Raw genomic sequence first — 57,671 nt, 5'->3', positions numbered from 1 at the left:
GAAATGGTCATGCCTGCTATGCAGCCCGCTGAACTTTGGAAAGAAACGGGCAGATGGAATAATTTCGGTCCCGAGTTAATGCGGTTGAACGATCGACATGACCGCGAATTCGCACTGGGTGCGACCCATGAGGAAGTTATAACAAGTATCATCAGGGACGCAGTAAAAAGTTATAAAAGACTACCGTTAACCGTTTACCAATTTCAGACGAAGTTCAGAGATGAAAAACGTCCTCGCTTTGGCTTGATGAGAGGTAGAGAGTTTGTCATGAAGGATGCCTATTCGTTTCACGATTCCTTCGACAGTCTTGATCAGGTATACCAGAAGATGTACCAAGCATATGAGAATATCTTCCGGCGTTGTGGGTTGAATTTCCGGGCGGTAATCGCTGATTCTGGAGCCATGGGCGGTAAAGATACACATGAATTCATGGTTTTGTCAGAAGTGGGCGAGGATACAATTGCATATTCAGACAGCTCTGAATATGCAGCCAATATAGAAATGGCTCCTGTAACGGCTACGTCTACATCGGAACAAGGAGAATTAAAAGAGTTGAAGGAAGTAGCTACTCCTGGCAAAAGAACGATGCAGGAGGTTGCCGATTTTTTAGAGCACCCACTTGATAAAGGGCTAAAGGCATTGATGTTCAAGGTGGATGGCAATTTGGTGTTGGTTGTTACCAGAGGCGATCATGAAGTAAATGACATAAAGTTAAAGAACCTTTATAAAGCTGAAACAGTCGAACTTGCGACAGAAGAAGAAACAAAAGCGGCACTGGGGGCTGGTTTTGGTTCATTGGGACCAGTAGGCCTGCCGGATGACATGAAGGTTGTCGCCGACCAGGCGGTAAAAAGTGCTGTCAACGTAACCTGCGGCGCAAATAAAGATGGCTATCACTATGTCAACGTTAACCCGGGTCGCGATTTCAAAGTAGATTCCTATGCTGACCTTCGTTTTATTCAACAAGGCGATCCTTCCCCCGATGGAAAAGGAACCATTCAATTTGCTCGGGGAATTGAAGTCGGACATGTGTTTAAACTAGGAAGCATCTATGCCGAGCGAATGGGTGCTACGGTTTTGGATGAACAGGGAAAAGCTAAAACGATGAACATGGGATGTTATGGCATAGGAGTGTCTAGAACTGTTGCTGCGATTGTTGAACAGTATCACGATGAAAGAGGCATCACCTGGCCTGCACATCTAGCTCCATTCCAAGTGCATCTGCTGGCTTTGAATATGAAAAAAACCGAGCAAAAGCAATTGGCTGAAAAAATTTACGATTCCTTAAAAACAGCCGGTGTTGAAATACTATTTGATGATCGTGCGGAAAGAGCTGGCGTCAAATTTGCCGACAGTGATTTAATAGGGATTCCACTCCGGATAACTGTAGGAAAACGAGCTGGAGAAGGTTATGTAGAACTTAAACAGCGAGCTACAGGAGAACAAACAGAAATTCATGAGTCGGAATTGTTAAGACAATTGAATAACTTGGTCTGATTGGTAATCAAAACCCTTGTCTGTTTTCTAATGACAAGGGTTTTCTAAAGTAGTAAAATTGTAAAATAAGAGCTTTTTCAAAGCCAGTATACAGGTCGGAGAAGCCGAGCCATGCTGCTAAATCTAGTATGATGGTCGTAAATGGGGAGGAAGAAAGATGGACATATCAGGTAAAGAAAAGCTTGGTTTACTGTTGAAGCAAATCGATATGCCCGACGAGTTAATCCAACAGCATTTTCAGGATAGTTATTTAGCTAAATTGGAAGTCCATACGCAACAAAAGCAATGGCATTTTCACATAAATGTACCACGAATTCTGCCACCTTCCGTCTATCAGTTGTTCACTGCAAAACTACAGGATGCTTTTTCTCAAATTGCAGCGATTAAGTGGACGATTTATGCGGAAAACAAAACATTGTCTGATGCCGATGTTTGTACTTATTGGAAGCATTTTGTTCATTCACTTACAGATTTATCACCGGCTTATCGGGATTTGGTTCATGAACAAATACCCAAGGTAAACGGTAATAAGATTATGTTAACTTCGCGGAATGAAGCAGAAGCCAACGCACTCCGAAAAAGACTGGAGCCTGGCTTTAAAGGCTACTGTCAAACAATCGGAGCGATGAATTATTTATTGACGGTTGAAGTAGGAGACGAACAAGAGAACATACAAAAATTCAGAGAACAAAAAGCAATGGAAGATCAGCAACTTGTTCAGAAGGCTGTTAAGGACAAACAGGAAAGAGAGAAACAAAAGGCCGAAGGTGCGTTCGAAGGACCGCTAACCATTGGATACAGAATCCAGGATGAAATCGTCCCGATGGAAAATATCGTGGAAGAAGAGCGGAAAATGGCAGTGCAGGGATATGTGTTTAGCTCGGAAGTCAGGGAGCTTCGTTCTGGCAGGCATTTGTTAATCGCAAAGGTAACGGATTACACGGACTCTTTCCAGTTGAAGATGTTTTCCAAAGGTGATCAGGATGCAGAAAAATTTTCCAAATTAAAGCAAGGCATGTGGATTAGAGCACGAGGAAGCATTCAAACAGATAATTTCACCAATGAACTGACGATGATGGTACAAGACATCAATGAAGTGAAAGCGGAAAAAAGAACCGACAAGGCCCCTGAAGGGGAAAAGCGAGTGGAACTACATGCGCATACTGCCATGAGCCAAATGGATGCCGTTGTTTCAGCTGGAAGGCTAGTACAGCAAGCTGCTGAGTGGAAGCATTCAGCGGTTGCCATTACTGATCATGCTGTCGTCCAGTCCTATCCAGAGGCCTATGCGGCGGGGCAAAAACATGGCGTAAAAGTTATCTATGGGTTGGAAGCTAATATTGTCGATGATGGAGTCCCTATTGCGTACAATGAAACGGATTTGGAGCTGGAGGACGCTGTTTATGTCGTATTTGACGTGGAGACAACTGGTTTATCTGCGGTTTATGACACGATTATCGAGTTGGCCGCCGTTAAGATGAAAGGCGGGGAAATCATCGATCGTTTCGAAGCCTTCGCCAACCCGCACCACCCTTTATCTCAGACGACAATTGACTTAACTGGAATTACTGATGATATGGTGAAAGACGCGCCGGAAGTCGGAGAGGTATTGAAGGATTTTCATGAATGGATGAGTGATGCGGTATTAGTTGCCCATAATGCGAGCTTCGACATGGGTTTCTTGAATGAAGGACTAAAAAAAATCAGTTTTGAAAAAGCTGAAAACCCGGTGATTGATACGTTAGAGCTTGCGCGTTTTCTGTATCCATCCTTGAAAAACCATCGCTTGAATACGTTATGTAAAATGCTTGATATTGAGCTGACACAGCACCACCGGGCGATTTATGATGCCGAAGCAACGGGGTATTTGCTGTGGAAGCTGATAAAGCAAGCGTTCCAAAAAAATATCGTCAACCACAATCAATTCAATCAGCATATGGGAGAGGGGAACGCTTATCAGCGATCAAGACCTTTTCACAGCACGTTGCTGGCAGTGAATTCAGAAGGCTTGAAAAATATTTATAAGCTGGTATCTATGTCTCATGTCGACTATTTTTACAGAGTACCAAGGATTCCCCGCTCTCAACTACAAAAGATGAGAGAAGGCATACTGGTTGGCTCCGGATGTGATAAAGGGGAAGTATTTGAAACGATGATGCAAAAATCCAAGGAAGAGGCAGAAAAAGCTGCTGAATTCTATGATTTCATTGAGATACAGCCCCCTTCAAATTATTACCATTTAATTGAAAAAGAGTTGGTAGGAAATGAAGCTCAGTTGTATGACATCTTGAAAAATTTAGTGGAATTGGCTGATGGTATGGGAAAGAAGGCCGTCGCTACGGGTAACACCCATTATATTGATCCACATGAAAAATTGTACAGGCAAATTTTGATTTCTTCACAGAACGGCAATCCGTTAAGTCGTCAAACACTGCCTGATGTTCATTTCCGGACAACAGACGAAATGATTGATTGTTTTTCCTTCCTTGGCGAAGAGAAGGCAAAGGAAGTCGTTGTCAAAAATAGTCAATATATCAGTGATTTAATAGAAGAAGTCTCTCCTGTGAAGGAAGATTTGTACACACCGAACATCGAAGGTGCAGAAGAAGAGATTAGGCAAATGAGCTATAGCATGGCGAAAAGCATTTATGGTGAGGAGCTTCCGGAGATAGTTACCAAACGGATTGAGAAAGAACTGGAAAGTATTATCGGGCATGGCTTTGCGGTTATTTATTTGATTTCACACAAACTGGTGAAAAAGTCACTGGACGATGGTTATCTCGTTGGCTCCAGGGGTTCAGTAGGATCATCTCTGATTGCAACCTTGACAGAAATCACAGAGGTCAATCCGCTGCCTCCGCATTATGTCTGCCCGTCATGTAAGCATAATGAATTTTTTAATGATGGAACGGTCGGTAGCGGCTTCGATTTGCCGGACAAGGATTGTCCTGAATGCGGACAACCGTTGAAGAAAGATGGACAAGATATTCCGTTTGAAACGTTTCTAGGCTTTAAGGGTGATAAAGTACCTGATATCGATTTGAATTTTTCTGGAGAATATCAGCCGAAGGCACATAACTATACAAAAGTTCTGTTCGGAGAGGATAACGTTTATCGTGCAGGAACGATCGGTACAGTCGCCGAAAAGACTGCTTATGGCTTTGTAAAAGGGTACGCAGGCGACAATCAGCTACAATTCAAAAACGCTGAAATTGACCGTCTGGTCCAAGGCTGCACCGGGGTTAAGCGTACCACCGGACAGCATCCTGGCGGAATTATTGTCGTACCGGATGATAAAGAAATTTATGATTTTACGCCTATTCAATATCCGGCTGACGATCGGAATTCAGAATGGAAGACCACACATTTTGATTTCCATTCCATCCACGATAACTTATTGAAATTGGATATTCTCGGACACGATGATCCGACTGTTATCCGGATGCTTCAAGATTTAAGTGGAATTGATCCGAAAACGATACCGACAGACGATCCGGAAGTAATGAAAATTTTCTCCGGTCCGGAATCATTGGGAGTAACAGCTGATGAAATAAATTGCAAGACAGGAACGCTCGGCGTGCCTGAATTTGGTACAAAATTTGTGCGTCAAATGCTGGAGGATACCAATCCAAAGACCTTTGCAGAATTAGTAATTATCTCTGGATTGTCCCACGGAACAGATGTATGGCTTGGCAATGCACAGCAATTGATCAATGACGGTATATGTGAATTGCCTGACGTAATCGGGTGTCGCGATGACATCATGGTATATTTGATGCATAAGGGATTGGACGCATCGCTTGCTTTTAAAATCATGGAGTTTGTCAGGAAAGGTAAGGGGCTTCAAGATGAGTGGATAGAAGAAATGAAAAAACACGATGTCCCTGATTGGTATATTGAATCATGTAAGAAAATTAAGTATATGTTCCCTAAGGCCCATGCTGCAGCATACGTACTTATGGCCGTGCGTATTGCTTATTTCAAGGTGCATTACCCTATTCTCTTTTATTCCGCTTACTTTACGGTCAGAGCCGGCGACTTCGAATTAGAAACGATGATCAAAGGAGCAGATGCCATCAGAAAAAGAATCCAGGAAATCACCGTGAAAGGAAACGATGCTTCGCCAAAAGAGAAGAGCTTGCTGACAGTTTTGGAAATTGCGTTGGAAATGAATGCGAGAGGCTTCTCTTTCCAAAAGGTCGACTTGTATAAGTCAAGTGCAACAGATTTTCTGGTAGACGGGAACTCGTTGATTCCACCATTCAATGCTGTGGACGGCTTAGGTACGAACGCCGCATTGAATATTGTGAAAGCCCGTGAAGAAGGAGAGTTTTTGTCGAAGGAAGATTTACGTGAGCGAAGCAGGATTTCTAAAACGGTTTTAGAGTATCTGGATAATCATGGTTGTCTGGAAGGGATGGCAGATGCCAACCAGCTATCTCTTTTCTAATCAACTAGGCTGTAAAGGCATTATCTTGCATTAAATTGTTAGATATGGTATATTTTCTATGGTAAGCATTGATACGTAAGCAGAAAGAGTGGGTGAACCCCACTCTTTCTTCATACCATTTTCTTTTTTGCAATGGAACTTTGTTGACTGAACAGGATGCGTGCACAGCATGGATTTATTTCTGTTTTGTGCCAAAGCTGCCGGTATTGTTTCTCACATTGCTTGAGGTCTCTGTTTCTCGCTTTTGTTAACACAGTAATAGGTTGGAAGCTGATGAGTTCCCTTGTCAATTATCTAAATGGCAAGGGTTTTGTAATGATGGAGCCGGAAGTGGGCAAGGTTTTCCGTTCAAAATGAAACAGCAGCTAATTGAGTATACTAACGTTACATGACGGGATAGTATAGGTGGTAAAAGGAGGGTGCCAATTGAGTGCAAAAGTAACCGAAACAACAGAAAAACTTGTTCAACCCATATTGCAAGAAATGAATTTGGAACTCGTGGACATTGAATTTGAAAAAGAAGGTAAAAATTGGTTCCTGCGCGTATTCGTGGATAAAGAAGGTGGCGTCGACATCGAAGAATGTGGCCAAGTCTCCGAGCAGCTCAGTGAAAAGCTTGATGCAGAAGATCCGGTGGCTACCCCGTACTTTTTAGAGGTGTCATCGCCTGGTGCCGAAAGGCCGCTGAAGAAACCACAGGATTTTCAGGCGAATTTGAACAACAATATTCACGTTAAACTGTATGAACCGATCAATGGCGAAAAAGAGTATGAAGGTGTACTGAAGGATTTTGATGATGATACCATCACATTAGAAGTGAAAGTTAAGACCCGTAAACAAGAGATACAGTTACCGTACGATAAAGTTGCAAAGGCACGCTTGGCGGTATCATTTAACTAAAGGGGGAAAAAACGGTGAGCAGCGAGCTTTTTGATGCAATTGATTATTTGGAGAAAGAAAAAGGAATTGATAAAGATATCCTTATGGAAGCCCTCGAGGCTGCTCTTATCTCCGCTTATAAGAAAAATTTCAAATCCGCCACAAATGTTCGGGTGGATTTGAATGAAGAAACGGGAAGCATGCATGTATATGCCCGTAAAGATATTGTCGAGGAAGTAGAAGATCCATTGCAGCAAGTCTCCATTGAAGAAGCAAATCAGAAAGACCCTAACTATGAAATCGGAGATGTAATCGAGGAGGAGGTAACGCCGAAGGACTTTGGAAGAATCGCAGCTCAAGCAGCGAAACAGGTAGTTACCCAACGCGTCCGGGAAGCAGAACGAGGAGTTATTTTTAGTGAGTATGCGGACCGGGAAGAAGATGTGATGACCGGCATTATCCAACGAAAAGATCCTCGTTTTATTTATGTCAATTTAGGCAAGATCGAAGCGAGACTTCCCGAGAGTGAGCAAATGCCTGCGGAACGGTATGAGGTTCACGACCGGCTTAAAGTGTTGGTAACAAAAGTTGAGAATACGAACAAAGGGCCGCAGATATACGTGTCTCGTACCCATCCAGGGTTGTTGAAGCGTTTGTTTGAAATGGAAGTGCCGGAAATTTATGATGGAACAGTGGAGATTCGTTCCGTAGCAAGAGAAGCCGGAGATCGCTCCAAAATTTCGGTCTATGCAGAAGATCCAGAGGTGGATCCGGTTGGATCGTGTGTAGGGCAGCGCGGACAGCGGGTGCAGACAATCGTTAATGAATTGAAGGGTGAAAAGATTGACATTGTCCAGTGGTCAGAGGACCCGGTCGTATATGTTTCGAATGCTCTCAGCCCGTCCAAGGTGATTGAAGTACTTGTCAATGAAGAAGAGAAAGCAACTACTGTCATTGTTCCCGATTATCAATTATCACTCGCTATTGGCAAGCGAGGACAAAATGCACGTCTTGCTGCAAAATTGACCGGATGGAAAATAGACATAAAGAGCGAGAGTGAAGCCCGGGAAGAAGGTTTGCTAGAAGATTCAAAGGAAGATTCTCTCGGCGAAGATGAAGCTTATTCAGATATTGACGATAATTTGTTTGAATAAGGAGGAGGAAAAAGGATGGCAGCAACCAAAAAAGTTCCTCTTAGAAAATGTGTCGTGACGCAGGAAATGAAACCAAAAAAAGAATTAATTCGCATTGTCCGTAATAAAGAAGGCGATGTGTTTGTGGACGAAACCGGGAAAAAGAACGGGCGGGGAGCCTACTTGACCAGAAGTGTCGATGTCGTAGAAAAGGCAAAAAAAAGCGGCGTATTGAACCGTCATTTGAATACGGATGTCGATCCATCGGTTTATGAACAACTAAAAACAGTTATTGAAGGTAAGAAAATTGAGTAAAGATTATCTGAATTTATTGGGCCTTGCTCTTAGAGCGGGAAAACTCACTTTGGGAGAAGAGGCCATTATACGTGATATTCAGAAGCGGAAGGCGAAACTTGTTCTTTTAGCAAGTGATACGGGGACGCAGACAAGAAAAAAGATTACCGATAAATGTACGTATTATCAAATCCCTTTCTTTGTAGTAGACGACCGCGAAACCATCTCACAAGCTATTGGGAAGTCAGGAAGAGTTGCTATTGCAATTCTCGACTCAGGATTCGCCGCTAAAATGACATCGTTGCTCGATGAATCTATTCGGGGGTGAACGTATGAGTAAAACAAGAGTTTACGAATATGCGAAAAAACACAATCTATCCAGTAAAGTGGTCATAGATAAATTAAAAGATTTGAATATAGAGGTTTCGAACCATATGTCGACCATTTCGGAAGACACCATCCAAACCTTGGATAAAGCAATTAACGGAAATAAACAAGTTGACAAGAAGCAAGAACAGACAAAACCGGTAAGTGGAGACAGTTCCTCCAATAAAACAAACGCCAATCAAGGCAATAAGAAAAAAAATAACCGGAATCAACAAAATGGTAAGAATCCTAACAACAAGAATAATAAGAATAACAAAAATAAAAAAAGAAATAACCAACATTCCGGACAGAGCAATCAACAATCGAAAGGAAAAAAACAGGAAACTCCTGAAAAAATCACTTATACCGGTACGTTAACCGTTAGTGGATTGGCCGATAAACTGAACAAAGATGCTTCGGAAATCATCAAAAAATTGATGTTTTTAGGCACAATGGCAACAAAAAATCAAGATTTGGATCAGGACTCTATTGACTTGATTTGTGAGGAATACGGAGTGACTGCCGAGCAAGTTGTCGAAGTTGACGAAATTGCATTGGAAAATTTCAAACCAGAGGAAAAAGCGGAAGACCTGGTAGAACGTCCTGCGGTTGTTACCATCATGGGCCACGTCGACCATGGAAAAACAACATTACTCGATTCCATTCGGGATACGAAAGTGACCGAAGGAGAAGCAGGTGGTATCACACAGCATATCGGCGCTTATCAAGTGGAGGAAAACGGCAAAAAAGTAACGTTCTTGGATACGCCTGGTCATGCTGCTTTTACCAGTATGCGTTCACGTGGTGCACAGGTAACAGATATTGCCATACTCGTAGTCGCTGCAGATGACGGTGTCATGCCGCAAACTGTGGAAGCAATCAACCATGCCAAAGCAGCAGAAGTTCCAATTATTGTCGCTGTCAATAAAATGGATAAAGAAGGAGCCAATCCTGACCGGGTCATGCAGGAACTGACAGAACATGAATTGATCCCGGAAGACTGGGGCGGCGATACAATTTTCGTTCAACTTTCTGCTATAAAAAGAGAAGGCATCGATGACTTGCTGGAGATGATTTTGCTTGTTTCCGAAGTGGAGGAATTAAAAGCAAACCCTAACAGCAATGCCAGTGGAACAGTCATCGAAGCACAGCTTGATAAAGGACGTGGATCTGTAGCGACGTTGCTGGTTCAAAATGGAACTTTGCATGTCGGAGACCCAATTGTTGTCGGCAACACGTTTGGAAGGGTTCGGGCAATGGTTAATGATCTTGGGCGCAGGGTGAAATCCGCTGAACCATCGACTCCAGTAGAAATCACCGGTTTGAATGATGTGCCGCAGGCAGGAGACCAGTTTGTTGTTTTTGCTGATGAAAAGAAAGCCCGCCAGGTAGGGGAAGCCCGCCAGCAAAAACAAATTGAAGAAAAACGCAGTGACAAGGCGAAAGTCAGTCTTGATGATTTGTTTGAACAAATCAAACAAGGGGAAGTTAAGGATATTAACCTTGTGCTAAAGGCTGATGTCCAAGGTTCCGTTGAAGCATTGGCATCCTCTTTGCGAAAAATAGATGTGGAAGGCGTAAAAGTTAATATTATCCACACAGGTGTAGGGGCGATTGCCGAGTCGGACATCATCCTGGCCTCTGCCTCAAACGCTATTGTGATCGGATTTAACGTTCGCCCGGATAACAATGCCAAGAAAGCGGCGGAAACCGAGAATGTAGATGTTCGATTGCATCGGATTATTTATAAGGTGATTGAAGAAATCGAGTCAGCAATGAAAGGAATGCTTGATCCGGAATTTGAAGAAAAGGTTATCGGGCAAGCTGAAGTTCGGGAAATCTTCAAGGTATCCAGAATCGGTACGATTGCTGGAAGCTATGTTACCGATGGTAAAATAACCAGGGATGCAGGGGTTCGTGTCATCAGAGACGGCATTGTCATTTATGAAGGCGAAATTGATACCCTCAAGCGATTCAAAGATGATGTGAAAGAAGTCGCACAAAACTATGAGTGTGGTATTACGGTGAAGAACTTCAATGACATAAAAGAAGGCGATGTATTTGAAGCGTATGTCATGGAGGAAATCGAACGTGTATGATTTTATACGTGGAAGTAGATTGTTTTATTTATGAACCGCAATCGCTAAAACAAAAGCGTTCTGTGGTCAAAAGCCTAATAACAAGGTTGAAAAATGATTATAATATTGCTGTAAGCGAGATTGATCACCAGGATTTATGGCAAAGAACTGGTCTTGGTCTGGTGACGGTCTCTTCTGATAAAATCCATGCGGAAAAAGTAATCAATCAGGCATTGAAGCTTATTGATTCTTTTCCCGAATTGGAGCGAACCACTACCAACTTTGAATGGTTTTAAAATGACTTTCCCTTCACATAATAGAGGTGATAGAAAATGAATGAATTACGCGCAAACCGTGTAGGGGAACAAATGAAGAAAGAACTTGGAGATATAATCGGCAGAAAAATCAAAGATCCTCGTGTCGGGTTTGTTACAGTGACAGATGTCGAAGTTTCCGGCGATTTGCAACAGGCAAAAGTGTTTATTTCCGTGCTTGGCGATGAAAAGCAACGGCATGATACGCTTGTCGGCCTGGCCAAAGCGAAAGGTTTCATCCGTTCGGAAATTGGTAAAAGAATTCGGTTACGAAAAACGCCCGAACTGTATTTTGAATTTGATGAAGCAATTGAAAAAGGAAATAGAATTGAGCATATCCTTCGCCAATTAAATGACTCAGACGAATAAATTTGCTTTTTCTAATGAATAAAACCCTTGTCATCCAACAAGGGTTTTATCTTTGTACATACTACTGACATAAGAATTCGTGTGAGGAGAAAGGCGTGGATACATATCACGAGTGCCCATTTTCTTGGTATTGTTAAGCAGTGGAGATGAATGGTTAATGTTTACCAAATGTTGGGTGTTCGATCAATAGTGAAATTTTTTAGAGGCGGAGGAAAGAGATATGGATGGAATTCTTCCTTTGTGGAAGCCAAAGGGATGGACATCGCATGATTGTGTAGCGAAAATCAGACGGCTGTATGGCACGAAGAAGGTTGGACATACCGGAACTCTTGATCCGGAAGTGGAAGGCGTTCTGCCTATTTGCATCGGCCAGGCAACTAAACTCGTCCCGTACTTGACTGATACCAAAAAAACCTATATAGCCGAAGTAACATTGGGCGTTTCAACTGAAACAGAAGACAGCACTGGGGTAACTGTTGAACAGGCTGTGGTCAGAGAAGATTTTTCTGTTGAACAAGTACAACGGGTTTTGGACAATTTTATCGGATACAGTGTACAAGTGCCACCGATGTATTCAGCGGTGAAAGTGAATGGGAAAAAGCTTTATGAGTATGCTCGCGAGGGGCTTACGGTGAATCGTCCGGAGCGTACCATTCATATTGAGCGGATACAACTTTTATCTGACATTCGGAGGGAAGGGAAGCGTGTTCGTTTTTGCTTTCTTGTAGAGTGCGGGAAGGGGACGTATGTGCGGACATTATGCGTCGATATAGGTGATAGGCTAGGATACCCCGCACATATGTCGGGATTGATTCGGACAAAAACAGGATCGTTTGATCGAAACAGTACCTATACAATAGAAGAAATACAGCAGGCAAAAGAAAGAAATGAGCATCTGGATTTACTTCTTCCTTTATCAGCAGGTATAGCTCATTTAGAAAAGATCGAAGCAGATGGAGAAATGGCGGATAGAGTATTTCACGGTCAGAAACTGAAAATGCCAGAGGGTTTAACTGGAACAAAGCAGTTCCGGATTCAGCAAGGCGGAAGACTCCTTGCTATCTATAAGCCGCATCCTTTAGAATCCGGTATTGCGAAGCCGGCCAAGGTTTTTCATTATGAGCAGGAATGAATGGAAATTGCCTGGTAGTCATTCCGTGTATAACACGATAATCTACAGGGGTTAAGGAATGCTTTGTGTAATACCACTGAGTGCATTTTTCACACATTTCTTAAAGAGATTGTGGCTGTGAATCATCGCAAGTGAAAAATGGCTGTGAATACTGGCAGGGGTGAACCTTTTCTTGGCTCCTTAGAGAAAGCTAATCAGCCATTATCGAAAGAGGCACGTCCGCAGTGAAGAATTAGCACGCTTTTATGCTGTGTGAGTCCATTCAAAAAGTAGTTAGCGTTTATAATATTGTGTCCAAAACAAACGAGTCTTAGAAAACAGAGAGAAACCCTTTTATTAAAAAAATGCGCATATATTGAAGAGATTTTGTATAATTACTTGCAATTTATCAGTAAAAGCGTTAATCTAAAATACGGAAACCATCCCTTGGCAACGCGAAACTCCGACGCTTGCTGGGAGATTGGGGTTTTACAATTTGTAGGAGGTGAAAAGGATGGCAATCACACAAGAACGTAAAAATGAAATCATCAATGATTTCAAGACACACGATAATGATACTGGTTCTCCAGAGGTTCAAATCGCTGTCCTAACGGAAGAAATTACAAATCTAAATGAGCATTTGCGTGTTCATAAAAAAGATCACCACTCACGTCGTGGTCTACTAAAAATGGTAGGTAAACGCCGTAACTTGTTGAACTACCTTCGCGCTAAAGACGTAACACGTTATCGCGAGTTAATAAAAAGACTTGGCCTTCGTCGCTAAGTTTTTTAGGGGAAAGCGGGAGAATTCCCGCTTTTTCTGTACTTATAAACGATTACATAAACCAGTTGCCAAGCAGTTTTGGGCGGAGTCGGCCGCGGCCGATTTGCTATGCAAGCTGTGAACCACGCTTTCGGCATTACTGCATGAAAATGCTTAACCCATCGACTGCGACTGGGTATGCAAACTGTTTAATCGGCAAAGACTGACAATATAGCAACAACATGAAGAAATGCAATTTGTCGAGGTTGAAGGCAAGATTTTTATTGAGAGGAGTATAGTAGATGGCAGATAAGCAAACATTTTCCACGGAAATCTCCGGACAGCCGTTTTCGGTCGAAGTCGGAGAGTTAGCGAAGCAAGCTAATGGTGCTTGCATGGTTCAGTATGGAGATACTTCTGTACTGACAGCGGCAACCGCATCAAACGAACCCAAAGACCTGCCGTTCTTTCCGTTGACGGTCAACTATGAAGAGCGGTTGTATGCAGTCGGTAAAATTCCAGGAGGATTTATCAAAAGAGAGGGACGTCCAAGTGAAAAAGCTGTATTGACTTCCCGTTTGATTGATCGTCCTATCCGTCCATTGTTTGCCGATGGTTTTCGAAATGAAGTTCAAGTAATCAGCACAGTAATGAGTGTAGATCAAAATTGTTCTTCCGTGATTGCGGCAATGATCGGTTCATCGCTGGCTCTAGGCGTATCGGATATCCCGTTCGGCGGTCCAATTGCTGGTGCGATTGTCGGCCGTGTAGATGGAGAATTCATCATTAATCCATCAGTCGAACAGTTGGAAAAAAGTGATATCAATTTGACAGTGGCCGGCACAAAAGATGCCGTCAACATGGTGGAAGCTGGTGCCAATGAAGTACCGGAAGAAGTCATGCTGGAAGCAATCATGTTCGGTCATGAAGAAATAAAACGGCTAGTTGCTTTCCAGGAGGAAGTTATTGCAGCTGTAGGCAAAGAAAAAATGGAAGTGACGTTGTTTGAACCGGATAAAAGTTTGTCAGCCGAGGTAGAAGCGAAAGCAAAAGATTCCCTTGTACAAGCCATTCAGGTTCAAGAAAAACATGCCCGCGAAGAAGCGATTGATGCAGCTAAAAAAGCGGTTGTGGAAAGCTACGAGGATGAAGAGGCTGATGAAGAAAAAATCAAGCAGGTTAAAGCGGTACTGGACAAACTGGTAAAAGAAGAAGTACGACGCTTGATAACCAAAGAGAAGGTACGGCCCGATGGTCGAAAAGTAGATGAAATTCGTCCTTTATCCTCCCGAATCGGCGTCCTGCCGCGTACCCATGGTTCCGGTCTGTTTACCCGTGGTCAGACACAGGCGTTAAGTGTTTGTACACTTGGAGCGTTAGGTGATGTGCAAATTCTTGACGGACTGGATTTGGAAGAGTCGAAACGATTCATGCACCATTATAATTTCCCACAATACAGCGTAGGGGAAACAGGTCCAATCAGAGGGCCGGGTCGTCGTGAGATTGGTCATGGAGCTCTTGGGGAACGGGCTTTGGAAGTAGTGGTTCCTTCTGAAAAGGAATTTCCTTATACCATAAGACTAGTGTCCGAGGTTTTGGAGTCGAATGGCTCGACTTCGCAGGCTAGTATCTGTGCCAGCACAATGGCAATGATGGATGCCGGTGTCCCAATCAAAGCTCCTGTCGCAGGGATAGCCATGGGCTTAGTAAAGCAGGATGAAGATTATACCATTCTAACCGACATACAAGGTATGGAAGACTTTCTTGGTGACATGGATTTCAAAGTAGCAGGTACTTCTAATGGTGTAACTGCTTTGCAAATGGATATCAAGATTGAAGGTCTTTCCAGAGAGATTCTCGATGAAGCTCTTAGCCAGGCCAAAAAAGGACGTATGCATATCCTTGATCATATGATGGAAACCATCGGTGAACCGAAGCAGGAACTTTCCGAATATGCACCGAAGATTCTGACCATGGAGATCAATCCTGATAAAATACGTGATGTAATTGGACCGAGCGGCAAACAAATTAACAAAATTATCGAAGATACTGGCGTCAAAATTGATATCGAACAGGATGGAAGAGTATTTATTTCTTCTACAGATTCGTCTATGAACCAAAAAGCCAAGAAGATCATCGAAGATCTTGTACGCGAAGTGGAAGTTGGCGAGATATATCTCGGCACAGTACGACGTATCGAGAAGTTCGGCGCATTTGTCGAACTGTTCAAAGGAAAAGACGGTCTTGTTCATATTTCCGAGCTGGCCGAAGAAAGGGTCGGAAAGGTTGAAGATGTTGTTTCGATTGGTGATCAGGTAATGGTCAAAGTAAAAGAAATCGATAATCAGGGACGCGTTAATTTATCACGAAAAGCAGTGTTGAAAGAACAAAAGCAGGAAGATGAAAAATAAACGCAAAAACAAGAAGCTGGACTCCCAGTTTCTTTTTTTCTTTTGTTTCATTTCTGTAAAATCCTCTTCCCATAATAGAGGTAGAGACAAAACAACGTGAAACAGAATTTGCTTGGTACTTTTAGTGCTGATAAACCGTTTCGGCAGCAAACTACTACGGCCTCCCTTGATGTGCCAATCTCTTCAAGAATTATCATGACCTAAACTAGTCTCTCATCATAATAAAGTGGTGGATGATGCTTATCGTACATATCTGAAAAAAACCATACGAGATAAAAGGGATGTATTGGAATCCTTCTTTATTTATTCTATGGGCAAACAGGGCTGTTGAAAGGAATGCCTGTATAAACAAGGGACAGTCATACCGTATTCCCTTTTGTTCTACCTTGTCCCCGCCCCTCATAGTTATAAAAGAGGAGGGGTCAAAGTGAAACGTTTGATTATCCAAATAGGTGTTTTTCTTTTATTGGCCGGCGCTTTTTTCCCGATTGAAGCCAATCCATTTAAATACAATAATCTGGAGATTCTCCCTGAAGCGCTGCCAGTTGTAAATCCAAACGAGGATACAATCCGCAGCGAAATAGAAACACAAGCAAAGCATTGGAATGAGAAACCTGACAATGCAAAAATAGACAAGGTTTGGAAGAAGATGCCCGGCAGGAACGGGTTAAAAGTAAACGTCGAAGAATCGGTGGCTAAGATGAAAAAGGCAGGAAAGTTTGATCAGTCACTACTTGTTGTGGAACAAGTTCAACCCCGGATTACCTTTGAGGATCTTCCTGCAGCCCCGGTTTATCGCGGACATCCGGAAAAGAAAATGGTCACATTACTGGTTAACGTGGCCTGGGGCAGTGAAAATATTCCAAGTATGCTCAAAACCTTACGGGAGAAGAATGTTAAAGCCAATTTTTTCATTGAGGGAAAATGGGCAAGTCAGAATGCTGAATTGGTTAAGATGATTAAGGAAGAAGGGCATACTATTGGTAATCATGCTTACAACCACCCAGACATGAAGCGTTTGACAGCTGATGAAAACAGGGAACAGATAGAACAGACAAATGAAATTATTAAAGCCATTACAGGAGATACCCCCAAATGGTTTGCTCCGCCAAGCGGGAGTTTCAATGAACAAGTCGTTCAAATAGCAGCTGAGCTTGATATGGAAACGGTCCTTTGGTCGGTTGATACAGTTGATTGGAAAAAACCAACCGTACCTGTCATGGTAAAGCGGGTGGAGGAAAAAGTGCACCCAGGTGCGATGGTTTTGATGCACCCGACTGATGTGGTGAACAGTGGATTGGATGAATTAATCGAGATGATCAAACGAAAAGGATACAAGATTGCAGCAATAGAACGTTTGTTGAGTGAACAGCGATAAATGATGTGCAGGAAGGTATAGGAGGATTCAATTTGCTTAAAAAACATACATGCAACAATGGATTAAGAGTAGTATTAGAAGATATACCGGCTGTGAGATCCGTTACTGTGGGGATTTGGATAAAGACTGGGTCTCGCAACGAGGAGTTGGAAAAAAATGGGATATCCCATTTTTTAGAGCACATGTTTTTCAAAGGAACAACTTCACGCTCGGCCCGCGACATTGCAGAAGCTTTCGATGCTATAGGCGGACAGGTAAATGCGTTTACTTCGAAAGAGTATACGTGCTTTTATGCGAAAGTACTCGATACTTATAAAGATTTTGCCCTGGAAATATTGGCGGATATGTTCTTCAACTCTACTTTTGAAGAAGACGAGCTGGAAAGAGAAAAGAAGGTCGTTTATGAGGAAATCAAGATGTCCGAGGATACCCCGGATGATATTATTCACGATATGTTATCGGAGGTTTCTTTCGGGAACCATCCGTTGGCTTATCCAATTCTTGGTTCCGAGCAAACCCTTTCCTCCTTTAATCGAGAAGATTTACAGCAATATAAGGATAGTCACTATACACCCGAAAATGTGGTGATTTCTGTAGCCGGCAATGTAGATGACAGTTATTTTAAACAAGTTGAAAAATTATTTGGCAATTATTATACAAAAAGTAACGGATTCGAATACCAACGGCCAATATTCATAGGAGAGCATATAGAACGTAAAAAAGATACCGAACAAGCTCATTTATGCCTGGGTTATCAAGGTCTTCCAGTCGATGATCCATCCATATACAGCTTAATCATCATGAATAATGTGCTTGGGGGCAGTATGAGTTCCAGGCTGTTTCAAGACGTAAGGGAGCAGAGAGGACTCGCTTATTCCGTTTTTTCCTACCATAGTTCTTTTGTCGATAATGGATTGCTCACCATTTATGCTGGTACCGGAAAAGAACAGTTACCTGTACTGCAGGAAACGATGGAGGCGACCATCGAAAGTTTCAAGACAAATGGACTTACTGACAAAGAGCTCCACAATAGTAAAGAGCAGTTGAAAGCTAATTTAATGCTGAGCTTAGAAAGTACAAATAGTCGAATGAGCAGAAATGGAAAAAATGAATTGATTTTAAACAGACATCGGACGCTTGATGAGATGATTAACGAAATTGATCAAGTAACACATGAGTCGACCAACCGTATCATTCGTTCTTTGTTTGAACAAGATCCTTCGAGTGCGCTGATTTCACCTTGATATTTTGTTTACCATGTAAATATTATCCTCATGAATTCCATTGTCCCTCATAAAATAGAGGAAAAGCATACTTAGAGTCTAAGGGACTTGGAAGGATAGGTGGATACATGAGATACAAGGATTTAAGTGGTAAAGAAATCGTTGATGTAAGCAGTGGTACTAGACTAGGCATTTTGGGTCATACTGATTTGGAATTTAATGAGGAAACAGGTCAGATAGAATCCTTCATTCTTCCGAATTATAAATGGTTTGGAATGAAAAAAGAAGGGGAAAATATCAGAATAAATTGGCGTGATATCAAGAAAATCGGTGAAGATATGATTATCATTGACTCCTGAATCTTATCGAGGAGGATAATAGGTTCCGTTTACAGCTTGCAGATTTCCCTGCAGGCTTTCTTTTTTTATCTTTTCATGGTTTTGGTTATTCGTAACCAAAACCATAACGACTCTCGCTTTTCATCCGGTCGATCTCGAAGTTCTTACCTGGTGAGTGAGATTATCCGCACCGAAAACCTCCTAACCCTAAATTGATTTTTTTGAACCCCTCCCTATACGAAAGACTGAATCCCTTCATCCCATTAGCATAGAACGTTCTGGTATTGTCGTCAGAATGTAATCCAAATGACTTTAAGTGAAGGTACAAGGTACATACTCATATTTTTTCGTCGTAAATTCTTTCGGGATGAGTGTACAGTCACTAACCATGATGGATTTCATAGTATAAACAGAGACGCATTATCCCTACGCGAGGTGAAGTAATGGATACCAAAATGAATATTGCCATTATCGGCGGTGACGCCAGATATTTGGAATTGATCAGACACTTAACGAAAAATCCCCAAATGGACTTGACTATAATTGGTTATGATCAGCTGGATAAAGGGTTCACTGGTGCAAAGCAAGCAGAATTAGAAGATATCGAACCGAGTAAATTAGATGCAGTGATTATTCCTGTACCAGGAACAGACCATCGAGGATATGTGGAAACAGTTTTTTCTGATAAACAGATTCAGTTGAAAAAAGATTGGTTTCATTCCTTAAAAAGTGGTTGCATCGTATTTTCAGGCATCACAACTCCCTTTTTAAATGAAGCAGCTGGGGAGGCGGCATTACAGTTGGTACCTTTATTCGATCGGGATGATGTAGCGATATACAATTCGATCCCAACAGTCGAAGGCACCATCATGATGGCCATCCAGAACACCGATTTCACTATCCATTCAAGCAATGTAATCATCTTGGGATTGGGAAGGGTTGGTATGACACTTGCGAGCAAGTTTGCCGGCCTTGGAGCACATGTATCCGTCGGTTCTAAGCATCAGTCAGACCTTGCCAGGATTACAGAAATGGGACTGACCCCTTTTACTTTGGATGATTTGACCACACATTCACCCAATTGTGATCTGCTAATCAATACCATACCTGCAATGGTTGTCACAAGGGAAGTAATCCAGCTTATGAAGTCACAAGCTTTAATCATCGATTTGGCTTCCAAACCAGGCGGGACTGATTTTAAATTTGCGGAACAGCGGGGAATCAAAGCAATGCCCGCTCCGGGGTTACCAGGAATCGTTGCTCCGAAGACAGCAGGTGCCATTCTGGGAAGGGTAGTTTCCCAAATATTGACGGAACATATTTCGGAAAGGAGTAAGTGACATGTCATTAGAAGGAAAAAGAATCGGATTCGGTCTTACAGGCTCCCATTGTACCTATGATGCTGTTTTTCCTCAAATGGAAAAACTGGTAGAGGCAAAAGCAGATGTTGTACCAGTTGTTTCTTATACAGTACAGAATACCGATACCCATTTTGGTGAGGCGAAAGAACATCTGCAAAGAATAAAAGAGATTACTGGTAAAGAGTTGATTACAACCATTCCGGAAGCAGAGCCGCTAGGACCTAAATATCCTTTGGATTGCATGGTTATAGCCCCTTTGACAGGGAATTCGATGAGTAAACTCGCTAATGCTTTGACGGATTCCCCTGTCTTGATGGCCGCAAAAGCTACCATCCGTAATGGAAATCCAGTCGTCTTAGGTATATCAACAAATGATGCCTTGGGATTGAATGGAGTCAATTTAATGCGGTTAATGGCTACAAAATTGATTTATTTCATTCCTTATGGTCAGGACGATCCGTTCAAGAAACCGAACTCCTTGGTAGCCGAAATGGATTTATTACAGGATACCGTAGAAAGCGCCCTGCAATATAAACAATTGCAACCGGTTATCATTGAAAGAAAATAAGCACACATACCCTTTCTATACCTTCCTTTCTTCTATTATGTTAGAATAAAGACTATGAGAAAAAATCTGTAAACATGTTAACAGACACCGAATTATTTAGGGAGGAGAATTTTTAGCATGCAAAATCAACAAGGGTACCATGTTGCCGTCGTAGGAGCGACGGGAGCAGTAGGACAAAAAATGCTGGAAACTCTTGAAAAAAAGGCGTTTCCTTTGGCGAGTTTAACATTGTTATCTTCCAGCCGTTCAGCTGGTAAAAAAATAGCTTTTAAAGGTGAGGAAATAACTGTAAAAGAAGCAACTCCAGAAAGTTTTGAAGGAGTACAAATCGCTTTGTTTTCAGCAGGGGGATCAGTATCAAAACGTCTGGCCCACGAAGCAGTAAGCAGAGGAGCAGTTGTCATTGACAATACAAGTGCTTTTCGTATGGATGAAGAAGTTCCGCTCGTTGTGCCTGAAGTAAACGAAAAGGATCTTTCCAGTCACAAAGGTATTATCGCAAATCCGAATTGTTCAACAATTCAAATGGTGGCTGCCCTCCAGCCGATAAAGGAGTCTCATGGTATTTCTCGAGTAATCGTCTCTACTTATCAAGCAGTTTCGGGCGCTGGTACTTCAGCTGCGGAAGAATTGCGTGAACAATCGAAAGCATTTTTGAATGGTGAGGATTTGGAAGCGGATATTATGCCTGTTAAAGGTGATAAAAAGCATTTTCCAATTGCGTTTAATGCACTTCCGCAAATAGACACGTTCGAGGAGAATGGTTATACATTCGAAGAAATGAAAATGATCAACGAAACAAAAAAAATCATGCATGCACCGAATCTTCCTGTAGCTGCAACATGCGTACGTCTTCCATTTTTCACTTCACATGCAGAAAGTGTATATATTGAGGTAGAAAAAGAGGGGCTGCAAGCAGCTGATATCCATGAAGTATTGCGGAATGCGGATGGCATTACGCTTGAAGACAATCCGTCAGAACAGGAATATCCTACCCCATTAAGCGCAGCAGGCAAAAGTGATGTTTTTGTCGGTCGAGTGAGAAAAGACCCAGACCATCCGAAAGGCTTCCACCTTTGGGTCGTATCTGATAATCTACTAAAAGGGGCAGCATGGAATTCTGTGCAAATCGCAGAAAGTCTTATAAAAAATAATTTGCTGTAACTTTGAGGTGTGTGTATGAGTAAAATATTAGTTCAAAAGTTCGGTGGTACTTCTGTGCGAGACAAAGATACTCGGGCAAGTGCCGCCGGACATATTAAAGATGCGATTGACGAAGGCTATAAAGTAGTAGTGGTAGTTTCAGCCATGGGAAGGTTTCCGGATCCTTATTCGACAGATGCTCTGCTCCAGCTTGTCGGGTTCCCGCACAGCCAGATTTCGAAGCGGGAACAGGATCTGCTTTTATCCTGCGGAGAAACAATTTCTTCTGTTGTTTTTTCCAATGAATTAAAAGAAGCAGGAATCCATTCCATTTCACTGACTGGGGCACAAGCTGGTTTTATTACAAGTGGGGATTTTACAGAAGCCAAAATTAAAGAAATGAACCCAGAACGTGTAAAAAAAGAATTGGAAATGTATGATGTGGTAGTGGTAGCTGGTTTCCAAGGTAAAACGGAAGATGGTGAAATCACCACTATCGGAAGAGGAGGAAGCGATACCTCTGCCGCCGCATTGGGAGCAGGACTTGGTGCTGAGTATATCGATATTTTTACAGACGTAGAAGGGATTATGACCGCGGATCCGCGAGTTGTGGAGACTGCAAGGATATTAGATGTAGTTACTTATTCAGAGATTTGCAATCTTGCTTATCAGGGAGCAAAGGTCATCCATCCGCGAGCGGTGGAGATTGCGATGCAGGCAAAAGTGCCAATAAGAGTCCGTTCTACTCATACAAAAGATACCGGGACATTGGTTACTTCCTCGCGTGAATCGGCAAAAGGAAAGGATATTCCTGACAGACTTGTGACAGGGATCGCTCATATTTCCGATATAACACAAGTGAGGGTAAATACGAACAAGGAGCCTTACCGTTTACACTCGGAAGTTTTTAAAGCGATGGCCGCAGCTGGAATTTCTGTCGATTTTATAAATATTTCTCCTACCGGTGTGGTATACACTATACCAGAACGGTTTACAGACCAGGCTGTCGAATTGCTGGAAAGAATGGACTACGAACCAATCATCACGAAAGATTGTGCAAAAGTATCCTTAGTAGGTGCCGGAATGACAGGTGTACCTGGAGTGACTGCCAAGATTGTCCAGACACTGACAGATGCAGGGGTTCATATCCTTCAGTCAGCAGACAGTCATACGACGATTTGGGTTCTGATCCATCAAGAAGACCTTGTGCCAGCGGTAAATGCACTTCATAATACTTTTGAGCTGGATATCCAGCAGGATTGATCGTACTATTAGACGCAGCACATAAGCAGGTGGTTCTCCACCTGCTACTCTTAACTAACGAAACGAAAAGATGAAGTGAAGATGAAAGGAGTCCGTAATGCCATGAATTTCGGCAGAGTACTAACAGCAATGGTCACCCCCTTTGACAATAAGGGGAATATAGACCTGGAAAAAACAACAGAATTGGTGAATTATTTATTAAACAACGGTTCCGATGGACTCGTGATTTCAGGAACGACCGGTGAATCACCGACCCTGACGCAGGAGGAAAAAATAGCCGTTTTTAAGCGTGTTGTAAAAGACGTGAATAAACGAGTTCCCGTCATCGCCGGCACGGGGAGCAACAATACCTATGCCACCATTGAGTTTACAAAAAAGGCAGAAAAAGCCGGTGTGGATGCTGCGTTGCTGGTTGTTCCTTATTACAATAAACCGAATCAGCGAGGAATTTATGAACATTTTGCTGCAGTCGCCAGGGAAACTACTTTGCCCATTATGCTATATAACATTCCCGGTCGCTCGGTTGTAAGAATGGATCCGGAAACAGTAATAGAACTGGCGAAAATACCGAACATTGTGTCAATTAAAGATTCGACAGGTGATTTGGATGCAATATCGACTATTATCGAAAATACTAGCGATACTTTTACCGTCTACAGTGGAGATGACAGCTTGACCCTGCCGATAACGGCTGTTGGAGGAAATGGTATTGTGTCGGTTTCTTCTCATGTTATTGGGAAAGAGATGCAGGAAATGCTGACAGCCTTTGAAGCGGGAGAAACGGCTAAAGCTTCCAAGTTGCACCGACAACTACTTCCCATAATGAAAGGCATGTTCATGGCTCCATCTCCAACACCTGTTAAGACAGCTCTTCAAATCAAAGGGATGGATGTCGGAGGAGTTCGTCTGCCGCTTGTTCCGTTGACAGGTGAGGAAAGAAACCAATTAACACAATTATTATCCGGTAAATGATTCGGAAAAAGTCCTTATCTGGCCAGCATATTCAATTCTTTAAAACGTGCTTATCTAAGCGCGTTTTTTAATTGGTTATTTTTCGTAAAAGGTTGATTAGCAACATAGTTAATATAAACTAAGCAGTAACTTCCCTTGTAGTACTTGGACCATTTTATAGGAGTGGTGAAGTCCCACGCTGCGGAAATACCCTGCGCTTTCCGCGGGCGGCTGGTGAGCTTCCTCGAGCTAACGCTCTGCGGGATCTCACCGAGGCCTTTCCTCCCGCTGGAGTCTTCGGGTTTTTCCTTCGCTAGGAACAGCTTCCTGTTTATAAACGAGGGTACGAGACATTTTTTGGATTCACTTGGTACTCCATGAACCGTCTTATCAAAAGACATAGCTTTGAGAACAAGCAAAAAGTCTAAGAGAAGGAGAAAAGACGGAACCCCCACTGTTTTTTTATGAAAAGAAGAACCTATTTCCTGACAACCGTTTTTAAAATAGCTGGTTGAGTCTCAAGAAAAAAGCTTCTACGCTTGCGACATTCAGCATGCTTCTTAGCGCAGGTAGCATACGCAGACTCCTGCGGGAAAAGCGCGAGCTGAAGATCCACTTGGTAAAGCGGTGTTCTTTACCAAGTTAGCTGAAGCCGTGCACGCGGAAAGCGAAGTATGCTGCCGAAGCGGTGGTTAACACGCTTTTTGAATAGGCAATGGACTTCCCATTACAGTTACTGCGCAGTTTCTATCAACGAGCCATTGATCTGGGATGCGGCTATTTATTTCTAGATAACAGTCAGTTTCTAAATTCTTTTTACTGAAATCTTTAAGAAAGTACGTAACCAGAACCAAAACAAAGGACAATGAAGTTCCATTCAATGTTTGTGTGGAAGCCACATTTACACATGAAGCGAGGTCAAACTTCCCTTTATCCGTGTGTATGTAAGTAGCCGTGCTGTAACATACTAGGTACATGCTTTGAAAAGGAGCGTGGATCAATAATGGGAAAAGATACATCTAAACAAGATAATCAGGATCAAAATAATCAATCGTCACTGGTGCAAAAAATCCAGCAGCTAGGTCAGTCTACTGTCCCGCAAGCACCGGATTCCAATATCCATGTGCTGCCAATTATCGGGCAGATTGAAGGACACGTACAGCTGCCACCGCAAAACAAGACAACGAAATATGAGCATTTAATTCCACAAATTGTGGCGATAGAGCAAAATCCTAAAATTGAAGGATTAATCGTTTTACTCAATACTGTAGGAGGGGACGTAGAAGCCGGTTTGGCTTTGTCGGAAATGATTGCTTCTTTGTCTAAGCCTACCGTTTCCATAGTACTTGGAGGCGGGCACTCAATCGGTGTACCAATCGCAGTTTCTACTGATTATTCCTTTATCGTTCCGACGGCAACGATGACTATCCACCCGATCCGATTGACGGGACTTGTAATCGGTGTACCGCAAACGTTCGAGTATTTGGATAAAATGCAGGAGCGGGTCATCAATTTTGTCAAACAACATTCCGATATCGAAGAAGAAAAATTTAAAGACTTGATGTTTGCCAAAGGAAATCTGACAAGAGATATAGGTACGAACGTAGTCGGGGCTGATGCTGTGAAATATGGCTTGATTGATGATGTAGGTGGTGTCATGGAAGCCATGAGCAAATTGAATGACTTGATAGAAAAGGAAAAACAATCCGGAGAGATGCTGCAATGATTTTATATACACCGCTGACAGAGTATGAGATATTCGGAGTCGATCAAAATGCCTTTGCCAATCGCCAATTTATCAACATAAACGGCAGAACTGTGCACGTAGAAAGGAACAATGACGGATCATTTAGCATTTTGCAACTGATTTCCACTGATCCACAGGATTTCCTTGATGAAACGTATGCACCGGGAACAATTATTTCTGGCCATTAAAAAGCATTCTATTCATTTCAATGCGGCTACTCTGTGCTATAATAACAGTAGAGACCAGTGGGTAATCTTGCCATATTCCAGGTTATCAACCCTTGTCATCGTGATGGCAAGGGTTGAACTACATAAGAAAACTGGCGGTTATTTATGAGTGCAGAGGTGAATCAAATGGCAAAAAAGAAAAAAAACAGAAAAAAGAAAACACAACTAAAAAAACAAGTTAAATATGAACTTACTGGAATCTTATTCGTGTTCTTGGGTGTTTTAGGAAGTGGAGCAAGTGCGATAAGTGACGGCGCCATTCCCTCGGGTCTTGAAAATATATTTCGCTTTTTCTTTGGGATATGGTATTTCGTTGCTTCCTTGTTTTTACTGATTACCGGAATTATGTTAATTGTCAAAAGAAGAGTACCATATTTATTTCATAAACGGATGATTGGGTTCTACATCATTTTTTCAGGTGTTTTACTAATCACTCATATACAAACTTTTGAATCTATTTTACAAGAGTCCATGAATACTTCCATTATAGTTACGACATGGGATAACATCCTTTCTTACATAGGAGGGGATGTTCCGTCGGCCAACCTTGGCGGTGGTATGGTTGGTGCTCTATTATTTGCTTTTTGCTACTTTTTATTTTCTGCCGCAGGAGCTAAAATAGTGGCGGTATTCGGAATAGTAATAGGAGCACTGTTTGTTACAGAGCTGTCAATCGGGGAAATACTGGACAAAGGTTGGCAGCGGGCTGACGGCTTTTTTCGCAGTCAATTCAAACAAATGAAAAAGATGCAGCAGAACAACCGATCAAACCGAAAGAAAAAGAAGCAGTCCAACGATTCTGAAGAAGGGCTAACTGATTCTTCTATAGAAGATGGAAGTGATTCAGCAATAGATGAACCAGTTATCCAGGATTTCACGGATATCGCTTATTCTGCAGACGTACAGACTGCTGAAACAGTAAATCATCCGGAGAAACAGGAGGCATCTTCGGATGAAAAGAAAGATACCGATGAAGGCGAGATAGCCGAATCTTTGCCAATGACGGAAGCCGAAAACTTAGATTATAAGTTGCCTTCCATGTCGTTACTAGCTGAGCCGGAATATAATACGCAGCAACAAGAAAGGTCTCAGATTCAGGCAGTAGTAAGAAAATTGGAAAAGACATTCCAAAGTTTTGGAGTAAAAGCAAAAGTCACGAAAGTGCATGTAGGGCCGGCGGTGACAAAATATGAAGTATATCCTGATGTCGGAGTGAAAGTGAGTAAGATCGTTAATCTACACGATGACCTGGCGTTAGCTTTAGCGGCGAAAGATATCAGGATTGAAGCACCGATTCCCGGAAAATCTGCTGTGGGGATTGAAGTTCCAAATGGCGAAGTGGCCACTGTATCCCTGAGGGAAGTTTTGGAAACCAAACAGGCGCAGCAAGGATCCAAACTTTCCTTTGTGTTAGGAAGAGATATATCGGGGGATGCAGTTATGGCAGAACTGAATAAGATGCCGCATTTACTTGTCGCAGGGGCTACTGGAAGCGGTAAGAGTGTTTGCATCAATGGAATAATCACCAGTATATTGATGCGGGCAAAACCGCACGAAGTAAAAATGATGATGATCGATCCTAAAAAAGTGGAACTGAATGTCTATAACGGCATTCCTCACCTTTTGTCGCCCGTAGTTACAGATCCTAAAAAAGCCTCGCGGGCTCTAAAGAAAGTGGTTTCTGAGATGGAAAGACGCTATGAGTTATTTTCTGATACAGGGACCCGTAATATTGAAGGATATAATGAGTATATAAAAAAACATAATCAAACAGAAGGAGACAACCAGCCGCAGCTGCCATATATTGTGGTGCTGGTGGACGAGCTGGCCGATTTGATGATGGTCGCTTCCAACGACGTCGAGGATGCAATTACACGACTGGCCCAAATGGCCCGGGCTGCTGGTATTCATTTAATCATAGCTACCCAGCGTCCGTCTGTAGATGTTATAACCGGTGTCATAAAAGCTAATATACCATCCAGGATTGCCTTTAGTGTTTCTTCTGCTACCGATTCCCGGACCATCTTGGACTCAGGTGGAGCAGAGAAACTGCTTGGAAGGGGAGATATGCTATTCATTCCAGTCGGATCCTCCAAGTCGACGAGAATACAGGGTGCATTTCTTTCCGATGAGGAAGTAGAGCGGGTAGTGGACCATTGTATTGATCAGCAAAAGGCGCAGTATCAAGAGGAAATGATACCGGATGAAGAAGCAGAAGTGAACGAAGAAGTAGATGATGAATTGTTTGATGATGCTGTACAAATGATCTTAGAGATGCAAAGTGCCAGTGTGTCGATGTTACAGCGAAGATTCCGTATCGGTTACACGCGCGCAGCTCGATTGATTGATGCCATGGAAGCAAGAGGAATCGTCGGCCCCTATGAAGGGAGCAAACCAAGAACCGTGTTAATTTCTCAGCAAGAAGAAGAAAAAACTTCATAGAAAAAGAAAAGCGGATGTGCCTTGCTCACCCCCGACAAGCTTAAGCCCATCCTCCGAGTGGTGTATTAAGCCACACAGAGGATGAGCTTAAGACCTCGAGGGGGTAGGCACATTTTCCCTTCCAAACACTGTATCAAGGCGCATTTACTTCCCCATGCTTTTTACCCTTTGTAATATACATGATATGGTACTTAAAAAACTCCTTCTTGGCCAACAAGGTCAAAGAGGAGTTTTTTTAAAGAAAATGCAAGGAAATATTCCCCTTAATTTCCATGAACGAACATGTTTACCAGTCGGTGATTAACATTAATTGCAAGAATATTAGCAGGTTTATTAAAATTGTCATAAAACTAAAAAATTCTGTCGTTTTTTGTCCAAATCCTGTTTATTTACTAGACCAAAAGTGTTATATTTATTTCGGACAAAGAATGACTTGTCAGAGGTCAGTTCTCTTACATCCTGTCAGCGTCGATTTTTGCGTATACAGATCGTCCTTGTACTAATACTTTTTACCTAGTTAGTAGATACATATGTTACGAAGATTGAACTTCATCGGAGGGTAATGTCATGTCAATAAAAGCCGATGCTCGTCATTTATACCTTCAGGTTATCGATCAATTGAAACGGGATATAGAAGTTGGAAGGTATAAAGAGAAAGAGAAATTGCCTTCTGAATTTGAACTGTCAAAGCGACTTGGTGTTTCAAGGGCTACATTAAGAGAAGCACTCAGGCTTCTGGAGGAAGAGAATATCGTGACCAGACGTCATGGAGTCGGGACGTTCGTCAATCCTAAACCTGTTTTCTCTGCCGGTATTGAACATTTAAAAAGTGTGACAGAAATGATTGCTTCCGCTGGAAAAACCCCAGGAACCCAATATTTATCAACAGAATTGATCGAAGCTTCTGAAGAAGATAAAAACAGATTCGCTCCATTCGAGATCGATACTTTGGCTAAGATAGAACGAGTCAGAACTGCCGACGGTGACCCCGTCGTTTACTGTATCGATAATATTTTAGAACATTTGATCCCGATAGAAAAAATTCATAATCAAGCCTCCATTTTCCAGGTTTTAGAGGACTATGGAAGTAAGCATGTCAACTACACAGTCACTCATATTGAACCAGTAGGCTATCATGAGCTGATATCTCCTGTTCTGGGGTGCCAGCCTGATCAGCCAATGCTACTACTAAAACAGATGCATTATACAGATAGTGACGAACCAGTATTGTATTCTTGTAATTACTTCAGAGCAGACGTATTCAGTTTTTATGTAATCAGGAAGCGCATGTGAAGAGGAGGACATTTTAAGGGGGGTGATGTTCCGGCACCGTTTCGCAGGTGAGTTTAGGCAATACCAGATAAAAACTAACATTGTGGGGGTAGAAATGTTGAAAACAAATCGTTTGCTATTATTGATTGCTTTGCTATTTACAGCAGGTATTATTCTAAGTGCTTGTGGGTCTTCTAATGATGAAGGCAGCGGGGAAGAAAGCGGAGGAGAAACTTCCGATTCCGGTGAGAACCAGGAGGGTGGAGAAGACTCCGATTTTAAAGTAGGTATGGTAACCGATGTCGGCGGTGTAGATGACAAATCGTTTAACCAATCTGCATGGGAAGGTCTTCAGGCTTTCGGTGAGGAGAACGGACTGGAAGAAGGCGAAGGGTTCGATTATGCGCAATCAGAAAGTGATGCAGATTTTATGCCGAACTTGAACAGCTTAGTGAGAGCAGATTATGATTTAGTATTCGGTATTGGTTTTAAACTGACAGATGCGTTAAGTAAGGTAGCTGGACAAAACCCGGATACACACTTTGCCTTGGTTGATGCGGTGGCGGAAGGAGATAACATCGCAAATATTACCTTTAAGGAACACCAAGGCTCTTTCCTTGTTGGCGTGGCAGCAGCAATGAAAACTGAATCCGACAAAGTAGGTTTTGTCGGTGGTGAAAACAGCGAATTGATCAAAAAATTTGAATCAGGCTTTCGGGCTGGTGTTGCTTCTGTAAACCCGGATATCGAAGTCGACGTACAATATGCTGAGTCGTTCGGCGCTCCGGATAAAGGAAAAGTGATCGCTTCTAATATGTATAACAGTGGAGTGGACGTCATTTATCATTCCTCCGGTGCCACCGGTAATGGAGTGTTTGCCCAGGCTAAGGACATTAAGAAGAATGATCCATCCAAAAACGTATGGGTGATCGGCGTAGACCGAGATCAATACGAAGAAGGTGCGATCGGAGATGAGAATGTCACACTTACCTCTATGGTCAAGCGTGTGGATATCGCTGTACAAGAAGTCGCTGCACAATCAATGAACGGAGAGTTTCCAGGTGGAGAAGTCCTGGAATTCGGTTTAGAAGATGAGGGTGTCTCTGTAGCTAAGACGAACGAAGAGGCAATGACAGATGAAATGCTAGAGGAAATTGACAATTGGAAACAAAAAATCATTGATGGTGAAATGGAAGTACCAAGTACAGAAGAAGACTTAGAAGCTTACCTTGATTCTTTATAAGAAAAGCAGGAATGTGGATAGAGAAAGGCTAGAAATATCTAGCCTTTTTCTTCTGAAAACGGAATATTATAAAGAAGGTTGACCTCGACCGCATGTTAGGGAGTGAAATACACTTGGAGAATTATGTTGTAGAAATGCTGAATATCCGCAAAGAATTTCCGGGGATCGTTGCGAATGATAATATAACCCTTCAGGTACAGGAAGGGGAAATCCACGCCCTGCTCGGGGAAAATGGTGCGGGAAAATCGACGTTGATGAACGTGTTGTTTGGTTTGTATCAACCTGAAAAGGGAGAAATTCGGGTTAATGGCAAGTCTGTGAAAATTACGGATCCAAATGTAGCCAACAATTTAGGAATTGGGATGGTTCACCAACATTTTATGCTAGTCGATACGTTTACCGTAACCCAAAATATCATACTGGGCAGTGAACCGAAAAAAGGCGGGAAAATCGACCTGAAAAAGGCTGAACAGGAAGTGGAGGAGCTTTCCAATCGTTATGGTTTGAAAGTTGATCCTAGAGCAAAGATCAAGGACATTTCCGTCGGAATGCAACAGCGAGTGGAAATACTGAAAACTCTATACCGGGGAGCAGAAGTCTTAATTCTGGATGAACCGACAGCTGTACTTACTCCTCAAGAAATCAAAGAGTTAATCGAAATAATGAGGTCCCTGATCAAGGAAGGGAAATCCATTATTTTGATTACTCATAAATTAAAGGAGATTATGGAAGTTTGCGACAGGTGTACAGTCGTGCGGAAGGGACAAGGCATCGGTACAGTCAATGTGAACGAAACAAGCCCTGACGAGCTTGCTTCGTTGATGGTCGGAAGAGAAATCAGCTTTACGACAGAAAAAACGGAGGCTGCGCCGAAAGGCCAAATTCTTTCCGTTAAAAATCTCCACGTTCAAGACAGCCGGAAAGTAGAGATGGTGAAAGGACTGGACTTGGAAGTCAGAGCCGGTGAAATAGTCGGAATTGCCGGGGTTGATGGCAATGGACAATCAGAATTGATTGAAGCAATCACCGGGTTGCGAAAAGTCGAATCAGGCTCTATTCATCTTAACGGGAAAGCAATTACCAATCTACCACCAAGAAAAGTGACCGATTCAGGAGTGTCGCATATTCCCCAGGATCGGCACAAATTCGGCTTGGTATTGGACTTTCCCATCGGTGAAAATATGGTTTTGCAAACCTATTATAAAAAGCCTTTTGCAAAGTATAGCGTGCTTTCTTATAAAAACATCTATTCCCATGCTAAGAGATTAATAGAAGAATATGATGTCAGAACACCAAGTGAATACACCAAAGCGAGGTCCTTGTCTGGCGGAAACCAGCAAAAAGCAATCATTGGTCGTGAAGTAGACCGATCTCCTGATTTGTTGATTGCTGCACAGCCCACACGTGGTTTAGATGTTGGTGCAATTGAGTTTATCCATAAAAAATTGATTGAGGAACGTGATAAAGGGCGTGCGGTATTGCTGTTATCTTTTGAATTAGATGAGATTCTCAATGTAAGTGATCGGATTGCTGTGATGTTTGACGGCAAAATAGTGGCAAATGTTGCTCCATCCGAAACAAATGAACAGGAATTGGGATTGCTTATGGCTGGAAGTTCGGTAGTGAAGGAAGGTGGGCATTAATGTTTACCAACCGTATGTTCAATATTCTGGTGCCTGTTATTTCAGTACTATTGGGCTTGATAGCTGGAGCCATTATCATGGCCGCATTCGGTTACAACCCTCTGAGCGGTTATCAAGCCTTATGGGACGGATCCTTTGGTGACATTTATTACTTCGGGGAGACAATCCGCCAGGTAACCCCTTACATATTTACCGGGTTAGCTGTGGCTTTTGCTTTTCGCAGTGGACTGTTCAATATTGGAGCAGAAGGTCAAGTCATCGTAGGATGGCTTGCAGCAGTATGGGTTGGTGCTGCTTTCGATGCCCCGATGATTATCCATCTGCCGCTGGCGCTTTTGGCCTCTGCTTTAGCTGGAGCGATCTGGGGATTTATTCCGGGCTTATTGAAAGCTAAGCTCGGTGTTCACGAAGTCATCATCACGATTATGATGAATTATATTGCACTGCATGTATCGAATGCTTTAATCCGGTCTGTTTTAAGTGAAAATCAGGATTCTTCCGATCCTATCAAAGAATCCGCTTCGCTTGCATCGAATTGGTTGATGGAAATGACCAGCTTTTCCCGATTGCATTATGGAATTCTAATTGCCTTGTTTGTAGCAGTTATCATGTGGTTTTTACTGGAAAAAACAAGTGCGGGTTTTGAATTGCGATCTGTCGGCTTCAACCAGCACGCTTCCCAATATGCTGGCATGAATGTCGGTAAAAATATCATCCTCGCCATGGTGATTTCCGGAGCTTTTGCTGGTCTTGGCGGAGCGATGGAAGGACTCGGAACTTTTGGTTATATGCCAACACACTCGGCTTTTACAAATCTCGGTTTCGACGGGATCGCGGTTGCGCTTCTTGGAGGTAATAACGCTTTTGGAGTCGTGCTCGCTGCAATATTGTTCGGAACTCTGAAAATCGGAGCGCTAAATATGCCGACTGCAGCAGATGTTCCTTCTGAACTTGTAGAAATCGTGATAGCCCTGATAATCTTTTTTGTGGCCTCAAGCTATATCATTCGCTGGGTGCTGCTTCGTTTTAAGAAGGAGGGAAAATAAGTGGGTATCCTGGATATTTTGCAATCAATCATTCCTCCAGCAATGTTCTTCTCCGCTCCACTGATTTTCACAGCCCTCGGAGGTGTGTTCAGTGAGCGCTCTGGTGTCGTTAATATCGGTCTGGAAGGTTTAATGGTAATGGGAGCTTTTGTCGGAGTAGTGTTCAACCTTACTTTCGCCGATGTATTCGGGGCAGCCACCCCCTGGATTTCCATATTGGTTGCGATGGTGGTTTCTGCAGTTTTTTCGCTTATCCATGCAGTTGCATCGGTCACGTTCAGAGCTGATCAGGTTGTGAGTGGCGTAGCGATCAACTTTCTGGCACTGGGGTTGGGTGTTTTCCTGACCAAACAATGGTATGACAAGGGACAAACAGATATGGTTTCCCAGCCCTTCTATACCTTGGATATCCCTGTACTGAGCGACATTCCGGTTCTGGGTACACTGTTCTTCCAGAACATGTACCTGACCTCTTACCTTGCCATTATATTAGCGATTATCGCCTGGTATATTTTGTATAAGACGCCATTTGGCTTGCGATTGCGTTCTGTTGGTGAGCATCCGATGGCCGCTGACACAAACGGGATCAATGTTTATGCAATGCGTTACGTGGCTGTCATGATTTCTGGAGCCATGGGCGGACTTGGCGGTTCCGTATTCGCTTTGACGATTGCCTTGAACTTTTCGCAATCGACTATTGTCGGGCAAGGGTTTATGTCTCTGGCTGCCGTGATTTTTGGTAAATGGCATCCACTTGGAGCAATGGGGGCAGCATTGTTTTTCGGTTTTGCCCAGAGTTTAAGTGTTATTAGCTCCAGCATTCCATTATTAGAAGATGTACCGCAAATTTATTTGCTGATAGCTCCATATGTGTTGACCATTCTGGCCCTCGCAGGATTTATCGGCAGGGCGGAAGCTCCAAAAGCAAATGGAGAACCGTATATAAAAGGAAGCAGATAAAAATTTACTTTTTACAAACCTGGTATTTGTTACCGGGTTTGTTTTTCGTTAAACTAGCTTATACAGGGGAAACCATACATACGAGGATAGTTTTAGGTTAAAGTCAAATGCTATACCTATATTTCGCCAAGGGAGGAAAATGAATGGACGTCATTGAAGAAAAACGATTGGATAAGAAGGGTTACCGTTTACATGTAATCCCTAGTAAAAAATATAAAACAACCAATGTTGTCGTAAAGCTCAAAGCTGGCCTGGAAAGGGATACGATAACCAAGAGGGCATTGCTTCCTTACATTCTCCAGCAAGGAACCAACAAGTACCCGAGTGCCCGGGAGCTTCGTACAGCGCTTGATGACTTATATGGTGCCGTGCTTGGTGTAGATGGCTCTAAAAAGGGAGAAAACCATGTGATAACGTTACGTTTGGAAACGGCCAATGAGGCATATTTGTCTACAGATGAACAAATATTAGAACGTGCAGTGGAAATGCTGAGTAGTATTTTATTCGATCCTAAATCTGATGGTAATAGCTTTGATGCTTCGATTGTAAATCGTGAAAAGCAAACGTTAAAGCAGAAAATCGACTCGATAATCGATGACAAGATGAGCTATGCAAATATGCGAATGATCGATGAAATGTGCAAGGATGAAGCATATCGTCTGCACGTACATGGCTATACAGAGGATTTAGAAGATATCAATGAAGAAACCTTGTATCATTATTATCAAAAAATGCTGGCGGAAGACCAAATGGATGTGTATGTCCTGGGAGATGTGTCTGTTGAGAAAGCTGAAGGTTTGATTGAATCGGCATTTGCTCCTAAGCAAAGAGCAAGCTCTGCAGAGTCTAAAAAGACAATTGTAGAACAAACGATTGAAGACGTGAACACAGTCGTGGAAGAACAAAACGTGCAGCAGGCAAAACTTCATCTCGGCTACCGGACCAATATTACGTTTGGTGACCCGTTATATTATGCCTTACAGGTATTTAATGGCTTATTCGGTGGTTTTCCGAGTTCCAAACTGTTCATGAATGTACGTGAAAAACACAGTCTTGCTTATTATGCCGCATCCCGTATTGAAAGCCACAAAGGATTGCTGCTCGTATTCAGTGGGATTGCTCCGAAAGATTTTCAGAAGGCTCGAGATATCATCAATGAACAAATGGCATTGATGAAAGAAGGAAAATTCACTGAAGAAGAATTAAAAGATACAAAAGATCTGGTTGTCAATCAACTGCTGGAAACGATGGATCATCCACAAGGATTGATTGAAATTCTTTACCATCAAGTACTAGCCGAAACGGATGTTTCTCCTGATCAAATGATTGAAAGGGTAAAACATGTAACAAGAGAAGATGTATTGCTTGTAGGCGAAAAAATCGAGCAGGATACCGTTTATTTCTTGACTAGCAAAGGGGGAAGCCGCAATGAATAAAATAAGCTATGACCAATTAAAAGAAACGCTATATTCGGAGAAGCTTGCCAACGGTTTGCAGGTGTTCCTCCTGCCTAAGCCTGAAATGGCCAAAACTTTTGGTATTTTCTCCACCGATTACGGTTCTATCGATCAGACGTTTGTTCCGCTGGGAGAAAAAGATTTTATTACCGTTCCGGATGGCATCGCGCATTTTCTCGAACATAAGTTGTTTGAAAAAGAAGATCGAGATGTTTTTCAGGATTTCACTAAGCAAGGGGCATCTGCAAATGCCTTTACTTCCTTTACCAAGACAGCTTACTTGTTTTCCGCTACTAGCAATATTAAAGAGAATGTCACCACCCTGCTTGATTTTGTCCAGGATCCATATTTTTCTGAACAGTCGGTTGAAAAGGAAAAGGGAATTATCGGGCAGGAAATTGAAATGTACAATGACCAGCCGGATTGGCGTTCATTCTTTGGCACGATTCAGAGTCTCTATGAAAACCATCCGGTTCAAGTCGATATTGCCGGTACGGTAAAATCAATCAATGAAATCACGAAGGATGATTTATACACTTGCTATAATACTTTTTATCATCCTTCAAACATGACTTTTTTCCTTGCTGGAAACTTCGAGCCGGAAAAAATGATGCGGTTGATCAAAGAGAATCAGGACGCTAAACAATTTGAGCCTGTTTCGGAACTAAAACGTCGATTTCCTGAGGAACCAGACCGTGTGGCGATGAAAAAAAACGTCATCGAGATGCCTGTCTCTGTAGCCAAGTGTATGATTGGAATAAAAGAGCAAACCGATCGAAGCTCAGACGAAACGTTCTTAAAGGAAGAATTGCTGACAGAAATGCTGCTTGATTATTACTTTTCAAAAAGCGGTGAATACTATCAGGAATTATATGAAGCGGATTTAATTGATAATAGCTTCCAATTTGAAACCAATATTGAGCGTTCGTTCGGATTTTCCGTTATCGGAGGAAACTCAACAAAACCAGACGAACTTGCTGAAAGAGTGAAGCAGATGCTTCATGGTTTAAAAGAGAAGAAACTAACGGAAAGAGAATTCACCACAATGAAAAGAAAGAAAATCGGCCAGTTTCTTCGGGCCATGAATTCCTTGGAGTTTATTTCGAACCAGTTTATCCATTATCATTTGCTTGGAATCGATTTATTCAAAGTACTGCCAGTAATTGAGGAACTAACAGTCAAGGAAGCAAATGACTTTATGGGGAACTGGGTCGATGAAGACCGTATATCCGTCTGTCAAATCGTTCCTGAACAAGGTTAAAAGGGAAGAATCGGTGAATATGAAAGGTAATTGTCTCATTATTGGAGCCAGTGGGGACATCGGGAGGGCCATCGCTCTAAGGGTGGTTGAAGAGGGGTATCAAGTGATTTTGCATTACAACGGGAATAAACAGGCAGTGGATGAACTTACTTCTTCCTTACCAGATGAGTCGGTATTAGCAGTCCTTCATGGTGATTTGCGTACGGATGAAGGGATCACCATGTTCTTGCAGAGGCTCGATTTACCTGTCGATGCCCTGGTTTTTGCTAGTGGAACTAGTCATATCGGCTTGTTTCAGGATACAGAAGAGGCCTTAATGGATGTGATGTTGACCATGCAAGTAAAGGCATTGTGGATGATCAGCAGACATGTGATACCTTCCATGATTGAAAAACGAGCCGGACATATAGTGGTTGTTTCTTCGATATGGGGAGACATTGGTGCAAGTTGTGAGGTCGTTTATTCTTCTGTAAAAGGCGCTCAGAACAGTTTTGTGAAATCGCTCGGTAAAGAACTTGCAGCAAGCGGAATCAATGTAAACGGGATAAGTCCTGGTTTTATCGAGACCAGAATGAATGAACATTTTTCGTTAGAAGACAGGCAATCAATCGTATCGGAAATACCAGCAAGCAGGGCCGGAAATCCGCAGGATGTCGCCCATGCGGCTGCATTTTTACTGGACTCCCGTTCTAGTTACATTCAAGGAGAAATCATTAAAGTTACCGGTGCATGGTAAAGGGCTGAAATTCTTCTTCAACTAATGTATAAAGTTTTGTATAAATCAAATGCTAAGCTTGAACGTTGAGATTGAAGGAGGAAAAAAGATGTCAGTTCTCGATAATTTTGAATCTTGGAAGGATTTTCTTGGGGACCGTCTTCATCAAGCTCAAGGACAGGGAATGGATCAAAACACCATTTCCGATCTCGCCTTTGAGATTGGCGGATACTTATCCAAGCAAGTGGATGCTGAAAATGACCAGGAAGCAATATTGCGTGATTTGTGGAACGCAGCTTCTAAAGATGAACAGCGTGCCATTGCTAATATTATGGTAAAGATGGTTCAAAACGAAGGTACAGGACAATAATTGATTGTTAAGTAATCAAAAAGCCTGCCGCTATCACAGCGGCAGGCAAAAGGCTTGTAGAAAAAGCATGTATTTCTACAAGCTTTTTCCTTTTCCTTCCTTCTGGACAATTGAGCTTTTCAGTTCTCCGATGCAATACCGAGAAATCTCATAGAAGAATCGTTCCCCATTTATGAATTGTTGAAAGAAAAACGTTATGCAATATTATTCCTTCTGATTCTTTCCTTTCATTATTTCTACCGGTTTAAATTTTACATTCTCAAGGATTTGAAGATTACCATAGAGGTGAAAACTGGTTTATCTAGTGCTGTTAGCCCGTTTAGACTGAAAAAATTGTGGAATTTATAAACAGTAAACCGAATAATGTCCTTTTCTAATTGTGAAAAATCATTTATGATAAGAGTAAATCCATTTATAAACAGAACGATCAGCGCCCTGTTATAGATGAAGGAGCTTTTTCTATGGACAAAACTGAATGGTATCTTGAATATGAAATTCAGCATAATCGTCCCGGTTTATTAGGTGATATATCATCTTTACTAGGGATGTTATCGATTAATATCATTTCGATAAACGGTGTAGAAGACTCTCGAAGAGGGATGCTTCTGTTATCAAGACAAGACGAGCAAATCACAAGGTTGAAATCGATTCTGGACACAATGGAAACCATTAATGTGACAAAAATAAGAAAACCTAAGCTCAGAGACAGGTTGGCTGTCAGACACGGCAGGTACATACATAGTGATATAGACGACAAAAAGACATTTCGCTTTGTGCGGAATGAACTGGGCCTTCTTGTCGACTTTCTGGCGGAATTATTTAAAAAAGAGGGGCATAAGCTAATAGGCATCAGAGGAATGCCTCGCGTCGGCAAGACAGAGTCGATTGTCGCCTCGAGTGTCTGTGCAAATAAGCGTTGGTTATTTGTCTCGAGTACGTTATTAAAACAAACAATTCGCAGCAAATTAATCAAGGATGAATACAACCTGAATAATATCTATATCATTGATGGGATAGTCTCTACCCAGCGTGCAAGTGAAAAACACTGGGAGTTAGTGCGTGAAATCATGCGTCTTCCAGCTGTGAAGGTAGTGGAGCATCCGGATATATTTGTTCAGCAAACAGAATACAGCTTGAATGATTTCGACTACATTATTGAGTTGAGGAATGATGAGAACGAGGAAATTAAATACGAACCAATCGAAAAGTCCAAGTTTGATGACAGCGGGGGCTTTTCCATGTTTGATTTTTAGAATTGGAAGGTGTTTTTGACTATGGAAATTGGAGAACGGCTGAAAGAAGCAAGGGAGGCTAAAAATCTCTCGTTAGAAGAAATACAACAGATGACAAAGATTCAGACTCGTTATCTGCAAGCAATTGAAAAAGGGAATTTCAGTGTCATGCCTGGCAACTTCTATGTTCGGGCATTTATTAAGGAATATGCTACTGCTGTGGATTTAGATCCCGATGTTTTAATCGAAGAGCACAAAAACGAGCTTCCGGCCACCAGTGATGAGAGTGCTGTTCAGTACACAAGAGTACAGCGTAGTCGAAAAGAAAGCTCTGCGTCCACTAAAAGTCCTGCTTTGCTTTCTTTTTTGCCGACCATTATTGTCGTTTTATTGGTTATCGGTATCCTATTCACTGTTTGGTATTTATATCAACAGTCCCAAGGGGATGATCCTGGTCAATCGAATCAGCAAAATGAGAAGCAGGACGAGGTCTATGTTGGCGATCCGGATTCCTCTGAAACAAAAGAGAATGATGATAGCGGGAATAATGATGCTTCTGAAGAAAAGACAGAAGAGGAAAGTCAACAAGACGACTCAACAAATGAAGAAGAACAGGCAGAGCCGGAACTGAATGTGGTCGATCAGGGCACACAGGGAAATGACCAAGTAACGAATATCGAATTGGTCAATCCGGGTGAAGAAATCATCGTAGAAGTGACTTCAGAAAGTGACCATTGGCTGGAAATCACGGAAGGTGAAGACAACGACTTATATAGTGGCATGTTTGGTGAAAGTGACTCTCCATTGGAGGAGGACTTATCCGGAGCAGATCAGTTTATGATCCGTTTCGGAAATCCAGAGCCGATTGAAATAACAATCGCAGGCGTTCCGCTGGAAATTCCGGAGATGTCCAGTAATACAGTACAACGAGTCTTCGTTGAGGTTGTAGACGAAACAGAACAGCAAGAGTAAGTTATTGAAATGTCGGGGCTGTTCCCAGTCGATAACTGTCAATAGACAGTTGTGGTAGGGGATAGTCCTTATTTTTGGCTAACAGATTATGTATACGTTGAATTGGAGGATACCATGATGAATATACCTAACAGAATTACGATGTCACGCATTTTTCTGATTCCTATTTTTATTCTGCTTTTGTCCATCCCTTTTGATTGGGGAAGCTGGAACATTGGTAATCAGGAGTTGCCTATTTCCCACTTTGTAGCAGGCTTGTTGTTCATTTTAGCCTCTACTACTGATTGGGTTGATGGTTTTTATGCCAGGAAGTATAACCTTGTGACCAACTTGGGCAAGTTTTTGGATCCGTTGGCGGATAAGTTGCTGGTTGCCTCTGCATTGATCCTTTTAGTGGAGATGGAAATCGCACCTGCGTGGGTCGTCATCATCATTATAAGCCGTGAATTTGCCGTTACCGGCCTTCGACTTGTGGCTGCAGGAGAAGGGCTTGTCCTTGCTGCAAGTCAAATGGGAAAACTGAAGACAGTGCTGCAGATTGTAGCTATTTCTGCCCTGTTGCTACACAACTTTCCATTTTCTTACCTAGGCTTCCCATTCGGCATTATTTGTCTTTATGCTGCTATGATTATAACGATAGTCTCTGGTTATGATTATTTCCGTAAGAATTGGCATGTTATGAGGGATTCTAAATGATGAAAAAACAGGTAAGTGCAGAAATCATTGCAGTTGGAACAGAATTATTACTTGGCCAAATATCCAATACGAACGGTCAGTGGTTATCCAAACGGCTTGCAGATTATGGTGTTAATGTTTACCACCACAGTGTGGTCGGTGATAACCTAGAGAGAGTCAAACAAGTTTTTATCACAGCTGCAAAAAGGTCCGATATCGTGTTGGTTACCGGAGGCCTTGGCCCAACCGAGGATGATATGACGCGAGATGCCTTTCAGGAAATCTACGGAGTGGATGTAGTAGTGGATGAACCATCCATTCAAAAAATTAACTCCTATTTTAAAAATAGCAAAAGGAAAATGACCCCTAACAATCGCAAACAGGCGTTGATATTCAATGGTTCAAAAGTACTGCCGAATCATGTCGGAATGGCTCCAGGAATGGCGATGGAGACAGAGGGTGTCACCTGGATTTTTATGCCGGGAGTTCCAAGGGAAATGAAACAAATTGCAGAAGAGTATGCATTCCCGTATATCAAAGAAAAATATAAGCTTGATAGAGTAATACAATCAAGAATGTTAAGATTTGTCGGTATTGGTGAATCACAGCTTGAGCATCAGCTGCAATCGCTAATTGCCGTACAAACAAATCCTACGATTGCCCCACTGGCATCAGAGGGAGAAGTAGCTTTGCGGTTGACAGCTAGCGCCTCAACGAGTCAAGCAGCAAAACGATTAATAAGTGAAACCGAAAAACGGATTCTGGAACTGGTTGGCGACTTTTTTTATGGATATGATGAAGAAAACTTGGAAGCCAAAACGGTGGAAATGCTGGCGAATCGTAAAATGAAATTAGCTGCTGCAGAGAGTCTGACAGGAGGAATGTTTACTAGCAAACTTGTTTCCGTACCTGGTGCTTCCCAAGTCGTCACGGGGAGTGTTGTTTGTTATTCCCCAGAGGTTAAACAATCAATGGTTAAAGTACTTCCTGAAACGATTGACAGGTTTGGAACGGTCAGTAAGCAGTGTGCAGAAGAAATGGCGGAAAACATTCTTTCGGAGTTTAAGGCAGATATAGGAATTAGCTTCACAGGAGTTGCTGGTCCCGGGGAATCGGAAGGGAATCCCCCGGGTACTGTATTTATTGGAATTTCTCAAAAACAAAAAGAGGCGAAAGTCTATTCCTTCCAGTTTAATGGAAATCGTGAGGCGATTCGAGCCCGCACAGTAAAAAAAGGAATGGAGTTAGTTTATCGTCTTGCTAGCAACATGATTTAAAAGGATTGCCGGCTCAGGCTTGCAGAAAAATCATTACCTTTTTCTGCAAGCCTTTTGTTTTAGATTCCTTAAGATAGATAGAATCAACTTAAAATCAAAATTGAAAATTGAAGTCTCCAGCGAGGCTGGAGATTAATTTTTCCCTAATTAAATAATCATTTTAAGCACAAATTACTAATAGAAAAAAGGGAACATTTATTCGCTTTTCACTTGTTAAATCTCATAAAACGAGTTATGATGGTATTAGCTTAATTTTAAGGAGGAAATAATTTGAGTGATCGAAAACAAGCCTTGGATATGGCGTTGAAACAGATAGAAAAGCAATTTGGCAAGGGTTCTATTATGAAACTGGGTGAACGTGCGGAGCAAAAAGTTGCCACAGTTCCGAGCGGATCGTTAGCCTTGGATGTAGCTCTTGGTGTGGGCGGCTATCCAAGAGGGCGTGTAGTGGAGATTTATGGTCCGGAATCTTCTGGTAAGACAACCGTTTCCTTGCATGCTATCGCTGAAGCACAGCGCCAGGGCGGACAAGCTGCATTTATTGATGCTGAACATGCTCTAGATCCGGTATATGCGAGAAAACTTGGTGTAAATGTCGATGAGTTGCTACTATCTCAGCCTGATACAGGGGAACAGGCGCTGGAAATAGCTGAGGCGCTTGTCAGAAGCGGTGCTGTCGACATGGTGGTAATTGATTCGGTAGCAGCTCTCGTACCAAAAGCAGAGATTGAAGGGGAAATGGGAGATGCACACGTTGGTTTGCAAGCACGCCTAATGTCCCAGGCGCTGCGAAAGCTTTCGGGAGCCATTAACAAATCGAAGACGACAGCCATCTTTATCAATCAAATAAGGGAAAAAGTAGGAGTCATGTTTGGTGAGAATGCTGCTTAAAAAAGTGTGCGGGAAGCAGGCAGTTTAAGTGCCGCCATCCCGGACAAAAAGCAGCTTGCCGTCTGGAAAAGAAATTTTCCAGATTACCAATGCGGAATGAAACGGGGATACTGAGAAGTAAATCCGAACCGAAGGCTGTAAGTAAAAGTACAGTCAGGGGCAACGCATAGAAGGTGAACCTGCCGCAGGCAGAATATAATCCTTCCACGAGTCCGCATCATCTTAACGAGCAAGTCGAAGATGAAAAGATATGCTGAGCTGGGTCAGAAAAGACTGGCCGTATTCCTGTAAAGGATATGAGGGAAAGAAACCTCCAGAAACAAGAGATAAAAAGCTCTTGTGATAACAAGACTGAATCCGGAAACGACTCCTGGCGGGCGTGCTTTGAAATTCTATTCTTCTGTAAGACTTGAAGTGCGCAGAGCTGAAACCCTGAAACAAGGAAATGACATGGTTGGTAACAAAACAAAAATCAAGGTAGTAAAAAACAAGGTAGCTCCTCCGTTCAAACAAGCAGAAGTAGACATCATGTACGGAGAGGGTATATCCCGGGAAGGCGAACTACTGGACATTGGTTCCGATCTTGACATTGTGCAAAAAAGCGGTGCCTGGTACTCCTATAACGAGGAACGTCTAGGCCAAGGGCGGGAGAATGCGAAGCAATTCCTGAAAGAGAATGAAGATATCCGTATGGAAATCTACAATACTATTCGCAGTCATTATGATATGGATACTGCCCCGGAACCTTCCGAAGAAATGGAAAACCAGGAAACAATGGATATGTAAGTGTGAATCCCCAAGCCGAGATCGGTTGGGGATTCATTTGCATGAAGGGGCAGTATCAGCTTTATAGTTTGCGCAATTTGCCAAAAGATTATGACATAAATTTGACGGTTCCTTGACAATATAAAATTCCAAGATTAAAATTGATATGTATAATTCTTCTTATTATTATACACTTTTTTGCAAACAAACGATTTTTTTATTGAAAGACACTGTACATGCCGACTAAAAGTGATTGTACAAATTTATAGCAAGAGGAGGTGAACTCATGGAAATAGTTACCTTAATAATCATCTCCATTTTGCTTACCCTTATCGTCGGTATTGTTGTTGGTTATCTGATTCGTAAATCTATTGCGGAGGCAAAAATTTCAAGTGCGGAAGAATTGGCAAAGCAAATAGTAGAAGAGGGGCATCGGAATGCCGATGCAGCCAAAAAAGAGGCGCTTCTTGAAGCGAAAGATGAGAATCATAAGCTTCGTCAGCAGGCGGATCAAGAGCTCCGAGAGCGTCGAGCGGAGTTGCAGAGACAGGAAACCCGCCTGATGCAAAAAGAAGAAAATCTGGACCGAAAAAGTGAAACGCTGGACAAGCGTGAGCTGATGTTAGAATCAAGGGAACAAACTCTGACAGAAAAACAACAACAAATTGAAGAAATGGAAAGCAAAGTGGAAGCTATGTTAGGTGAACAGCAAGCTGAACTTGAGCGCATTTCCGGATACACTACTGACCAGGCAAAGCAAGTGATCTTAGAACGAGTCGAGCAAGAGGTAACACATGAATCGGCAATCATGATTAAAGAAGCAGAGAACCGTGCGAAGGAAGAAGCTGATAAAAAGGCTAAAAGTATTTTATCGCTTGCTTTGCAACGTTGTGCGGCAGATCATGTGGCAGAAACAACTGTATCGGTTGTCAACCTTCCGAATGACGAAATGAAAGGCCGGATCATTGGTCGTGAAGGCCGGAACATCAGAACACTTGAAACCTTAACAGGGATTGACCTGATTATTGACGATACACCAGAAGCTGTTATCCTTTCCGGTTTTGATCCAATCCGCAGGGAGACTGCTCGGATTGCTTTGGAAAAACTTGTACAGGATGGACGGATTCACCCGGCGAGAATTGAGGAAATGGTTGATAAATCAAGAAGAGAAGTGGATGAGTATATCCGGGAGGTCGGTGAACAGACCACTTTTGAAATCGGTGTACACGGTCTGCATCCAGACCTCATCAAAATTCTCGGTCGTTTGAAGTATCGGACAAGCTATGGACAGAACGTGTTGAAACATTCTACGGAAGTGGCGCATCTGGCCGGCTTACTAGCAGCTGAACTTGGCGAGGACGAAACCCTTGCTAAGAGAGCCGGTTTACTCCACGATATCGGAAAGGCTATCGACCATGAGGTAGAAGGCAGTCACGTAGAGATTGGTAAAGAATTGGCTATGAAGTACAAGGAAAATGATGTCGTTATTAATTCTATCGCCTCTCACCATGGAGATGAAGAACCAACTTCCATTATTGCCGTTCTGGTTGCTGCGGCAGACGCTTTATCAGCTGCCAGACCTGGTGCAAGAAGCGAAACACTTGAGAATTATATCAAACGACTGGAGAAACTTGAGGAAATCTCGGAGTCATATGATGGCGTAGAGAAATCCTTTGCCATTCAGGCTGGACGTGAGGTCAGAATAATGGTGAAGCCGGACGAAATTGACGATCTGGAAGCACTGAAAATAGCGAGAGAAATAAGGAAAAAAATTGAAGATGAACTGGACTATCCGGGTCATATAAAAGTGACGGTCATCCGGGAAACACGTGCAGTGGAATATGCAAAATAAAGCGGCTATTTAGCCGCTTTATTTTTGTGCGTTTCCACAAAAAGAGGGAATAATAGGCTCTAGTGAATGATCTGTTTTGACATGGATACATATCTATGTGAAACTGAAACTAACTAACAAGATAGGATGGTTGAAGCTGATGAGGATTTTATTTATAGGCGATGTAGTAGGTTCACCAGGAAGAGAAATGGTACGCGACTATCTGCCTCGATTAAAGCAAAAATTCCAGCCGCATGTCAGTATTGTTAACGGTGAGAATGCAGCTGCGGGAAAAGGCATTACGGAGAAAATCTATAAACAATTCCTTGAATCGGGAGCACAGGCCGTAACATTGGGAAACCATGCTTGGGACAAAAAGGAAATATTTGAATTCATCGATGAAGCCGAGTATATGGTCAGGCCTGCTAATTTTCCCGAGGGTACGCCTGGGAGAGAAATTGTTTATGTACGCAGCAACAAGGCCGAAGTAGCTGTGATAAATCTTCAGGGAAGAACGTTTTTGCCGCCGCTTGATGACCCTTTTCGTAAAGCAGATCAATTGATTGCTGAAGCGAAAAAAAGAACCAACCTTATTTTCGTCGACTTTCATGCGGAAGCTACCAGTGAGAAACAGGCAATGGGCTGGTATCTTGATGGGAAAGTCAGCGCTGTAGTCGGAACCCACACACATACGCAAACGGCAGATGAGCGGATATTACCTAAGGGTACTGGATATATTACCGATGCAGGAATGACTGGACCGTATGATGGAATTTTGGGTACAGACAAAGAAGCGGTCTTGAACCGGTTTCTTACTAACCTTCCGGTACGTTTCGAAGTGACCAAAACGGGAAGAACACAATTAAACGGTTTTATTGTCGATATTGATGAAAGTACCGGTTTTGCTAGGAAAGTGGAACGGATACTAATCAATGATGATCACCCGTTTTTTGGATGATTATTTGAATTTTTAGAATAATTACCTCATAATAAAAGGGAATATCTATCAACTCCAAGAATATAGTAAAAGTGGAACTACTTTAGTAAACGAAGGAGGTACTAGTAATGGACATATTAAAAGTTTCAGCTAAATCAAATCCCAATTCAGTAGCAGGTGCACTCGCGAATGTGCTAAGGGAACGCGGCTCAGCAGAAATACAGGCAATCGGTGCTGGTGCATTAAACCAGGCCGTTAAAGCGGTTGCAATCGCCCGAGGATTTGTTGCCCCAAGTGGAGTTGATCTAATATGTATTCCGGCTTTTACTGATATAATGATTGATAATGAGGAACGGACCGCTATTAAACTAATAATAGAGCCTAGATAAATCCCTTTACCTGTTTGCCATAGCAAGCAGGTTTTTCTTTTATCGTTCTGTTACGAATAATGTTTTTGATCTAAAAATAATGGAGCCGTAAGGAGGAAGAAAATGATAATCGATGCCCATTGTGACGCATTATATAAAATGTGGGAATTTGAGCTGCCATTCGAATCGAGTGAACAACTGCAGGTGAATTATCAAAAATGGATGGAAAGTCCGGTTAAGATTCAGTGCTTTGCTATTTTTGTGCCTCCAGAAGTATCAGAGGAGGCACAATTTTCGGCAGCATTAAAGATGGTGAATTTATTTTATGAACAAATCATTGAGCCATACGACCATATAAAATGTATTACCTCCCGCCGTGATATAGAAACGTTAAAGGAGCATGAAAAAGGTGCGATGCTTACACTGGAAGGTTGCCATGTAATCGGGTCCGACTTGAATAAATTGAAAACCCTGCTGCGCCTAGGTGTCAAAGCGGTCGGGCTTACGTGGAATCAGGCAAATGCGGTATGTGATGGGATTGAAGAACAGAGAGGAGCAGGCTTAAGCTCCTTCGGACACGAAGTGGTCAGGCTACTCAACAAGGAAAAAATATGGACAGACGTTTCCCATTTATCCTATAAAGGTTTTTGGGATGTTATCGAATTAGCTGAGTTTCCGATGGCAAGTCATTCCAATGCCATCGACCTGGCTTCCCATAAACGAAACTTGGACAAACACCAAATTCAAGAGTTGATTAAAAAGAAGGCATGGATCGGCGTTACTTTTGTACCTGATTTTCTGAATGATGGAGCAGAGGCTACATATCTGGATGTCCTGAATCATATTTCCTATTATATAATGGAGGGGGCTGAAGACTGCCTTGGCTTAGGATCGGATTTTGACGGAACCAGTGAGTTTGTAAAAGGCCTTTTTGACCCAACGGACTATCATGTGTTTAATAAGGAGCTTTTACATAGATGGCCTAGAAACATAGTTCAAAAGATAACCAATCAAAATTTCATAAAAAAATTTCCGTGCCAGGGCTAGGTGGTTCCTTACCAGTCTGGTGGCAATACTGAATCAAAGGATAAGCGGTTGCTTCTACAGCGCTCAGATGTCCATTCCAAACAGACACTACAGATTGATAAATATTTTTATCATGTTAAAATATGAATATATCAATCTATAATGTATTTTCATGTGAGGAGTTGTGTTCACAGTGAATGGAACTATGAAAGCGTTAGTGAAAAGCGGAAAGCATAAAGGCGCGGAAATTCAACAGGTGGAAATCCCATCTATCGGAGACCGGGAGGTGCTGATAAAAGTAAAGGCAACTTCTATCTGTGGCACAGACGTCCATATTTATAACTGGGACGAATGGTCGCAAAGCAGGGTTCATCCACCTTATGTATTTGGTCATGAATTTGCCGGAGAAGTGGTTGAAACAGGAGAAAAAGTAACAAAGGTGGCAGTGGGGGATTATGTCAGCGCAGAAACCCATATCGTTTGTGGGCATTGCCCTCAATGCTTGACAGGAAAGTACCATATTTGTGAAAACACCCAAATCATTGGTGTCGACCGGGATGGTTGCTTTGCTGAATATGTTGCTTTGCCAGAAGATAATATGTGGAAGAATCCGGAAGACATGCCCGTGGAAATAGCCTCCGTCCAAGAACCGATGGGGAATGCTGTCCATACTGTATTAAGCGGTGATGTGGTCGGTAAATCAGTGGCTGTCATAGGCTGTGGACCCATTGGAATGATGGCTGTAGGTGTGGCAAAAGCAGCAGGAGCTTCCCAAGTCATTGCATTTGATTTAAATGATTATCGACTCGATTTGGCTAGTCAAATGGGAGCTACGACAATAGTCAATTCGGCAAAAGAAAATCCAGTCGAAAGGGTCAAAGAACTTACCGAGGGGCATGGAGTCGACGTTGTCTGTGAAATGAGCGGACATCCGAAAGCGATTAATCAAGGGTTCAAAATGGTGACCAACGGAGGAAGAGTATCGATCCTCAGTCTACCGACAAAACCGGTTGAAGTCGATATTACCGACGATATCGTTTTTAAGGGAATTACGGTGCAAGGAATCACCGGCAGAAAGATGTTTGAAACTTGGCAGCAGGTTTCCCGTCTGCTCGATTCCAAACAAGTCGACGTTAGTCCAATGATTACACACCACTTCCCTTTAGAGGACTTTGAAAAAGGATTTGAGCTTATGAATGAGGGCAAGTGTGGTAAAGTGGTATTACACCCATAAAAAATAGGGAGGCGTTTTGATTGAAAGGTTTTGAATATCTCCAGGAGCAATTGGAGGACATGAAGAAGGAGGGGACCTTCCGTAACTTGATTCCACTCGAATCAGCACAGGGGGCAAGAGTTACGATAAAAGGGAAAGAGGTTATTCAATTATCCTCCAATAACTACTTAGGATTGACCTCTCATCCTAGAATGGAAAAAGCAGCAGAAGAAGCGATTGAAAAGTATGGAGTGGGCACCGGCTCGGTTCGCACTATCGCTGGAACACTGAAAATGCATGAGGATTATGAAAGAAAACTGGCAGAATTCAAACATACAGAAGCAGCACTTGTTTTTCAATCCGGTTTTACAACTAACCAGGGAGTGCTTTCTTCAATTTTGACAAATGATGATGTTGTTATTTCGGATGAACTAAATCACGCTTCCATTATCGACGGTATCCGATTGACTAAGGCCGGACGCAAGATATATAAACATGTTGATATGGAATCACTCGAACAGGCGTTAAAAGAAACACAAGAATACCGGACAAGACTGGTTGTAACCGATGGCGTATTTTCCATGGATGGAAACATCGCCCCATTACCACAAATTGTGGAACTGGCTGAAAAGTATGATGCACTTGTCATGGTTGATGATGCACATGCCAGTGGGGTATTAGGTGAAAACGGGCGTGGCACGGTGAACCATTTCGGACTGGATGGCCGCGTTCATATTCAAGTGGGAACTTTAAGTAAGGCGATCGGTGTTTTAGGTGGATATGTCGCCAGCACACAGACATTGAAGGATTATTTGATTCATAAAGGCAGACCATTCCTGTTCAGTACTTCCCATCCGCCGGCAGTGACAGCGGCTTGTGATGCATCAATCGATGTTTTACTGGAAGAACCGGAATTGATTGATAAACTGTGGGAAAACACGAAATTCTTCAAGAACGGACTAAAGGAGTTAGGATTCGACATCGGTATCAGCGAGACGCCGATAACTCCGGTAATGGTGGGGGATGATGCATTGGCCCATCGTTTTTCTGATCAATTGTTCGAGGAGGGTGTTTTCGCACAAGGCATTGCTTTTCCTACCGTGCAAAAAGGGAAAGCGCGTGTACGGACAATTGTCACAGCAGAACATTCCCGAGAAGATTTACAGGAAGCACTGAATGCATTTGAACAAGCAGGAAAAAAACTGAAAATTATTGATTAATAGGATTTGAATGGCGGAAAAGACCATCGAGGTACTTTTTCGCCATTCGTCTATTTCCTTTTTTCATATAAAAGCCCTTTATTTTTGGTATTAGTAGTTGATATAATAAGTAAATTGGAGATACCTTTATGGTTACAGGTTCCGGATAGATACATAAAACGGAACGACAGTTTTTTCAAGGAAGGAGCTTCTGTAAATGAATGAACAGCAGCGGAAAGAAATGAATCAAATAAAACAGGAGAATCCAGCGGACATAAAATCCGACCAGGAGAAGAACCTATCTCGTTTAAAAAATATGGACAGCGATGAGCTCATCGGAAAATATTTTCAAACAACCTACGAACCACCAAATTTAAAAAAGGCCAAAAAACGTCGAAGAGAAGATGTGCAGATCCATTATGACTATCAGGTACCGGAGGATATGCAAAACATCGGTAAAGATAAAAAGTTCTTAATCCGCACCTATGGCTGCCAAATGAATGAACATGATACGGAAGTAATGGCTGGTCTGCTGACCGATATGGGGTATGAGTCGACAGACGAAGCAACTGAAGCCGATATTATTTTGTTAAACACCTGTGCTATCAGGGAAAATGCCGAGAACAAAGTGTTTGGTGAAATTGGTCATTTGAAAACACTGAAAACGGAAAATCCGGATGTGATTTTAGGTGTATGTGGCTGTATGTCCCAAGAAGAATCGGTCGTAAACCGGATTTTGAAAAAACACCCGTTCATCGATATGATTTTCGGTACGCATAATATTCATCGTCTTCCACAATTGTTGAAAGAGGCCATGTTCGGAAAAGAGATGGTCGTCGAGGTATGGTCAAAAGAGGGAGATATCATTGAGAATCTGCCAAAAGTTAGAAAAGGCAAAATAAAAGGCTGGGTCAATATCATGTACGGTTGTGATAAGTTCTGTACCTATTGTATTGTACCTTACACACGCGGCAAGGAAAGAAGCCGGCGGCCTGAGGATATCATCCAGGAGGTAAGGCAGCTTGCTGCACAAGGGTACAAGGAAATAACCCTGCTAGGGCAAAATGTCAATGCTTATGGGAAAGATCTGACAGATATAGATTATGGCCTGGGAGACCTGATGGATGAAATTCGGAAAATTGATATCCCGCGTGTTCGTTTCACGACATCACACCCTAGGGACTTTGACGACCGCTTGATCGAAGTTTTGGCCAAAGGCGGCAATCTACTGGACCATATTCATCTGCCTGTTCAATCCGGCAGTTCGGAAGTATTACGCGTTATGGCACGACGATATACAAGGGAAAGGTACCTTGAGCTTGTAGATAAGATCAGGACAGCGATGCCTAACGCCACTCTTACTACGGATATCATCGTCGGGTTTCCAAATGAAACCGATGAACAATTTGAAGAAACACTGAGCCTTGTGGAAGAAGTAGGCTTTGAGAGTGCCTACACTTTTATTTATTCACCAAGGGAAGGTACACCGGCAGCACGCTGGGAAGATAATGTTCCAATGGAAGTGAAAAAGGAACGTCTGCAGCGGTTGAACAAACTGATTAACAAGCAATCAGCGGAAGCAATGAAGAAATACCAAGGTCAGGTTGTCGATGTTCTTGTAGAAGGGGAAAGCAAAAAGAACCCGGATGTGCTGGCAGGTTATACTGAGCGGAATAAATTGGTCAATTTTAAAGCGCCTAGGTCAGCAATTGGTAAGATTGTAAAGGTTAAAATAACAAATGCTAAAACCTGGTCTCTTGACGGAGAAATGGTTGAAGAAACTGCAGAGGTGAAATGATTTGGCTCCATATACAAAGAAACAAGTACTGGACGAAGCAAATAAGTTAGCCCAAATGATGGCTAATACCGAAGAAATCGAGCGTTTTAAGCAGTTGGAAGCAAAATTGAACGAAAACCATAAGGTACAGATTTTAATTAAGAAATTAAAAGCAATGCAAAAACAAGTCGTGAATCTACAAGCGTATGGGAAAGAGGAAGCACAGAAGAAAGCAGAAGCAGAATTGGATCGGATCGAAAAAGAAATTGATGATATCCCGTTAGTACAAGAGTTCAAGGATTCCCAGTTAGTGATCAATGACATTTTGCAGCTTGTTTCCAATACCATCGCCAGAGAGGTTACCAATGAAGTAATTCGTTCTACAGGTGGTGATTTACTGGCTGGAGAAACTGGATCCAAGCTGGGTAATGGTTCTTCCTGTAGCCATTGACCTTTGGAAAGGACTGTTCCCCAAGACGGAATGGTCCTTTTCATTTTGAATGAATATGTTATTACAGAAACTCGGATGAACAGTGTTTAGCAAGCATTTTTTGGATGAAAGCCGTGTTAATAGTTGAACCTCCTTCTTTTGGTTTATGTACATTTTGCTGGGCATCTGCATAGGATGGTGTAGAGCCTATCATGTCAATCACCGCGATCATTTGGAAAAAAGGATGCACTATAGGTGATTGCCATGCATAAACTGACTATGAAAAAAGAGGAGGTTTTAGTTCTTATGTCATTTCTGGATCAGGAATATCGGGAAATCATAACAAAAGCCGTTATCGGAAAAGGCCGGAAATTCATCCAGGATACCAACACGATCACGCCTTCACATAGACCCTCCAGTATCCTTGGCTGCTGGGTGATAAATCATCTATATAACGCCCGGAAAAAAGGTGAAGACACGGTAGAAATCAATGGCAGTTATGATGTGAATATCTGGTATTCTTACAACGATAACACAAAAACAGAGGTTGTTACCGAACGGGTCACGTATTGTGATTTAATAAAGCTATCAGTAAAAGATGACCAAACGTTAAATGATGATTATGAAGTGTTTGCTAAAGTGATTCAACAACCAAATTGTCTAGAATGCAAGATTGCCAGCCACGACCATAAAATCCTCGTCGAAGTTGAGCGGGAATTTTTAGTGGAAGTTATCGGAGAAACAAAAGTATGCGTGAAAGTGGACCCGCATGGATACGTCGCAGATGACGACGACTGGGACTTTGAATTGTCGGACGAAGAGTTCAAGGACATTAATCCTGACTTTTTAGCGACCGAAGAGGAAGAATAAGTTGAAAACGAGGGAGAAATCTCTCGTTTTTTTGTTTGTGTTCTAATACCTTCGCTTTTCTTAAAATTACCCTGTTATTTCTTCAACTGCGTACACTTAAGTCCTCATGCTGTATTATGATATAATGGAAGATAGATTTTTTAGTTGTGGGGGAAAAAACATGTCGACATATACACCGATGATACAGCAGTATTTGAAAATAAAGGCTCAGCATAAAGATTGTTTTTTGTTTTTCCGTTTGGGAGATTTTTATGAAATGTTTTTTGAAGACGCTCTTGCTGCTTCCAGGGAGCTGGAAATCACGTTAACAAGCAGGGATGGTGGCGCCGATGAAAGAATCCCGATGTGCGGCATTCCCTACCATTCTGCAGAGAACTACATAAAGAACCTCGTAGAAAAAGGTTACAAGGTTGCTATATGTGAGCAGGTAGAAGACCCTAAAACGGCTAAGGGTGTTGTAAAAAGGGATGTCGTGCAGCTGATTACTCCTGGGACAGTTATGGAAGGAACCATGCTCGAAGAAAAAGAAAATAATTTTCTTGCTAGTGTCAGTGAATTTTCCGGCAATACGTTTGTCATTACGTATAACGACTTGTCAACGGGAGAAACAAGTGTCGCACGCGTTTCATCGGGATGGGATGCAGTACTGAGTGAATTGTTCAACCAGCCTGTAAAAGAAATTGTCGTTTCTCCTGATCTTCCGGAAAACTATCAAACGGATTTACGTGAAAGATTGCAAGTAACGGTATCCTATCAACAGGAACACAGTATCGAGGAAAGTTTTCATGAGCTGACAGAGCAGTTGACGGAGGATAAGCAATTATTAGAGGGATTCGGCAGGATGCTGAATTATCTGCAGAATACGCAAAAACGATCACTTGACCATCTTCAGCCGGCTAGGATTATTCAATTACAGGAGTATATGTCCTTGGATATGTTTTCAAAACGAAACTTGGAACTGACCCAGACTATACTGCGGAAAGGGAAGCAGGGTAGTCTGCTTTGGGTTCTAGATAAGACAGTTACAGCCATGGGAGCACGTATGCTTAAAAAATGGCTGGAACGACCTTTACTGAATAAACAAGTAATCAATCAACGTTTTGCTATTGTCGAGGCTTTTTTAGAGCAGTTCTTTGAGCGGGAATCAATCCGGGAGGCACTAAAAACCGTTTATGATTTAGAACGGCTGGCGGGACGAGTTTCCTATGGTAATGTCAATGCCAGGGATTTGATCCAGGTAAAACAATCTCTTCAAAATATCCCTGCAATCAAACAACTTTTGTCACAATTTGAAAACGAGAGTGTCCGTTCGCTGGCGGAGGGAATTGACGAGCTGCGTGGACTGTCAGAATTGTTGGAGGAAAGTATAAAAGAGGACGCACCATTAACTATTAAAGAAGGCGGGATTATCAAGGATGGATTCGATCCTACTTTGGATGAGTACCGTGACGCTTCCAAGAACGGTAAAAAGTGGATAACAGAATTGGAGCAGCGAGAAAAGCAGGCGACAAATATTAAATCATTGAAAATCGGTTATAATCGTGTGTTTGGTTATTATATCGAAGTGACCCGTGCTAATTTGCACTTGTTGCCTGAAGGAAAATATGAGCGGAAGCAGACGCTTACAAATGCAGAACGATTTATCACACCAGAATTGAAGGAAAAAGAGTCTCTTATTCTTGAAGCGGAGGAGAAAAGTGTCGATTTGGAGTACCAGTTATTTGTAGAATTGCGGGAAAAAGTGAAACAGTATATTCCTGCTCTTCAGGCCTTGGCAGAAAAGGTCAGCACACTCGATGTCCTGCAAAGCTTTGCTGCTGTTAGTGAAGAGAATAACTACGTAAGACCAACCTTTAATGAAGCAAGAAAAATCTCCATAAAACAGGGGAGACACCCGGTGGTCGAACAAGTAATGAAGGGTGAATCCTTTGTACCAAATGATGTGTATATGGATGAGTCTTCAGAAATATTGCTGATCACCGGTCCAAATATGTCAGGAAAAAGTACGTACATGCGCCAACTTGCTCTTACGACAATCATGGCGCAAATCGGCTGCTTTGTGCCATGTGAAGAAGCGTCTTTACCTGTTTTTGACCAGATTTTCACCAGAATCGGTGCAGCTGATGATCTTGTTTCGGGTCAGAGTACGTTTATGGTAGAAATGCTGGAAGCAAAACATGCCATTACTCAGGCATCTGAAAACAGTTTAATCTTAATGGATGAAATCGGAAGAGGGACAAGCACCTATGATGGAATGGCGTTGGCTCAGGCAATTATCGAGTATGTCCATGATCATGTAAAGGCAAAGACGTTGTTTTCAACCCATTACCATGAATTGACCAGTTTGGAAAACACACTGGATGCCTTGCAAAATATTCATGTCCGTGCAGAAGAATACCAAGGGAATGTTGTCTTCTTACATCAAATTCAGCAGGGAGCAGCGGACGAGAGTTATGGTATTCATGTAGCGAAGTTGGCCGAATTGCCCGATCAATTAATTTCCAGAGCTTCAGATATTTTAAGGCAGTTTGAAACAGAGCAAAATCATTCCACTATTCAGGAAAAAACCAAACCAGCCACTCAGGTGGAAAAGGAGCCTGAACAACAGATGTCCTTTTTTGTATCAGAGGGAGAGCGCCCTTCAGCGGTTCAGACACGGTCCAAGCGGGAACAAACACTAGCGAAAGAGTTAGTGGACCTGGACATCATGGAATTGACACCATTGGAAGCGATGAACATCCTTTATCAACTACAAAAGAAAGCGAAAAAGTAATGGGTGAGGAGGAATAGCATGCGTATAAAACAAATGCCTGACGCCCTTGCGAACAAAATAGCGGCAGGAGAAGTTGTCGAACGCCCGGCTTCCGTTGTGAAGGAGCTAGTCGAAAACAGCATCGATGCGAACAGCAGTTTTATCAAAATCGAAGTGTCTGAAGCTGGACTAGAGAAAATAAAGATAACGGATAATGGGGACGGGATGAGTGAAACGGATTGTGAACGGTCTGTGCTCCGCCACGCTACCAGTAAAATAAGTAATGAAAATGATCTTTTTCATGTTCGGACACTTGGTTTTCGAGGGGAAGCACTTGCCAGTATCGCGGCCGTTAGCAGGTTGACCGTTAAGTCCTCCACCGGAGACGAAGCAGGTACACTGCTGGAACTTGAAGGTGGAAAATTGGTCAGAAAATCAAAAAGTGATGCCAGGCAAGGTACAGAAATCATGGTGGAAAATTTGTTTTTTAACACTCCCGCCCGGCTAAAATACATGAAGACGATTCATACAGAACTAGGGCATATTTCCGATGTAATGAATCGGATGGCTTTATCTCATCCAACGATCCGATTCGAGGTTTATCATAATGAAAAGCAGCTATTTCGATCGCCAGGGAGGGGAGATTTACTGCAAATCATTGCTCAAGTTTACGGGATTAATGTTGCCAAAAAAATGGTGCCGGTAAAACATTCCACTCTTGATTTTTCCATTCAAGGCTATGTAGCTAAGCCTGAAGTGACAAGGGCATCGAGAAATTATATTTCAACTATCGTCAATGGACGGTTTATCAGGAGTATCGCCTTGAACAAGGCGATTGCCAAAGGGTACCATACGCTATTGCCGATTGGAAGACATCCGTTAGTGGTGTTGGACATCCAAATGGATCCCATTTTGGTTGATGTAAATGTGCATCCGGCTAAACTGGAAGTGCGTTTCAGTAAGGAGAGAGAACTATTTGAAGCTATCGAATCCACCATAAGGGAAGCTTTCCGGAAGGAGACGCTCATCCCAGAGGCAAGTCAACCAAAGCCTAATCGCCAGCAAAGCGTACAAAATAGTTTTGAATTCCATGAACCTGCTCCCTATGCGAAGGCAAAGGAAGCCACCCAGCTGTATGATGGGCAGAAACATGTCGAGATGGTAGACAATCGGCTGGCCGAAA

Annotated in this window: 47 protein-coding genes and 2 pseudogenes (2 of these 49 cut by a window edge); all 49 read left to right on the top strand. The window is 42.4% G+C overall.

Annotated features, from left to right (window positions below; translation table 11 throughout):
* On the top strand, window positions 1-1,497 hold the 3' portion of the coding sequence (locus BLR82_RS02055) for a proline--tRNA ligase (protein WP_074597340.1). The gene continues 201 nt to the left of window position 1, outside the view; 1,497 of the gene's 1,698 nt are visible here — the last part of the coding sequence; its start codon lies beyond the left edge, outside the window; its stop codon occupies window positions 1,495-1,497.
* A 157-nt stretch (window positions 1,498-1,654) separates the two neighbouring features.
* The gene (locus BLR82_RS02050) at window positions 1,655-5,947 is read left to right on the top strand and encodes a PolC-type DNA polymerase III (RefSeq protein ID WP_074597339.1); all 4,293 of its coding nucleotides are present in this window, start codon (window positions 1,655-1,657) and stop codon (window positions 5,945-5,947) included.
* Window positions 5,948-6,373: 426 nt separating this feature from the next.
* Window positions 6,374-6,847, top strand: coding sequence for a ribosome maturation factor RimP (gene rimP / locus BLR82_RS02045; RefSeq protein ID WP_074597338.1), 474 nt, complete (start codon window positions 6,374-6,376; stop codon window positions 6,845-6,847).
* Between the two features lie 14 nt (window positions 6,848-6,861).
* Window positions 6,862-7,980, top strand: coding sequence for a transcription termination factor NusA (gene nusA, locus BLR82_RS02040; RefSeq protein WP_074597337.1), 1,119 nt, complete (start codon window positions 6,862-6,864; stop codon window positions 7,978-7,980).
* A gap of 15 nt (window positions 7,981-7,995) precedes the next feature.
* Window positions 7,996-8,274 (top strand): RNase P modulator RnpM, encoded by a 279-nt coding sequence (gene rnpM, locus BLR82_RS02035; protein WP_074597336.1) that lies wholly within the window; start codon window positions 7,996-7,998, stop codon window positions 8,272-8,274.
* Entirely contained in the window at window positions 8,267-8,581 is a 315-nt protein-coding gene (locus BLR82_RS02030) for a YlxQ family RNA-binding protein (protein ID WP_074597335.1), read from the top strand. The genes rnpM and BLR82_RS02030 overlap by 8 nt, the downstream gene beginning before the upstream one ends.
* A gap of 4 nt (window positions 8,582-8,585) precedes the next feature.
* Complete coding sequence (infB, locus tag BLR82_RS02025; protein WP_074597334.1) at window positions 8,586-10,718, top strand: translation initiation factor IF-2; 2,133 nt, start codon at window positions 8,586-8,588, stop codon at window positions 10,716-10,718.
* On the top strand, window positions 10,715-10,993 hold the full coding sequence (locus tag BLR82_RS02020) for a DUF503 domain-containing protein (protein WP_074597333.1): 279 nt from the start codon (window positions 10,715-10,717) through the stop codon (window positions 10,991-10,993). The genes infB and BLR82_RS02020 overlap by 4 nt, the downstream gene beginning before the upstream one ends.
* A 36-nt stretch (window positions 10,994-11,029) precedes the next feature.
* A complete protein-coding gene (gene rbfA / locus BLR82_RS02015) occupies window positions 11,030-11,380 on the top strand; it encodes a 30S ribosome-binding factor RbfA (RefSeq protein WP_074597332.1) in 351 nt (116 codons plus the stop codon).
* A 220-nt stretch (window positions 11,381-11,600) separates the two neighbouring features.
* A complete protein-coding gene (truB, locus tag BLR82_RS02010; protein WP_074597331.1) occupies window positions 11,601-12,512 on the top strand; it encodes a tRNA pseudouridine(55) synthase TruB in 912 nt (303 codons plus the stop codon).
* Window positions 12,513-13,005: 493 nt separating this feature from the next.
* The gene (gene rpsO, locus BLR82_RS02005) at window positions 13,006-13,275 is read left to right on the top strand and encodes a 30S ribosomal protein S15 (RefSeq protein ID WP_074597330.1); all 270 of its coding nucleotides are present in this window, start codon (window positions 13,006-13,008) and stop codon (window positions 13,273-13,275) included.
* Between the two features lie 281 nt (window positions 13,276-13,556).
* Window positions 13,557-15,665 (top strand): polyribonucleotide nucleotidyltransferase, encoded by a 2,109-nt coding sequence (gene pnp, locus BLR82_RS02000; protein WP_074597329.1) that lies wholly within the window; start codon window positions 13,557-13,559, stop codon window positions 15,663-15,665.
* Window positions 15,666-16,092: 427 nt separating this feature from the next.
* On the top strand, window positions 16,093-17,043 hold the full coding sequence (locus BLR82_RS01995) for a polysaccharide deacetylase family protein (RefSeq protein ID WP_074597328.1): 951 nt from the start codon (window positions 16,093-16,095) through the stop codon (window positions 17,041-17,043).
* Between the two features lie 32 nt (window positions 17,044-17,075).
* Entirely contained in the window at window positions 17,076-18,287 is a 1,212-nt protein-coding gene (locus tag BLR82_RS01990; protein WP_074597327.1) for a M16 family metallopeptidase, read from the top strand.
* Window positions 18,288-18,394: 107 nt separating this feature from the next.
* A complete protein-coding gene (locus tag BLR82_RS01985) occupies window positions 18,395-18,625 on the top strand; it encodes a YlmC/YmxH family sporulation protein (protein ID WP_074597326.1) in 231 nt (76 codons plus the stop codon).
* Between the two features lie 422 nt (window positions 18,626-19,047).
* On the top strand, window positions 19,048-19,944 hold the full coding sequence (dpaA, locus tag BLR82_RS01980) for a dipicolinic acid synthetase subunit A (protein ID WP_139186872.1): 897 nt from the start codon (window positions 19,048-19,050) through the stop codon (window positions 19,942-19,944).
* Window position 19,945: 1 nt separating this feature from the next.
* On the top strand, window positions 19,946-20,533 hold the full coding sequence (dpaB, locus tag BLR82_RS01975; protein WP_074597325.1) for a dipicolinate synthase subunit B: 588 nt from the start codon (window positions 19,946-19,948) through the stop codon (window positions 20,531-20,533).
* A 117-nt stretch (window positions 20,534-20,650) separates the two neighbouring features.
* Complete coding sequence (gene asd / locus BLR82_RS01970) at window positions 20,651-21,697, top strand: aspartate-semialdehyde dehydrogenase (protein WP_074597324.1); 1,047 nt, start codon at window positions 20,651-20,653, stop codon at window positions 21,695-21,697.
* A 15-nt stretch (window positions 21,698-21,712) separates the two neighbouring features.
* Window positions 21,713-22,939: an aspartate kinase gene (gene dapG / locus BLR82_RS01965; protein WP_074597323.1), complete on the top strand. Its 1,227-nt coding sequence runs from the start codon at window positions 21,713-21,715 to the stop codon at window positions 22,937-22,939.
* Window positions 22,940-23,041: 102 nt separating this feature from the next.
* Window positions 23,042-23,911: a 4-hydroxy-tetrahydrodipicolinate synthase gene (gene dapA, locus BLR82_RS01960; RefSeq protein WP_074597322.1), complete on the top strand. Its 870-nt coding sequence runs from the start codon at window positions 23,042-23,044 to the stop codon at window positions 23,909-23,911.
* 982 nt (window positions 23,912-24,893) lie between these two features.
* Window positions 24,894-25,616: a ClpP family protease gene (locus tag BLR82_RS01950; RefSeq protein ID WP_074597320.1), complete on the top strand. Its 723-nt coding sequence runs from the start codon at window positions 24,894-24,896 to the stop codon at window positions 25,614-25,616.
* Window positions 25,613-25,825, top strand: coding sequence for a YlzJ-like family protein (locus tag BLR82_RS01945; protein WP_074597319.1), 213 nt, complete (start codon window positions 25,613-25,615; stop codon window positions 25,823-25,825). Before BLR82_RS01950 ends, BLR82_RS01945 begins: the two co-directional genes overlap by 4 nt.
* A 165-nt stretch (window positions 25,826-25,990) precedes the next feature.
* Window positions 25,991-28,306: an FtsK/SpoIIIE family DNA translocase gene (locus BLR82_RS01940; protein ID WP_074598236.1), complete on the top strand. Its 2,316-nt coding sequence runs from the start codon at window positions 25,991-25,993 to the stop codon at window positions 28,304-28,306.
* Between the two features lie 567 nt (window positions 28,307-28,873).
* Complete coding sequence (locus BLR82_RS01935) at window positions 28,874-29,599, top strand: GntR family transcriptional regulator (protein WP_074597318.1); 726 nt, start codon at window positions 28,874-28,876, stop codon at window positions 29,597-29,599.
* Window positions 29,600-29,693: 94 nt separating this feature from the next.
* A complete protein-coding gene (locus tag BLR82_RS01930; RefSeq protein WP_074598235.1) occupies window positions 29,694-30,821 on the top strand; it encodes a BMP family lipoprotein in 1,128 nt (375 codons plus the stop codon).
* 134 nt (window positions 30,822-30,955) lie between these two features.
* Complete coding sequence (locus BLR82_RS01925; protein WP_245693663.1) at window positions 30,956-32,464, top strand: ABC transporter ATP-binding protein; 1,509 nt, start codon at window positions 30,956-30,958, stop codon at window positions 32,462-32,464.
* On the top strand, window positions 32,464-33,510 hold the full coding sequence (locus BLR82_RS01920; RefSeq protein ID WP_074597316.1) for an ABC transporter permease: 1,047 nt from the start codon (window positions 32,464-32,466) through the stop codon (window positions 33,508-33,510). Before BLR82_RS01925 ends, BLR82_RS01920 begins: the two co-directional genes overlap by 1 nt.
* Before the next feature lie 6 nt (window positions 33,511-33,516).
* Window positions 33,517-34,470 (top strand): ABC transporter permease, encoded by a 954-nt coding sequence (locus tag BLR82_RS01915; protein ID WP_074598234.1) that lies wholly within the window; start codon window positions 33,517-33,519, stop codon window positions 34,468-34,470.
* A 143-nt stretch (window positions 34,471-34,613) separates the two neighbouring features.
* Entirely contained in the window at window positions 34,614-35,906 is a 1,293-nt protein-coding gene (gene yfmF / locus BLR82_RS01910; RefSeq protein ID WP_074597315.1) for an EF-P 5-aminopentanol modification-associated protein YfmF, read from the top strand.
* On the top strand, window positions 35,899-37,188 hold the full coding sequence (gene yfmH / locus BLR82_RS01905; RefSeq protein ID WP_074597314.1) for an EF-P 5-aminopentanol modification-associated protein YfmH: 1,290 nt from the start codon (window positions 35,899-35,901) through the stop codon (window positions 37,186-37,188). The genes yfmF and yfmH overlap by 8 nt, the downstream gene beginning before the upstream one ends.
* A complete protein-coding gene (gene ymfI / locus BLR82_RS01900; protein ID WP_342721009.1) occupies window positions 37,142-37,924 on the top strand; it encodes an elongation factor P 5-aminopentanone reductase in 783 nt (260 codons plus the stop codon). Before yfmH ends, ymfI begins: the two co-directional genes overlap by 47 nt.
* Window positions 37,925-38,012: 88 nt before the next feature.
* Window positions 38,013-38,273 carry a DUF3243 domain-containing protein gene (locus BLR82_RS01895; protein ID WP_074597313.1) on the top strand — a complete coding sequence of 87 codons (261 nt, stop codon included), beginning with the start codon at window positions 38,013-38,015 and terminating at the stop codon, window positions 38,271-38,273.
* A 461-nt stretch (window positions 38,274-38,734) separates the two neighbouring features.
* A complete protein-coding gene (locus BLR82_RS01890) occupies window positions 38,735-39,526 on the top strand; it encodes a YmfK family protein (RefSeq protein ID WP_074597312.1) in 792 nt (263 codons plus the stop codon).
* Between the two features lie 21 nt (window positions 39,527-39,547).
* On the top strand, window positions 39,548-40,477 hold the full coding sequence (locus BLR82_RS01885) for a RodZ domain-containing protein (protein ID WP_074597311.1): 930 nt from the start codon (window positions 39,548-39,550) through the stop codon (window positions 40,475-40,477).
* 117 nt (window positions 40,478-40,594) lie between these two features.
* Entirely contained in the window at window positions 40,595-41,173 is a 579-nt protein-coding gene (pgsA, locus tag BLR82_RS01880) for a CDP-diacylglycerol--glycerol-3-phosphate 3-phosphatidyltransferase (protein WP_074597310.1), read from the top strand.
* Complete coding sequence (locus tag BLR82_RS01875) at window positions 41,170-42,429, top strand: competence/damage-inducible protein A (protein WP_342721005.1); 1,260 nt, start codon at window positions 41,170-41,172, stop codon at window positions 42,427-42,429. The genes pgsA and BLR82_RS01875 overlap by 4 nt, the downstream gene beginning before the upstream one ends.
* A gap of 270 nt (window positions 42,430-42,699) precedes the next feature.
* Window positions 42,700-43,305, top strand: a pseudogene (recA, locus tag BLR82_RS01870) (recombinase RecA); the annotation flags it as partial.
* 369 nt (window positions 43,306-43,674) lie between these two features.
* Window positions 43,675-44,106: pseudogene (locus BLR82_RS01865) on the top strand (recombinase RecA family protein); the annotation flags it as partial.
* A 265-nt stretch (window positions 44,107-44,371) separates the two neighbouring features.
* Complete coding sequence (gene rny / locus BLR82_RS01860; protein WP_026570296.1) at window positions 44,372-45,937, top strand: ribonuclease Y; 1,566 nt, start codon at window positions 44,372-44,374, stop codon at window positions 45,935-45,937.
* Window positions 45,938-46,076: 139 nt separating this feature from the next.
* Window positions 46,077-46,874, top strand: coding sequence for a TIGR00282 family metallophosphoesterase (locus tag BLR82_RS01855; RefSeq protein WP_074597309.1), 798 nt, complete (start codon window positions 46,077-46,079; stop codon window positions 46,872-46,874).
* 107 nt (window positions 46,875-46,981) lie between these two features.
* Window positions 46,982-47,242: a stage V sporulation protein S gene (locus BLR82_RS01850; RefSeq protein WP_026570294.1), complete on the top strand. Its 261-nt coding sequence runs from the start codon at window positions 46,982-46,984 to the stop codon at window positions 47,240-47,242.
* A gap of 102 nt (window positions 47,243-47,344) precedes the next feature.
* Window positions 47,345-48,268: a dipeptidase gene (locus BLR82_RS01845; protein ID WP_074597308.1), complete on the top strand. Its 924-nt coding sequence runs from the start codon at window positions 47,345-47,347 to the stop codon at window positions 48,266-48,268.
* A gap of 172 nt (window positions 48,269-48,440) precedes the next feature.
* Window positions 48,441-49,481, top strand: coding sequence for an L-threonine 3-dehydrogenase (gene tdh / locus BLR82_RS01840; RefSeq protein ID WP_175486738.1), 1,041 nt, complete (start codon window positions 48,441-48,443; stop codon window positions 49,479-49,481).
* Between the two features lie 20 nt (window positions 49,482-49,501).
* Window positions 49,502-50,680, top strand: coding sequence for a glycine C-acetyltransferase (locus BLR82_RS01835; protein WP_074597307.1), 1,179 nt, complete (start codon window positions 49,502-49,504; stop codon window positions 50,678-50,680).
* A 196-nt stretch (window positions 50,681-50,876) separates the two neighbouring features.
* On the top strand, window positions 50,877-52,457 hold the full coding sequence (gene miaB / locus BLR82_RS01830; RefSeq protein ID WP_074597306.1) for a tRNA (N6-isopentenyl adenosine(37)-C2)-methylthiotransferase MiaB: 1,581 nt from the start codon (window positions 50,877-50,879) through the stop codon (window positions 52,455-52,457).
* A 1-nt stretch (window position 52,458) separates the two neighbouring features.
* Window positions 52,459-52,887 (top strand): YlbF/YmcA family competence regulator, encoded by a 429-nt coding sequence (locus BLR82_RS01825; RefSeq protein ID WP_074597305.1) that lies wholly within the window; start codon window positions 52,459-52,461, stop codon window positions 52,885-52,887.
* A gap of 285 nt (window positions 52,888-53,172) precedes the next feature.
* The gene (gene cotE / locus BLR82_RS01820) at window positions 53,173-53,736 is read left to right on the top strand and encodes an outer spore coat protein CotE (RefSeq protein WP_074598230.1); all 564 of its coding nucleotides are present in this window, start codon (window positions 53,173-53,175) and stop codon (window positions 53,734-53,736) included.
* Window positions 53,737-53,896: 160 nt separating this feature from the next.
* Window positions 53,897-56,509 carry a DNA mismatch repair protein MutS gene (gene mutS, locus BLR82_RS01815; protein WP_074597304.1) on the top strand — a complete coding sequence of 871 codons (2,613 nt, stop codon included), beginning with the start codon at window positions 53,897-53,899 and terminating at the stop codon, window positions 56,507-56,509.
* An 18-nt stretch (window positions 56,510-56,527) separates the two neighbouring features.
* Window positions 56,528-57,671 carry the 5' portion of a DNA mismatch repair endonuclease MutL gene (gene mutL, locus BLR82_RS01810; protein ID WP_074597303.1) on the top strand. It continues 728 nt past the right edge of the window, so only the first 1,144 of its 1,872 coding nucleotides appear in the window; its start codon is at window positions 56,528-56,530; its stop codon lies off the right edge, out of view.

This window comes from Sediminibacillus halophilus, assembly GCF_900103695.1.
Classification (GTDB): domain Bacteria; phylum Bacillota; class Bacilli; order Bacillales; family Amphibacillaceae; genus Sediminibacillus; species Sediminibacillus halophilus.
This window is presented reverse-complemented; position numbering and strand designations above follow the sequence as displayed.

Coding starts and splice junctions, on each gene's coding strand:
- rbfA (WP_074597332.1), top strand. CDS start 11,030: ATGAATGAATTACGCGCAAACCGTGTAGGGGAACAAATGAAGAAAGAA.
- BLR82_RS01850 (WP_026570294.1), top strand. CDS start 46,982: ATGGACATATTAAAAGTTTCAGCTAAATCAAATCCCAATTCAGTAGCA.
- BLR82_RS01845 (WP_074597308.1), top strand. CDS start 47,345: ATGATAATCGATGCCCATTGTGACGCATTATATAAAATGTGGGAATTT.
- infB (WP_074597334.1), top strand. CDS start 8,586: ATGAGTAAAACAAGAGTTTACGAATATGCGAAAAAACACAATCTATCC.
- BLR82_RS01875 (WP_342721005.1), top strand. CDS start 41,170: ATGATGAAAAAACAGGTAAGTGCAGAAATCATTGCAGTTGGAACAGAA.
- dapG (WP_074597323.1), top strand. CDS start 21,713: ATGAGTAAAATATTAGTTCAAAAGTTCGGTGGTACTTCTGTGCGAGAC.
- BLR82_RS01985 (WP_074597326.1), top strand. CDS start 18,395: ATGAGATACAAGGATTTAAGTGGTAAAGAAATCGTTGATGTAAGCAGT.
- BLR82_RS01930 (WP_074598235.1), top strand. CDS start 29,694: ATGTTGAAAACAAATCGTTTGCTATTATTGATTGCTTTGCTATTTACA.
- BLR82_RS01855 (WP_074597309.1), top strand. CDS start 46,077: ATGAGGATTTTATTTATAGGCGATGTAGTAGGTTCACCAGGAAGAGAA.
- rnpM (WP_074597336.1), top strand. CDS start 7,996: ATGGCAGCAACCAAAAAAGTTCCTCTTAGAAAATGTGTCGTGACGCAG.
- yfmH (WP_074597314.1), top strand. CDS start 35,899: ATGAATAAAATAAGCTATGACCAATTAAAAGAAACGCTATATTCGGAG.
- BLR82_RS02050 (WP_074597339.1), top strand. CDS start 1,655: ATGGACATATCAGGTAAAGAAAAGCTTGGTTTACTGTTGAAGCAAATC.
- BLR82_RS01890 (WP_074597312.1), top strand. CDS start 38,735: ATGGACAAAACTGAATGGTATCTTGAATATGAAATTCAGCATAATCGT.
- pgsA (WP_074597310.1), top strand. CDS start 40,595: ATGAATATACCTAACAGAATTACGATGTCACGCATTTTTCTGATTCCT.
- BLR82_RS02020 (WP_074597333.1), top strand. CDS start 10,715: ATGATTTTATACGTGGAAGTAGATTGTTTTATTTATGAACCGCAATCG.
- rpsO (WP_074597330.1), top strand. CDS start 13,006: ATGGCAATCACACAAGAACGTAAAAATGAAATCATCAATGATTTCAAG.
- BLR82_RS01935 (WP_074597318.1), top strand. CDS start 28,874: ATGTCAATAAAAGCCGATGCTCGTCATTTATACCTTCAGGTTATCGAT.
- dpaA (WP_139186872.1), top strand. CDS start 19,048: ATGGATACCAAAATGAATATTGCCATTATCGGCGGTGACGCCAGATAT.
- BLR82_RS01940 (WP_074598236.1), top strand. CDS start 25,991: ATGGCAAAAAAGAAAAAAAACAGAAAAAAGAAAACACAACTAAAAAAA.
- yfmF (WP_074597315.1), top strand. CDS start 34,614: ATGGACGTCATTGAAGAAAAACGATTGGATAAGAAGGGTTACCGTTTA.
- BLR82_RS01945 (WP_074597319.1), top strand. CDS start 25,613: ATGATTTTATATACACCGCTGACAGAGTATGAGATATTCGGAGTCGAT.
- ymfI (WP_342721009.1), top strand. CDS start 37,142: ATGAAGACCGTATATCCGTCTGTCAAATCGTTCCTGAACAAGGTTAAA.
- pnp (WP_074597329.1), top strand. CDS start 13,557: ATGGCAGATAAGCAAACATTTTCCACGGAAATCTCCGGACAGCCGTTT.
- rny (WP_026570296.1), top strand. CDS start 44,372: ATGGAAATAGTTACCTTAATAATCATCTCCATTTTGCTTACCCTTATC.
- mutS (WP_074597304.1), top strand. CDS start 53,897: ATGTCGACATATACACCGATGATACAGCAGTATTTGAAAATAAAGGCT.
- BLR82_RS01925 (WP_245693663.1), top strand. CDS start 30,956: ATGCTGAATATCCGCAAAGAATTTCCGGGGATCGTTGCGAATGATAAT.
- BLR82_RS01920 (WP_074597316.1), top strand. CDS start 32,464: ATGTTTACCAACCGTATGTTCAATATTCTGGTGCCTGTTATTTCAGTA.
- BLR82_RS01950 (WP_074597320.1), top strand. CDS start 24,894: ATGGGAAAAGATACATCTAAACAAGATAATCAGGATCAAAATAATCAA.
- truB (WP_074597331.1), top strand. CDS start 11,601: ATGGATGGAATTCTTCCTTTGTGGAAGCCAAAGGGATGGACATCGCAT.
- dapA (WP_074597322.1), top strand. CDS start 23,042: ATGAATTTCGGCAGAGTACTAACAGCAATGGTCACCCCCTTTGACAAT.
- dpaB (WP_074597325.1), top strand. CDS start 19,946: ATGTCATTAGAAGGAAAAAGAATCGGATTCGGTCTTACAGGCTCCCAT.
- BLR82_RS01885 (WP_074597311.1), top strand. CDS start 39,548: ATGGAAATTGGAGAACGGCTGAAAGAAGCAAGGGAGGCTAAAAATCTC.
- BLR82_RS01895 (WP_074597313.1), top strand. CDS start 38,013: ATGTCAGTTCTCGATAATTTTGAATCTTGGAAGGATTTTCTTGGGGAC.
- cotE (WP_074598230.1), top strand. CDS start 53,173: ATGTCATTTCTGGATCAGGAATATCGGGAAATCATAACAAAAGCCGTT.
- miaB (WP_074597306.1), top strand. CDS start 50,877: ATGAATGAACAGCAGCGGAAAGAAATGAATCAAATAAAACAGGAGAAT.
- asd (WP_074597324.1), top strand. CDS start 20,651: ATGCAAAATCAACAAGGGTACCATGTTGCCGTCGTAGGAGCGACGGGA.